The sequence below is a fragment of the Bradyrhizobium sp. WSM4872 genome (assembly GCF_055811715.1).
In genome coordinates this window covers 44,130-99,732 of sequence record NZ_JBVVPT010000017.1, presented here as the reverse complement: position 1 = coordinate 99,732, position 55,603 = coordinate 44,130, and the positions used below count along the sequence as shown (strand labels likewise).

Annotated in this window: 56 protein-coding genes (1 of these 56 running past the window's edge); 26 read left to right on the top strand and 30 right to left on the bottom strand. The window is 64.1% G+C overall.

All coding sequences use genetic code 11. The features are described 5' to 3' along the window. A protein-coding gene (locus tag AC0L3C_RS22300; protein ID WP_473281848.1) for a response regulator crosses the window boundary here: on the bottom strand, positions 1 to 278 show its start. The gene continues 343 nt to the left of window position 1, outside the view; the window shows 278 of its 621 coding nt (coding positions 1–278); the start codon lies at positions 276 to 278; its stop codon lies beyond the left edge, outside the window. 145 nt (positions 279 to 423) lie between these two features. Here AC0L3C_RS22300 and AC0L3C_RS22295 point away from each other — a divergent pair, with 145 nt between their 5' ends. From AC0L3C_RS22295 to AC0L3C_RS22255, 9 genes are all read left to right on the top strand, one after another. Next, the gene (locus AC0L3C_RS22295) at positions 424 to 1,782 is read left to right on the top strand and encodes a histidine kinase (protein ID WP_473264927.1); all 1,359 of its coding nucleotides are present in this window, start codon (positions 424 to 426) and stop codon (positions 1,780 to 1,782) included. Between the two features lie 153 nt (positions 1,783 to 1,935). Beyond that, positions 1,936 to 4,440 carry a TonB-dependent receptor gene (locus AC0L3C_RS22290; RefSeq protein ID WP_473408990.1) on the top strand — a complete coding sequence of 835 codons (2,505 nt, stop codon included), beginning with the start codon at positions 1,936 to 1,938 and terminating at the stop codon, positions 4,438 to 4,440. A 143-nt stretch (positions 4,441 to 4,583) separates the two neighbouring features. Further along, on the top strand, positions 4,584 to 4,883 hold the full coding sequence (locus AC0L3C_RS22285; protein ID WP_473281842.1) for a hypothetical protein: 300 nt from the start codon (positions 4,584 to 4,586) through the stop codon (positions 4,881 to 4,883). Beyond that, positions 4,880 to 5,113 carry a hypothetical protein gene (locus tag AC0L3C_RS22280; RefSeq protein WP_007601418.1) on the top strand — a complete coding sequence of 78 codons (234 nt, stop codon included), beginning with the start codon at positions 4,880 to 4,882 and terminating at the stop codon, positions 5,111 to 5,113. The genes AC0L3C_RS22285 and AC0L3C_RS22280 overlap by 4 nt, the downstream gene beginning before the upstream one ends. A 169-nt stretch (positions 5,114 to 5,282) precedes the next feature. Then, complete coding sequence (locus tag AC0L3C_RS22275) at positions 5,283 to 5,450, top strand: hypothetical protein (RefSeq protein WP_007612915.1); 168 nt, start codon at positions 5,283 to 5,285, stop codon at positions 5,448 to 5,450. Positions 5,451 to 5,509: 59 nt separating this feature from the next. After that, entirely contained in the window at positions 5,510 to 5,917 is a 408-nt protein-coding gene (locus AC0L3C_RS22270; protein ID WP_473264925.1) for a hypothetical protein, read from the top strand. 710 nt (positions 5,918 to 6,627) lie between these two features. After that, the gene (locus AC0L3C_RS22265) at positions 6,628 to 8,091 is read left to right on the top strand and encodes a GH1 family beta-glucosidase (protein ID WP_473408989.1); all 1,464 of its coding nucleotides are present in this window, start codon (positions 6,628 to 6,630) and stop codon (positions 8,089 to 8,091) included. A gap of 149 nt (positions 8,092 to 8,240) precedes the next feature. Then, on the top strand, positions 8,241 to 9,473 hold the full coding sequence (locus AC0L3C_RS22260) for an acetyl-CoA C-acetyltransferase (RefSeq protein WP_473281836.1): 1,233 nt from the start codon (positions 8,241 to 8,243) through the stop codon (positions 9,471 to 9,473). Between the two features lie 281 nt (positions 9,474 to 9,754). Continuing rightward, a complete protein-coding gene (locus AC0L3C_RS22255) occupies positions 9,755 to 10,057 on the top strand; it encodes an HU family DNA-binding protein (protein WP_007601427.1) in 303 nt (100 codons plus the stop codon). 70 nt (positions 10,058 to 10,127) lie between these two features. Here the strand turns inward: AC0L3C_RS22255 and AC0L3C_RS22250 are convergent, their stop codons facing one another. The 7 genes from AC0L3C_RS22250 to AC0L3C_RS22220 all read right to left on the bottom strand — a co-directional run bounded on the left by AC0L3C_RS22250 (position 10,128) and on the right by AC0L3C_RS22220 (position 16,549). Continuing rightward, positions 10,128 to 10,292, bottom strand: coding sequence for a hypothetical protein (locus AC0L3C_RS22250; RefSeq protein WP_473281834.1), 165 nt, complete (start codon positions 10,290 to 10,292; stop codon positions 10,128 to 10,130). Further along, positions 10,289 to 12,706, bottom strand: coding sequence for an endopeptidase La (lon, locus tag AC0L3C_RS22245; RefSeq protein WP_473408988.1), 2,418 nt, complete (start codon positions 12,704 to 12,706; stop codon positions 10,289 to 10,291). Before lon ends, AC0L3C_RS22250 begins: the two co-directional genes overlap by 4 nt. A gap of 8 nt (positions 12,707 to 12,714) precedes the next feature. Beyond that, complete coding sequence (locus tag AC0L3C_RS22240) at positions 12,715 to 13,098, bottom strand: Hsp20/alpha crystallin family protein (RefSeq protein ID WP_007601432.1); 384 nt, start codon at positions 13,096 to 13,098, stop codon at positions 12,715 to 12,717. A 154-nt stretch (positions 13,099 to 13,252) separates the two neighbouring features. Beyond that, on the bottom strand, positions 13,253 to 13,819 hold the full coding sequence (locus tag AC0L3C_RS22235; protein ID WP_007612902.1) for a YciE/YciF ferroxidase family protein: 567 nt from the start codon (positions 13,817 to 13,819) through the stop codon (positions 13,253 to 13,255). Between the two features lie 103 nt (positions 13,820 to 13,922). Then, positions 13,923 to 14,129 (bottom strand): hypothetical protein, encoded by a 207-nt coding sequence (locus AC0L3C_RS22230; RefSeq protein ID WP_027519345.1) that lies wholly within the window; start codon positions 14,127 to 14,129, stop codon positions 13,923 to 13,925. Between the two features lie 92 nt (positions 14,130 to 14,221). Next, positions 14,222 to 15,409, bottom strand: a complete 1,188-nt coding sequence (locus tag AC0L3C_RS22225) for a carboxylate-amine ligase (RefSeq protein ID WP_473264921.1) — start codon at positions 15,407 to 15,409, stop codon at positions 14,222 to 14,224. 3 nt (positions 15,410 to 15,412) lie between these two features. Beyond that, positions 15,413 to 16,549: a gamma-glutamyl-gamma-aminobutyrate hydrolase family protein gene (locus AC0L3C_RS22220; RefSeq protein ID WP_473408987.1), complete on the bottom strand. Its 1,137-nt coding sequence runs from the start codon at positions 16,547 to 16,549 to the stop codon at positions 15,413 to 15,415. Between AC0L3C_RS22220 and AC0L3C_RS22215 the strand changes: the two genes are divergently transcribed. The 3 genes from AC0L3C_RS22215 to AC0L3C_RS22205 all read left to right on the top strand — a co-directional run bounded on the left by AC0L3C_RS22215 (position 16,518) and on the right by AC0L3C_RS22205 (position 19,756). Continuing rightward, complete coding sequence (locus AC0L3C_RS22215) at positions 16,518 to 17,144, top strand: MarC family protein (RefSeq protein WP_473264919.1); 627 nt, start codon at positions 16,518 to 16,520, stop codon at positions 17,142 to 17,144. The genes AC0L3C_RS22220 and AC0L3C_RS22215 overlap by 32 nt on opposite strands. A 158-nt stretch (positions 17,145 to 17,302) precedes the next feature. Then, positions 17,303 to 17,956, top strand: coding sequence for an L-fuculose-phosphate aldolase (locus tag AC0L3C_RS22210; protein ID WP_473264918.1), 654 nt, complete (start codon positions 17,303 to 17,305; stop codon positions 17,954 to 17,956). Positions 17,957 to 17,968: 12 nt separating this feature from the next. Further along, positions 17,969 to 19,756, top strand: coding sequence for a chloride channel protein (locus tag AC0L3C_RS22205; RefSeq protein WP_473408986.1), 1,788 nt, complete (start codon positions 17,969 to 17,971; stop codon positions 19,754 to 19,756). Between the two features lie 51 nt (positions 19,757 to 19,807). Here AC0L3C_RS22205 and AC0L3C_RS22200 read toward each other — a convergent pair whose 3' ends face one another. Further along, entirely contained in the window at positions 19,808 to 20,065 is a 258-nt protein-coding gene (locus AC0L3C_RS22200) for a DUF2798 domain-containing protein (RefSeq protein WP_473408985.1), read from the bottom strand. Between the two features lie 47 nt (positions 20,066 to 20,112). Here AC0L3C_RS22200 and AC0L3C_RS22195 point away from each other — a divergent pair, with 47 nt between their 5' ends. Next, positions 20,113 to 20,361: a hypothetical protein gene (locus AC0L3C_RS22195; protein ID WP_473281824.1), complete on the top strand. Its 249-nt coding sequence runs from the start codon at positions 20,113 to 20,115 to the stop codon at positions 20,359 to 20,361. Beyond that, positions 20,354 to 20,743, top strand: a complete 390-nt coding sequence (locus tag AC0L3C_RS22190; RefSeq protein ID WP_473408984.1) for a hypothetical protein — start codon at positions 20,354 to 20,356, stop codon at positions 20,741 to 20,743. The genes AC0L3C_RS22195 and AC0L3C_RS22190 overlap by 8 nt, the downstream gene beginning before the upstream one ends. A 992-nt stretch (positions 20,744 to 21,735) precedes the next feature. Here the strand turns inward: AC0L3C_RS22190 and AC0L3C_RS22185 are convergent. Next, the gene (locus AC0L3C_RS22185; RefSeq protein ID WP_473408983.1) at positions 21,736 to 21,954 is read right to left on the bottom strand and encodes a hypothetical protein; all 219 of its coding nucleotides are present in this window, start codon (positions 21,952 to 21,954) and stop codon (positions 21,736 to 21,738) included. A 226-nt stretch (positions 21,955 to 22,180) separates the two neighbouring features. Between AC0L3C_RS22185 and AC0L3C_RS22180 the strand changes: the two genes are divergently transcribed. From AC0L3C_RS22180 to uraD, 4 genes are all read left to right on the top strand, one after another. Next, positions 22,181 to 22,459 (top strand): hypothetical protein, encoded by a 279-nt coding sequence (locus tag AC0L3C_RS22180; protein ID WP_473408982.1) that lies wholly within the window; start codon positions 22,181 to 22,183, stop codon positions 22,457 to 22,459. Between the two features lie 89 nt (positions 22,460 to 22,548). Next, positions 22,549 to 22,962, top strand: coding sequence for a DUF3830 family protein (locus tag AC0L3C_RS22175; RefSeq protein WP_007601448.1), 414 nt, complete (start codon positions 22,549 to 22,551; stop codon positions 22,960 to 22,962). Further along, on the top strand, positions 22,963 to 23,898 hold the full coding sequence (gene puuE, locus AC0L3C_RS22170; protein WP_473408981.1) for an allantoinase PuuE: 936 nt from the start codon (positions 22,963 to 22,965) through the stop codon (positions 23,896 to 23,898). A 7-nt stretch (positions 23,899 to 23,905) separates the two neighbouring features. Beyond that, on the top strand, positions 23,906 to 24,793 hold the full coding sequence (gene uraD, locus AC0L3C_RS22165; protein ID WP_473408980.1) for a 2-oxo-4-hydroxy-4-carboxy-5-ureidoimidazoline decarboxylase: 888 nt from the start codon (positions 23,906 to 23,908) through the stop codon (positions 24,791 to 24,793). Here uraD and AC0L3C_RS22160 read toward each other — a convergent pair. The 3 genes from AC0L3C_RS22160 to AC0L3C_RS22150 are packed head-to-tail and all read right to left on the bottom strand — an operon-like array spanning position 24,790 to position 29,757. Then, positions 24,790 to 26,187, bottom strand: coding sequence for a nucleobase:cation symporter-2 family protein (locus AC0L3C_RS22160; RefSeq protein ID WP_473408979.1), 1,398 nt, complete (start codon positions 26,185 to 26,187; stop codon positions 24,790 to 24,792). The two genes, uraD and AC0L3C_RS22160, sit on opposite strands and share 4 nt — an antisense overlap. Positions 26,188 to 26,209: 22 nt before the next feature. Next, entirely contained in the window at positions 26,210 to 28,933 is a 2,724-nt protein-coding gene (locus AC0L3C_RS22155) for a molybdopterin-dependent oxidoreductase (protein ID WP_473408978.1), read from the bottom strand. Further along, the gene (locus AC0L3C_RS22150; protein WP_473408977.1) at positions 28,930 to 29,757 is read right to left on the bottom strand and encodes an FAD binding domain-containing protein; all 828 of its coding nucleotides are present in this window, start codon (positions 29,755 to 29,757) and stop codon (positions 28,930 to 28,932) included. Before AC0L3C_RS22150 ends, AC0L3C_RS22155 begins: the two co-directional genes overlap by 4 nt. A gap of 151 nt (positions 29,758 to 29,908) precedes the next feature. Here AC0L3C_RS22150 and AC0L3C_RS22145 point away from each other — a divergent pair, with 151 nt between their 5' ends. Next, on the top strand, positions 29,909 to 31,258 hold the full coding sequence (locus AC0L3C_RS22145; RefSeq protein WP_473408976.1) for an 8-oxoguanine deaminase: 1,350 nt from the start codon (positions 29,909 to 29,911) through the stop codon (positions 31,256 to 31,258). Between the two features lie 112 nt (positions 31,259 to 31,370). On the opposite strand, the gene AC0L3C_RS22140 is transcribed toward AC0L3C_RS22145, so the two are convergent. From AC0L3C_RS22140 to AC0L3C_RS22125, 4 genes are all read right to left on the bottom strand, one after another. Then, complete coding sequence (locus AC0L3C_RS22140) at positions 31,371 to 32,447, bottom strand: BMP family ABC transporter substrate-binding protein (protein ID WP_027566587.1); 1,077 nt, start codon at positions 32,445 to 32,447, stop codon at positions 31,371 to 31,373. 78 nt (positions 32,448 to 32,525) lie between these two features. Beyond that, positions 32,526 to 33,443, bottom strand: a complete 918-nt coding sequence (locus AC0L3C_RS22135) for an ABC transporter permease (protein ID WP_473264906.1) — start codon at positions 33,441 to 33,443, stop codon at positions 32,526 to 32,528. Continuing rightward, the gene (locus tag AC0L3C_RS22130; RefSeq protein ID WP_473408975.1) at positions 33,430 to 34,521 is read right to left on the bottom strand and encodes an ABC transporter permease; all 1,092 of its coding nucleotides are present in this window, start codon (positions 34,519 to 34,521) and stop codon (positions 33,430 to 33,432) included. Before AC0L3C_RS22130 ends, AC0L3C_RS22135 begins: the two co-directional genes overlap by 14 nt. Continuing rightward, the gene (locus tag AC0L3C_RS22125) at positions 34,505 to 36,076 is read right to left on the bottom strand and encodes an ABC transporter ATP-binding protein (protein ID WP_473408974.1); all 1,572 of its coding nucleotides are present in this window, start codon (positions 36,074 to 36,076) and stop codon (positions 34,505 to 34,507) included. Before AC0L3C_RS22125 ends, AC0L3C_RS22130 begins: the two co-directional genes overlap by 17 nt. 571 nt (positions 36,077 to 36,647) lie before the next feature. On the opposite strand from AC0L3C_RS22125, the gene AC0L3C_RS22120 reads away from it, so the two are divergent. Then, positions 36,648 to 37,757 carry a hypothetical protein gene (locus tag AC0L3C_RS22120; protein ID WP_473264904.1) on the top strand — a complete coding sequence of 370 codons (1,110 nt, stop codon included), beginning with the start codon at positions 36,648 to 36,650 and terminating at the stop codon, positions 37,755 to 37,757. 112 nt (positions 37,758 to 37,869) lie between these two features. On the opposite strand, the gene AC0L3C_RS22115 is transcribed toward AC0L3C_RS22120, so the two are convergent. From AC0L3C_RS22115 to AC0L3C_RS22090, 6 genes are read right to left on the bottom strand one after another with little or no spacing between them, the layout of a single operon-like run. Further along, on the bottom strand, positions 37,870 to 38,355 hold the full coding sequence (locus AC0L3C_RS22115; protein ID WP_473408973.1) for a nucleoside deaminase: 486 nt from the start codon (positions 38,353 to 38,355) through the stop codon (positions 37,870 to 37,872). Positions 38,356 to 38,368: 13 nt separating this feature from the next. Further along, the gene (locus AC0L3C_RS22110) at positions 38,369 to 39,901 is read right to left on the bottom strand and encodes an ABC transporter ATP-binding protein (RefSeq protein ID WP_473408972.1); all 1,533 of its coding nucleotides are present in this window, start codon (positions 39,899 to 39,901) and stop codon (positions 38,369 to 38,371) included. Beyond that, positions 39,898 to 40,581 carry a biuret amidohydrolase gene (gene biuH / locus AC0L3C_RS22105; protein WP_473264901.1) on the bottom strand — a complete coding sequence of 228 codons (684 nt, stop codon included), beginning with the start codon at positions 40,579 to 40,581 and terminating at the stop codon, positions 39,898 to 39,900. The genes AC0L3C_RS22110 and biuH overlap by 4 nt, the downstream gene beginning before the upstream one ends. A gap of 11 nt (positions 40,582 to 40,592) precedes the next feature. Beyond that, positions 40,593 to 41,519 carry an ABC transporter permease gene (locus tag AC0L3C_RS22100; RefSeq protein WP_473281794.1) on the bottom strand — a complete coding sequence of 309 codons (927 nt, stop codon included), beginning with the start codon at positions 41,517 to 41,519 and terminating at the stop codon, positions 40,593 to 40,595. A 1-nt stretch (position 41,520) separates the two neighbouring features. Beyond that, a complete protein-coding gene (locus AC0L3C_RS22095; RefSeq protein ID WP_473264899.1) occupies positions 41,521 to 42,633 on the bottom strand; it encodes an ABC transporter permease in 1,113 nt (370 codons plus the stop codon). Continuing rightward, positions 42,630 to 43,742: a BMP family ABC transporter substrate-binding protein gene (locus AC0L3C_RS22090; RefSeq protein ID WP_007612830.1), complete on the bottom strand. Its 1,113-nt coding sequence runs from the start codon at positions 43,740 to 43,742 to the stop codon at positions 42,630 to 42,632. The genes AC0L3C_RS22095 and AC0L3C_RS22090 overlap by 4 nt, the downstream gene beginning before the upstream one ends. A gap of 402 nt (positions 43,743 to 44,144) precedes the next feature. Between AC0L3C_RS22090 and AC0L3C_RS22085 the strand changes: the two genes are divergently transcribed. Both AC0L3C_RS22085 and AC0L3C_RS22080 read left to right on the top strand, forming a co-directional pair. After that, the gene (locus tag AC0L3C_RS22085) at positions 44,145 to 45,404 is read left to right on the top strand and encodes an allantoate amidohydrolase (RefSeq protein ID WP_473281788.1); all 1,260 of its coding nucleotides are present in this window, start codon (positions 44,145 to 44,147) and stop codon (positions 45,402 to 45,404) included. Between the two features lie 97 nt (positions 45,405 to 45,501). Further along, a complete protein-coding gene (locus AC0L3C_RS22080) occupies positions 45,502 to 46,875 on the top strand; it encodes a hypothetical protein (RefSeq protein WP_473408971.1) in 1,374 nt (457 codons plus the stop codon). A gap of 10 nt (positions 46,876 to 46,885) precedes the next feature. Here the strand turns inward: AC0L3C_RS22080 and AC0L3C_RS22075 are convergent, their stop codons facing one another. Beyond that, entirely contained in the window at positions 46,886 to 48,205 is a 1,320-nt protein-coding gene (locus tag AC0L3C_RS22075; protein WP_018456682.1) for a dicarboxylate/amino acid:cation symporter, read from the bottom strand. A 217-nt stretch (positions 48,206 to 48,422) separates the two neighbouring features. After that, on the bottom strand, positions 48,423 to 48,644 hold the full coding sequence (locus AC0L3C_RS22070; protein ID WP_473264896.1) for a hypothetical protein: 222 nt from the start codon (positions 48,642 to 48,644) through the stop codon (positions 48,423 to 48,425). A 351-nt stretch (positions 48,645 to 48,995) separates the two neighbouring features. On the opposite strand from AC0L3C_RS22070, the gene AC0L3C_RS22065 reads away from it, so the two are divergent. Further along, the gene (locus AC0L3C_RS22065) at positions 48,996 to 49,178 is read left to right on the top strand and encodes a hypothetical protein (RefSeq protein ID WP_473408970.1); all 183 of its coding nucleotides are present in this window, start codon (positions 48,996 to 48,998) and stop codon (positions 49,176 to 49,178) included. A 19-nt stretch (positions 49,179 to 49,197) separates the two neighbouring features. Here the strand turns inward: AC0L3C_RS22065 and AC0L3C_RS22060 are convergent, their stop codons facing one another. The 3 genes from AC0L3C_RS22060 to AC0L3C_RS22050 form a co-directional block, all read right to left on the bottom strand. Next, the gene (locus AC0L3C_RS22060) at positions 49,198 to 50,574 is read right to left on the bottom strand and encodes a vWA domain-containing protein (protein ID WP_473408969.1); all 1,377 of its coding nucleotides are present in this window, start codon (positions 50,572 to 50,574) and stop codon (positions 49,198 to 49,200) included. A 5-nt stretch (positions 50,575 to 50,579) separates the two neighbouring features. Continuing rightward, positions 50,580 to 51,527, bottom strand: a complete 948-nt coding sequence (locus tag AC0L3C_RS22055; protein WP_473264894.1) for an AAA family ATPase — start codon at positions 51,525 to 51,527, stop codon at positions 50,580 to 50,582. 147 nt (positions 51,528 to 51,674) lie between these two features. Next, positions 51,675 to 51,875 carry a hypothetical protein gene (locus AC0L3C_RS22050; protein ID WP_007612817.1) on the bottom strand — a complete coding sequence of 67 codons (201 nt, stop codon included), beginning with the start codon at positions 51,873 to 51,875 and terminating at the stop codon, positions 51,675 to 51,677. A 224-nt stretch (positions 51,876 to 52,099) separates the two neighbouring features. On the opposite strand from AC0L3C_RS22050, the gene AC0L3C_RS22045 reads away from it, so the two are divergent. Further along, positions 52,100 to 53,074: a quinone oxidoreductase family protein gene (locus tag AC0L3C_RS22045; protein WP_473281780.1), complete on the top strand. Its 975-nt coding sequence runs from the start codon at positions 52,100 to 52,102 to the stop codon at positions 53,072 to 53,074. A 141-nt stretch (positions 53,075 to 53,215) separates the two neighbouring features. On the opposite strand, the gene AC0L3C_RS22040 is transcribed toward AC0L3C_RS22045, so the two are convergent. Next, positions 53,216 to 53,491, bottom strand: a complete 276-nt coding sequence (locus AC0L3C_RS22040; protein ID WP_085395314.1) for a hypothetical protein — start codon at positions 53,489 to 53,491, stop codon at positions 53,216 to 53,218. Between the two features lie 96 nt (positions 53,492 to 53,587). Further along, positions 53,588 to 54,196 (bottom strand): S24 family peptidase, encoded by a 609-nt coding sequence (locus tag AC0L3C_RS22035; RefSeq protein WP_007601486.1) that lies wholly within the window; start codon positions 54,194 to 54,196, stop codon positions 53,588 to 53,590. A gap of 165 nt (positions 54,197 to 54,361) precedes the next feature. Here AC0L3C_RS22035 and AC0L3C_RS22030 point away from each other — a divergent pair, with 165 nt between their 5' ends. Together AC0L3C_RS22030 and AC0L3C_RS22025 are read left to right on the top strand one after the other, a co-directional pair. After that, the gene (locus AC0L3C_RS22030) at positions 54,362 to 54,889 is read left to right on the top strand and encodes a GcrA family cell cycle regulator (protein WP_473281778.1); all 528 of its coding nucleotides are present in this window, start codon (positions 54,362 to 54,364) and stop codon (positions 54,887 to 54,889) included. A gap of 42 nt (positions 54,890 to 54,931) precedes the next feature. Further along, the gene (locus AC0L3C_RS22025) at positions 54,932 to 55,507 is read left to right on the top strand and encodes a hypothetical protein (RefSeq protein WP_473264891.1); all 576 of its coding nucleotides are present in this window, start codon (positions 54,932 to 54,934) and stop codon (positions 55,505 to 55,507) included. Positions 55,508 to 55,603 lie beyond the last annotated feature (96 nt).

Sequence of the window (55,603 nt, the reverse complement as noted above, 5' to 3'; positions counted from 1 at the left end):
TCGATCGCACGCGCGGCAAAAGCAGGGTCGTCGTTCATGCTGAACATGATGATTCGGGCATCGGGGGCGCGCTCGAGAATGCGGCGCGCGAGCTCGAAGCCGGACACGGTCGGCAGGTTGATGTCGATGATCGAGAGGTCGGGGCGCTCGACAATGAAGACGCACTCGCCGTCTTCGGCGTCGGCGGCCTCCAAAATCTCGATCTCGCCCTCGTCGGCCAGCACGGCACGGCAGCCGGAGGCGACGATGGGATGATCGTCGACGATCAAAATGCGCATAGGCGTTCCTCGCGACAGCGTCTTGGCCTGTTTCGCGCCCGGCCGGGATTGCTGTACGCTTTCGATTAGATATCGGGCGCTTCGCCTCTGTCAACGTTATCGGACAGGCGCAAGCCGATCCTTCGCGGGGGCACGGGCGAGACCAATGTGGCAAAATCTATCCTTGCGCGGGCGCATCAACCTGCTGCTGGCGCTGCTGCTGGCGCTGGGGCTCGCCGTCAATATCGGCCGCCAGGTTGCGGAAGCCGGGCCGCGCGTGCAGGCCGAGGACCAGAGCGTGATCCGGCTCGCGCGCGAATTCATCGAAATGATCGTTGCGGATCTCAACGAGGCGCCCGATCCGGATGCGAGGCTGAATCAGATCGCACGCGACCTCAGCCGCCTGCGCCATGTCAGCATCGCGCTCCGGGACGAAGCCGGTCGTCCGCTGACGCAGCCGCGGACCGACGCCGATGACGACACCCGCGCGCCGCCGGCCTGGTTCGTCAGCCTGGTGCATCCCGAGCAGACCGCGGTGAGCGTACCCGTCTCCATCCATGGCAAGCCGGGTTCGCTGCTTATCACCTCCCATCCCGATGACGAGATCGCCGAGATCTGGGACGCCATCGTGACCCAGCTCGAGGTCGGCTCGGTGATCGCGCTGGCGCTGTTCCTGGTGATGATGAATGTGGTCGGCCGGGCACTGGCGCCGCTCCAGTCCCTGGCGGATGTGATGGCCGAGCTTGAAGACGGTCGCTATCAGGCGCGCGTCGCGCCGGGCGGCGCGCCGGAACTGGCCGCGATCTGCACCAAGCTCAACCATCTTGCGGCGACGCTCAGTGACGCCATTGAGGACAAGCGGCGCCTCGCCGAGCGCACGGTGTCGCTCCAGGATGTCGAGCGCAAGGAGATCGCGCGCGAGCTGCATGACGAGTTCGGGCCCTACCTGTTCTCGCTACGCGCGCATGCCAGCGCGTTGGCGAAGCAGGCGGACGGACGCGCCCCGAGTGCGGAGGCCGTGCGAAAACACGGCAGTGCCATGCTGGAGCAGATCAACGCGCTGCAGCAGTTCAATCGCCGCGTGCTGGAGCGCCTCCGTCCCGTCGGCCTGGCCGAGCTCGGCCTGCGCCAGGCGCTGGAATCGCTGTCGCGACTGTGGCGGGAGTCGCATCCCGATGTCACCATCGAGACCGCGATCTCGCCGGCGCTTGGCGTCACGGGCGAGACCGCCGACCTCACCATCTACCGCATCGTGCAGGAGGCGCTCACCAACGTGTTCCGCCACGCCGGGGCGACCTCGGTCAATGTCGTCATCGAGCCGGTGGCGCAGACGGCAAGTGACGGCCGCGGCTGCGCCCGGGTGCGGGTCAGCGACAATGGCCGTGGCATGGAGCCGGGCCAGAAGCTCGGCTTCGGGCTCGTCGGCATGCGCGAGCGAATCCTGGCGCTGGGCGGCACGCTCAACGTCGTGTCCGGTGATGGCGGTCTGACCGTCGAAGCACTGGTTCCGACGGCGGCGGCCTGATCGCGTCGGGAAAAATTCCCGATTTGGTCGGGAAAATGGGTGCGGATATGCCCCGACCTTTTGTGGCTGGCGCACGCATCGCCGCCGATTACACTCGTTTCGACCAACCGGCGAAAATCAAAACAGCCGGCGGTGACGGATGGGAAGGCTGGGATGGGCGATCGTGTTCGGTTCAAGCGTTTTGGGTTCGAGCCTCTTGGGTTCAAGCGTTGTTTGTTGATGGCCTCGGTTTCTGCCGGGGTGGTCTCCGTCTTCGCGGTCCCCGCGGGAGCCGCGCAGGATGAAGAGACCAACGTCCAGAACCTGCCGCCGGTCGAGGTGACGGCGCCGCCGCCGTCAACGGCGCGGCGCACCGCGTCATCGCGTCCGGTTGCGCACATCGGCGCGCCGTCATCCGCCAGCCCCAAGACGCGCCTTTACGTCTATCCGACCGCGCCGGGTACCGGCAGAGGTCTTGACGTCGACAAGGTCCCGTCGGCGATCAACGCCGTCGACGCCGGCCAGATCAGGCGCACCGGCTCGCTGAACATCACCGACGCGCTTCGCGACAACATCGCTGGCGTCAACATCAGCGAGGTCACCGGCAATCCGTTTCAGCCGGATGTCGAATTCCGCGGCTTCGTTGCCTCGCCCGTGACGGGCACGCCGCAAGGCCTCGCCGTGTATCAGAACGGCGTTCGCATCAACGAAGCCTTCTCAGACGCCGTCAACTGGGACCTGATCCCGACCGCGGCGATCCGGTCGGTGACGCTCGTGACCAACAATCCCGCCTTCGGCCTCAACGCGCTGGGCGGCGCGATCAATTTGCAAATGAAGGACGGTTTCACCTATCAGGGCGCGGAGCTTGATCTCATGGGCGGCTCGTTCGGCCGCATCCAGGGCTCGGCGCAATGGGGCAAGACGGTCGACAAGAACTACGGCGTCTATGCCGCGCTCGAAGGCCTGCACGACAACGGCTTCCGCAATTTCTCCCAATCGGATGTGCGGCGCTTCTACAGCGACGTCGGCTACAAGGCCGGCGACAGCGAATTCCACGCCAACATGGGCGTCGCCAAGAACGATTTCGGCGCCAGCGCCACCGTTCCGGCCGAGCTGCTCGACAAATATTGGGGCGCGACCTACACGTCACCGCAGACCACCTCCAATCGCGTCGGCTATCTCAATCTGACGGGCAAAGTCGATGCGACGCCGACCTGGACGCTCGAAGGCACCGCTCATGTGCGCCGCTACGAGCAGAAGCTCGTGGACGGCAATCCGACCGACGCGCAGGAATGCACTGATCCGGGGCTCACCGGCCTTCTTTGCTTCGGCGACGGCGCCACACCGGCAAACGGTGTGAACGGTCTGCCGCTCGCCAATCCTTTCGCGTCCGGGACCATCCTCGGCGAGATCGACCGCAGCTCGATACGCTCGACCACCTTCGGCGTGTCGGGGCAGGCCACCAACACCGATCAATTGTTCGGCCACGACAACCGCTTCGTGATGGGCGCGACCTATGACGCCAGTGTCACGCGCTATAACGCCACCGCCGAAATCGGCACGATCGGAGAAAATTACGTCGTCAGCGGCGCCGGCCTGTTCCTGGGGCCGACCGGCGTACCTGATACCGTTGCCGGCCCTGTCTCGCTGCGGACCGTCAATCAATATAACGGCCTCTACGCGATGGACACGTTCAATATCACGGACGCCTTCGCCGTCACCGGCGGCGGCCGTTTCAACGTGGCGCGCATCACGCTGGAGGATCAGCTCGGGACCGATCTCAACGGCGATCACACCTTCACCCGGTTCAATCCGGTGATAGGCGGCACCTACAAGATCACGCCGGAGCTGACGGCCTATGCCGGCTATTCAGAGGCCAACCGCGTTCCGACTCCGCTGGAGCTAGGCTGCTCCGATCCAGCTCGTCCCTGTCTCATTGCCGCGTTTCTCGTCTCCGATCCGCCATTGAAGCAGGTGGTGTCCAAGACCGTGGAAGCGGGCCTGCGCGGCAGCAGGGACCTGAACATCGGCACGCTCGGCTGGAAGATCGGCGGCTTCCGCGCCACCAATTACGACGACATCGTCGCCGTTCCCGCAGTCGGCCGCACCGGCTTCGGTTATTTCTCCAATGTCGGCCGTACCAGGCGTCAGGGGCTCGAAGCCGAGATCAACATCAAGTCGCCCACGATTCAGTTTCAGGCGAGCTACGCGTTCGTCGACGCACGCTATCTCGACGCTTTCGCGCTCGGTTCCGAGAGCCCGTTCAGGGATACTGTCACCGAGACCATTCAGGTGCTGCCCGGCAACCAGCTCCCGGCGATCCCGCGCCATCGCGTCAAGGTCGGCATCGACTATGCCGTCACCGACGTCTGGAAAGTCGGCGGCAACGCGCTGTTCGTCTCCAGCCAATATCTGGTCGGCGACGAGTCCAACCAATATGCGAAGCTGCCGTCCTACACCGTGTTCAACCTGCACACGTCCTACCAAGTGACCAAGAACGTCCAGCTCTACGGCAAGATCGACAACATCTTCGACAGGCGCTACGCGACCTATGGACAGTTCTTCGACCGCACAGCCGTCCCCAACTTCACCAATGGCGCCGCCGAGTTCACCGACCCGCGCTCGCTTAGCCCGGCAAGACCGCGCGCCTTCTATGCGGGGATGCGGGTGACGTTCTGATCTTGGCTCGGTAAGCCCGGGGGCCGACGCGGGGTGGCACCGCGCGAAACGGCGTGTCACGCCGGCTCTGTTCTACCTCAAGCCGATTGACTCATTGTTCATGTTTTGTTCTTATGCTGCTCGTCCAGCCAAGGGAGCGAGCCATGGACAACCGCATTAACGAAATCCGCAGGATCATCAGGGCGTTGCGCGTCAGCATGCGCGAAGCCGAGGCCATCATGCATGAGCAGATCAACAGGGACGAGGACTGCAGCTTCGTCGCAGGCGAAGTCATGAAGATGCGCACGGTGATGAGCGGGCTCGTTCAGGAGCGGGCCGCGCTCGGAGATTCCGACCCGATCGTCGTCGCCAGCCTCTTCGTTCCCCGCCGTCGGCCGATGCCGTCGCGCGTCGGTGTCGAGAAGCGCCGTCTTGTTCCGCCGCGAGAGATGGCACGAGCATGAAGGGGGAGAGGCCGACCTACTTCTCCGACATGCAGGAGCCGCCGGAATTTCTGAAGGCGCTCCATCATGCGCGGCGCCTGTCCTGCCTCGAGGGCTGGTGCCGCATGCACATCGAGGCCATCCAGGTCGCGATCGACCAGTACGCGGAGGCGGCTCTCGGCAACCGGGAGTTCTTCCTCAACAAGCCGCACAGCATCGGTGAGAACCGGAGAAGCGGTGACGTGCCGTAACAGCGGCGCATGTCGGCGTATCGACCTTTCGAAACCTCCGATGATCCCGCGCGCCGGCGAAGCTTGGCGTCGCGCTGTTTTTACCGATCGGAAACCATAGCGAATGATCCTAAAATTGTAACGAAACGACTTGGCTGTCTCGGCGTCGATCTGTCGGAGGGCCCGTCCGATGACAGAGCACCAGTTGAGAGAGCAGGAATTCCAGATCGCGCGTTACCGGCGGTTGGAGCGCGAAGTGACCGATCCACTTGCCGCGTGTCTGCTTCACAGCATCATTGAAGACCTGGAAGCCGAGCTGCGCAGGGATAGCCCCGATTGGCATGGGCCGCGCGATTAACGCTTTGTTAGCGCTGATCGTGTCGATGATGCGCGAGGGAATACCGGGAGACTGCTCCCATGTTGAAGGACGGCACCTATGCCGCCTGGTACAAGACGCCCCTCGATCAGGGGACCGGGATCGTCCATATCGCAGACGGACAGATCTGGGGCTGCGACAGCCTGATGACCTATCACGGCTCTTGCAAGGTCGACGGCGATCGCTTCACCGCCACCGTGTCGACGAAGCGCCATACCGACGGACGCGCAACGGTGTTCGGTGTCGACGATGAGCTCACGCTGGACATCGAGGGAAACTGCCCGGGCAAGGTCGCGACCTACACGGCGACGGCAGCGCAAGCGCCGGGAATGATCCTTCAGGGTACGCTGATCCTAACGGAACAGCAGGCGCCCGCGCCAGAACGAACCCGGCAGATACCGCCGTTCAATCCCGACAAGCTGCCAAAATTGCCGAAGCGCTCGCGCTGAGCGAGGGAGCCGCCGTCATCGAGCAGTTCACTGCGAATACGAAAGCTGATCTTCCGTCACGACTCGCTCGATTTTCTCCGACTTGCACTTGATGCGGTATCGGAGACGTCCATCGGCCTCGATGGGCATATGCTGGACGATCGTGTAAATCATCGGTGGCTCAGTTGCGGCGCGTCCTTGTGGGCCTTGGGGCTGGTGGCGAACGTCTTCATTCAGCTTGTAGGCATACGACATAGATCTACCTCGAATTCACAGTGGCTCTGGCGTGGGGCCGGTCGTTGTATCCCTGACAGGGCAGGCGCTTGCTCAGCGGAAGAGGTTACCACAGTCTCATGCGGTCAAACCGCGTCCTAAGTCAGTGGTTCTCTTGCTTGACCGGTGCAGACAGACAATCGCCCAGAGCGGAGCGGCGATGGTGCACCATACGCCATATTTGCGAACTTTGGTCCTAATTTCCGAGCGGTTTACGGCATTCTGTAAGCATGGGGGGAACCGACAGCTTCCTCGCCGGATTGGGCTGGTAATTCGAACGACCGTGGGGCTGGTATTTCGGCTTTGGGGTAGCTCTGCCGACGATCGCCGTGGCCCCTTTCGGACAACTTTGTCGCATTCTGCAATCCTGCATCCTCGGCCCTCGGCTCGCCCGCTTCTCAAACGACCCGCGATTCGCCATGGTGCCGCCGCAAGAGCATCACCCCGGAGCAGGATCAATGTCGGACAAGGTCTCGCGTCGCCAGTTCGCCACGCTGGCGGGATTGTCCGCAGCCGGAATCGCCAATCCTCTCGAGGTCGCGGACGCCAAGCCCGCATCGCCGCCGCGGAACGTGGACGGCTTTCCGGCGGGCTTCGTCTGGGGCACGGCGACTTCGTCCTATCAGGTCGAGGGCGCGGTCAACGAGGACGGGCGAGGGGCCTCGATCTGGGACAAGTTCGTTCGCATCCCCGGCAAGATCGAGGACGGCACCACCGGCGACCGCGCCAACGAGCACTATTACCGCTACAAGGAGGACATCGCGCTCATCAGGGAGCTCGGTTGCAAGGCCTATCGCTTCTCGGTGGCCTGGCCGCGGCTGTTTCCGGACGGCGACGGCAAACCCAACCCGAAGGGGCTCGACTTCTACAACCGCCTGGTCGACGAACTCCTCAAGAACGGCATCGAGCCGTGGCTGACGCTTTATCATTGGGACCTGCCGCAATCGCTCCAGGACCGGTTTGGCGGCTGGCGCTCGACGGAGACCTGCAAGATCTTCGGTGATTACGCGGCCTATGTCGCCGGGCACCTGACCGATCGCGTCAAGAACGTGTTCACACTGAACGAGAGCGGTCGCTTCGTCCATTTCGGCTATGGCATCGGCATCGACGCGCCGGGCGTGACGCTGCCACAAGCCGAGGTCAATCAGATCAGGCACAACAGCGCGCTCGCGCACGGGCTCGCGGTACAGGCGGTGCGCGCCCATGGCCGCCGCGGCACCAGGGTGGGGCCGGCCGAGAACATCGACGCCTGCGCGCCCGCGATCGACACGCCCGAGAACGTCCGTGCTGCCGAGATCGCGCTGCGCGAGATGAACGCCGGCTATCTCAACGTCATCATGACGGGCCAGTATACCGACGCCTTCCTGAAGTTCGCGGGGCGCGACGCGCCGAAATTCACCGATGCGGAGCTGAAGATCATCTCCTCACCGGTCGATTTCCTCGGCCTCAACATCTACGCGCCGCAGAACTACGTGGTGGCCTCCGACAAGGGCGCGGGCTTCATGCCGCTGCCGATCCCGAAATCGTTCCCGCACATGAATTCGGACTGGCTGCGCGTCGGCCCCGAGACGATCTACTGGGTGCCGAAGCTGGCGGCGAAGATCTGGAAGACGGACGCGATCTATATCAGCGAGAACGGCACCTCCGGCGAAGACGTTGTGACGCCCGACGGCAAGATCTACGATACCGATCGCATCATGTATTTGCGCAACTACCTCGCCCAGCTCCAGCGCGCTACCGCCGAAGGCGTGCCGGTGCGCGGCTATTTCCTCTGGAGCCTGATGGACAATTTTGAATGGGTGTTCGGGCTCAACAAGCGCTTTGGGCTCTACCACGTCAATTTCGACACCCAGGTGCGCACGCCGAAACTCAGCGCCAGCTTCTACCGCAACGTGATCGCGAAGAACGCGGCGGGGGTGTGATTGCTCTCCCTCTCCCTGTTCTTGCGGAGGCGCGACGAGCTTGGCTTGCGCTGAGAGGGTGGGGTGAGGCGGTTCCGCCAGCGCGCATTGACTCCCTTCGCACCTTGATTCAAAACGCCTCCAACAATTCAAAATAGAGGATAACGCCAATGACCGATGCACTCATCATTGATGCCTGCCGGACCCCACGGGGCGTCGGCAAGGTCGGCAAGGGCGCGCTCTCGGGCATTCATCCGCAGCAGCTGGGAGCAACCGTGCTGCGCGCGCTCGCGACGCGCACCGGCATCGACACCGCTGACGTTGACGACATCATCTGGGGCTGCAGCGCGCAGGTCGCAACGCAAGGCGGCGATCTCGGCCGCATGTCGGCGCTCGATGCCGGCTACGACGTGCGCGCGAGTGCCGTGACGCTCGACCGTTTCTGTGGCTCCGGCATCACCAGCGTCAACATGGCCGCAAGCTCGATCATGGCGGGCGCGGAAGATCTCGTCGTCGCCGGCGGCTGCGAGATGATGTCGATGGAAGGACGCCGCGGCGGCGGCCCGATGATGATGGACAACGGCAATCTGCGCCTGCGTGCGCGGCATCCGCAGTCGCATCAGGGCGTCTGCGCCGACGCGATCGCAACGCTGGAAGGCATCACGCGAAGGGACGTCGACGCGCTCGGCCTCGAAAGCCAGAAGCGTGCCGCGCATGCGATTGAGAACGGCCACTTCAAGAAGAGCCTTGTGCCGGTGCATCGCGAGGACGGCAGCCTCGCGCTCGACCATGAAGAATATCCGCGGCCGCAGACCACGATGGAAGGGCTGAGCGCGTTGAAGCCTGCATTCCCGGCGGTTGCCGACCATGCGCTCGACGACAAGGGCACGACCTATCGCGGCCTGATCCTGCAGAAGTACCCCGACCTCGAGATCGACTTCATGCACCACGCCGGCAACTCGTCCGGCGTGGTCGACGGCGCGGCTGCGATCCTTCTGGCGTCGCCGGCTTATGCCAAGGCGCATGGCCTGAAGCCGCGCGCCCGCGTGGTCGCGATGGCCAACATGGGGGACTCGCCGACCTTGATGCTGAACGCGCCGGTGCCGGCGACGCGCAAGGTGCTGGCGAAGGCGGGGCTGACCATCGACGACATCGACCTGTTCGAGATCAACGAGGCCTTTGCCGTGGTTGCGGAAAAATACATCCGCGACCTCAAGCTCGACCGCGCCAGGGTCAACGTCAATGGCGGCTCGATCGCACTCGGCCATCCCATCGGCGCCACCGGCTCGATCCTGATCGGCACCGTGCTCGACGAGCTCGAACGGCGCGACTTGAAGCGCGGTCTCGTCACCATGTGCGCGGCCGGCGGCATGGCCCCGGCCGTCATCATCGAGCGCGTCTAGTCTTATTTTCCAGGGTGAATCGCGACCGGCCTTTCACAAAGAGGCCGGTCGTCGCTTGTCGAAAGCATCGAATCAGCTTTAGCAAGGCTGCGTGCGGGCCTTTGAAACAAGGTAAAATCCGCTGCCTGAGGCTTCTCCCGCTCCGGAAGTGGCTAAAAAGCAGGGTTTTTTGCCACAGAGGGCCAAAAAAGCCCGTAAAACCCCGACAAAACTGTGCAGAAGGCTATAGGCCTTCACCGGTTGGTCTAATATGCAGCCGTCAACGAATCAGAGGAGACACGATGGCCACCCAAATGTCGAAATCGCAGCTGATCGAAAAGATCGCGACCACCACCGAGCTTTCCAAGCGTGACGTCAAGAGCGTCATGGAGACGCTGACCGACGTCGGTCACAAGGAGCTCAAGAAGAACGGCCTGTTCCTGGTGCCGGGCTTCGCCAAGTTCGTGGTCATCAAGAAGCCCGCGACCAAGGCGCGCAAGGGCACCAACCCGTTCACGGGTGAAGAGATGATGTTCAAGGCCAAGCCGGCCCGGAAGATCGTCCGCGCCCGCCCGGTCAAGGCTGCCAAGGACGCAGTGGGCTAACAACGCGAAGGCCCCCTCGACCGAGGGGGCCTTTTGTTTGGGGCTGCCGCGAGGACTTGAGACGGAGGGCTCAACCCTTGCGGCGCTTCGCGCGGACCGGGATCGGCTGAAGCCGCGGTCCTGATGCCGCCAGCGCATCGCGAAACCCGTCGATGGCGCGATCGAGCAACTGGCGCAGCCGTTGCGCCTTCCGCGATCGCTTCGCTCTTTCCAGCAGTTTTTTCGTCGCATTCACTCCGCCGCTTCGACCTTGGCCTCGATCTTGTCCTCGACCTTGGCCTCGGCCGGCTCGAGCGCCGCGGCGATGGCCTCGTCGACGCGCTCCAGCCAGATGAATTCGAGGTTGTCCCGCGCGCTCTTCGGGATGTCGTCGTAGTCCCGCTTGTTGCGCGCCGGCAGCATCACCCGCTTCAGGCCCGCGGCCGCAGCCGCCACCACCTTCTCCTTGATGCCGCCGACCGGCAGCACCAGACCGCGGAGCGAGATCTCGCCGGTCATGGCGGTGTCGCTGCGCACCGTGCGATTGGTGAGCAGGGACGTCAGCGCCGTGAACATTGCGACGCCCGCGCTCGGCCCGTCCTTCGGGGTTGCGCCCGCCGGGACGTGAACGTGGATGTCGCTCTTTTCGAACAGCTGCGGATCGATGCCGAGCTGCGTGGCCTTGCTCTTCACCAGGGTCATCGCAGCCTGCACGCTCTCGCGCATGACCTCGCCGAGCTGGCCGGTCAGGATCATGCCGCCCCGGCCTGATACGCGCGAGGCCTCGATGAACAGGATGTCGCCGCCGACCGGCGTCCAGGCCAGGCCGGTGGCCACGCCCGGGATGCTGGTGCGTTGCGCGATCTCGCCCTCGAACCGCGGCTGGCCGAGCACGGTGCCGATATCCTTCGGCGTCACCACGACCCTTACGGCGGTGCCTTCGGCCACCTGCACGGCAGCATGGCGGAACAGCTTTCCGATCTCGCGCTCGAGGTTACGCACGCCGGCTTCGCGGGTGTAGCCCTTGACCACCAGCTTCAGCGCCTCCGGCTCGATCTCGGCTTGCTCCGGCGTCAAGCCATTGGCCTCGAGCTGCCGCCGCACCAGATAGCGCTTCGCGATCTCAAGCTTCTCTTCCTCGGTGTAGCCGGCGAGGCTGATCAGCTCCATGCGATCCAGCAGCGGACCCGGGATCTGGTCCAGCATGTTGGCGGTCGCGATGAACACCACGCGCGACAGGTCGAAGGGCACGCCCAGGTAATTATCCCGGAACGTTCCGTTCTGCTCGGGGTCAAGCACTTCCAGCATCGCGGCGGAAGGATCGCCCTGCACGCCGCGACCCATCTTGTCGATCTCGTCCAGCATCATGACGCAGTTCCGCGTGCCGGCCTTCTTGATGCCCTGGATGATGTTGCCGGGCAGCGCGCCGATATAGGTGCGCCGGTGGCCGCGGATCTCGGCCTCGTCATGCACGCCGCCGAGGCTGACGCGCACGAAGGGACGATCCATCGCGCGTGCGATGGATTGGCCGAGCGAGGTCTTGCCGACGCCGGGCGGTCCGACGAAGCACAGGATCGGCGCCTTGCCCTGCGGCGCCAGCTTGCGCACCGCCAGATATTCGATGATCCGGCTCTTGATCTTCTCCAGGCCGAAGTGATCGGCGTCGAGGATGCGGCGCGCTTCCTTGATGTCGATCGGCTTCTCCGCGGGCAGCGCCCACGGCAGCTCGATCAGCCAGTCCAGGTAAGTGCGGACCATGCCGGCTTCGCCAGCGGCCTCCGGCATGCGCTCGTAACGGCGCAGCTCCTTCTTCGCATGCGCGTCCGCCTCGGGCGGCATGTTGGCCTTGGCAATGGCAGCGGTCAGCTCGGCGACCTCGGCCGCTTTGCCGTCACCTTCGCCGAGCTGGCGCTGGATGGTCGCCATCTGCTCGCGCAGGATCGCTTCGCGCTGCCGCTCGTCGAAGCTGGCGCGGGTCTGCTGGCCGATCTCGTTGCTGATGCGCAGCACCTCCAGCCGTTCGGCCAGATGCTTCGACACCTTCTCGACACGCAGAGCAAGGTCGATGGTCTCCAGCACCTCCTGCTTGTCCTGCGGCTTGATGTCCATGAACGAGGTCGCCAGGTCCGCCAGCGCGCCGGGGGCGGTGGTGCCCTGGAACATCGCGATCAGCTCCGGCGGCGCCTGCGGCAGCAGCTCGATCGCCTCGATGGCCTGGCGCTGCAGGTTCAGCCCGCGGGCCTCAATCTCGGGCGTGCTCGTGGTCGGCTCCGGAATCTGCTGGATCCGCGCGGCCGGGAACGGCGTCCCCGGCAGGAAGTCGAGGATGCGCGCGCGCTGCACGCCCTGGCAGACAATGTGATGGGTCCCGTCGGGCGCGGTGATGTAGCGCACGATGTTGGCGATGGTCGCGACCCGATAGAGGTCGTCCGGGCCGGGCTCCTCGGTCTCGGGGCTGCGTTGCAGGACGATGCCGACCGGCCGCTGCTCGCGCAGCGCCTGTTGCGCGGCGGCGACCGATTTCGGCCGCGCGATTGCGATCGGCGCGATGGCGCCGGGGAATAGCACCATCTCGCGCACGGGAATGATGATCAGCGCGTCTTCGGGAATCTTCACGTCGGAATTGCTCTGGGGATTGGTCGGTGCGGTATTCATTGGTTCGGTGGCCATGATCGACCTCAGGATTTGGCGAGGCGCAGCGCGACGCAGCCGTCCATCACGAAGCGGCTGATAGCGTAGCGGCCAACGGGCAATGCAATGCGGCGCTCAAAACGCCCCTGCGGCAGTTCGAGCCGGTGAATGCGGGCGTTGCGAAGCTCCGGCGGAAGGGTGCGCTGGCCGGAGATGACGAGCACGCCGTCATGGATGACAGTCTCGACATTGTCGGGATTGACGCCGGGAAGCGCGACCAGGATCAGGAGCTCATGCTCGGTTTCGAGCACGTCGATGGGAGGCTCCCAGCAGGCTTCCTGGCGGCCAAACTGCTGGCGCAGCCGTTCGGCGCGGGTCAGCGAGTCCAGGGCTTCGGACAGCATCCAGTCGAGGGGATTTTTGGGTTGCATGATGCGGGCTCGGCGGTGGGGAACGCTGAATATGGGGCCGGTTCCCGAGAATTCCAGCCCGGCGGCGCGGAGGTGCCATGCGGATCGTGCGATCCGAAAACACATGCGCCGCGGCCTTCCGGCCGCGGCGTTTTATCGTCACGCCACGTGTGGCTCAGGCCGCTTGGCGGTATTCCTCTTCCGCCTCGAGGTTGATGACGGAGGTGGCGAGCTCGGTCAGGGTGTGATCGGTCGCCTCTTCCTCGTCCAGCGTCGCCTGCAGCAGCCTTGCGGCGTCCTGCATGCCGAGCTCCTCGGCCCAGGTGCGCAGCGTCCCGTAGCGGGAGATTTCGTAATGCTCGACCGCCTGCGCGGCTGCGAGCAGGCCGGCGTCGAGCGCAGGAGCGTTCTTGAACTCCTTCATGATCTCGGCGCCTTCGTCGGTGATGCCGTTGATCGCCTCGCAAGGCTTGCCGCGAGCCGGCTTGCCGAGCATCTTGAAGATCTGGTCCAGACGTTTGACCTGGCCCTGGGTCTCGCGCAGATGTTTGTTGAAAGCCGCCGCGAGCTCCTTCGAGTTGGCAGCCTTGGCCATCTTGGGCAAGGTCTTGATGATCTTGTTCTCGGCGAAATAGATGTCCTTGAGCGTTTCCAGGAATAGGTCGCTCAACATCTTTGGCGCCTGACGGGCGCGGCCCGTCGACGATTTCTTGGTTGTGCGCTTCTTCGCTTTCTTGGCCATAAATCCTCCTGTCGAGGTGAACGGGAAGGCCCCGCCTTCCTCTATCCTCGGGCGATCAAGACTCTGCGCGGCCAAAGGTTCCCAATCTGCAACGCAGTGTGGATTAACCCGGACGCTTGTACGGATCGTCCTGGCGCTGTCGCGCTTCCGTCGCGCGGTCGAGGCGCGCGCGCTCGCTGCGACGGAGGTGACCGGCCTTCATGACGCCGTAGACGAGAGCGCCGCCGAGCACGAACGCGCCGATGAACCAGAGCCAAAGCATCTGGGTCGAGGCGTGGCCCAGCAACATGCTAACTCCGCTGTCGCTCATAGATGATCTCCACCATGTCCCTTGCGGTCATGGTCTGCTAAGTCGGACGGCGGAAGGTCGTTCCTCAACCAGCCCTCGTCGCATCCGACGCCTCACACTGGATTGGCGACAGGCTGCCGCACCGCTGTCCCTTTCGGCTCGCCCGCCTGCGCGGTGAAGTCGCCGGCCTCGGTCGAGGTCCGCAGCCATTTCGTCACGTCGCCGATCGCGTCCCGGGGCGATCGGCCGAATTTCCTCAAGCCCCGGAAATATTCCAGTTGAAGATGGGCCGACGTGCCGCGCTTGGGGATGGTCTTGAGATGCTGGATATCGTCCTCGATGCGAAGATGCGCGATGTCGGGCGCCAGCATGGCGATCACCGTCTCGAGCCAGGTCCTGAACGAGATCGGCTCGAACGAAACCAGATCGATATACGTCCCGTCGGTTCCGTAGCGCTGGGCACGCCAGCGGTTCTCCTCGATCAATGCGCGGTGCACGGCCGAATAGGTGGCGTTCAGATCCGGATGGTGCACGGCGTGCCTGACCAGCGCGCGAAACAGCGCCGCGATCGCCACCGAGTCGGCAATTGCCGTGCAGCAATCGGTGATGCGCAGCTCCAGGGTGGGATGTTGGAGCGAAGGCCGGAGCGCCCACCACACATAGGTGGCATTGGGGACGATGCCTGCATCGACCAGGGTTCTCACATAGGTCTCATATTCTGCGAGGTTGCGAAACATCTCGGGAAAGCCGGTCCGGGGCAGGGCGTCGTTTGCGGCATTGCGGTAGCCGAGCAATCCGGTGGGGTAGCCGCACCAGAACGGCGACGAGGTCGACAGCGCCAGCAGCAGCGGCAGGAACGGGACGAGGCGGTGCATGATCTCGACCCGGTGGTCCGGCTCGGGCACCTCGACGTGGACGTGCAGCCCGCTGATCGGATTGCCCAGGCCGACCATCCCGAGGTCGTTGATGACCTTGCTGTAGCGGCGCTTGCGCGTCATGCGCTGTTGCTGGGGTTGAGCCAACGGATGCGTCCCCGCCGCGACGATGCCGACCTCGTGGTCCTTGCCGACCTCGGCCAGAACCGCGCGGTAGTGTGCAAGCTCGGCGATGGCATCGGCTGAAGTCGCCAATGGCGGCGTCGCCACTTCGATCTGCGATTGCAGGATCTCGGTGGTCAGCCGCTCCCCGAGGCGTTTCTGGGCCGCTGCCATATAGGGTTTGGGCAGCTCGGACTTCGGTGCCGCCGATTGGCGGTTGACCAGAAAGTATTCCTCCTCGATGCCGAAGCGGTAACGGTGCATGACCTACGCTGCCCCTTGCGCCTTCGCATGCTGGCGAACCGCGTCTCCGAAGGCAGAGAGAATGCGGGCCGACGCATGGTCGGAGCTCGCCCAATAATCCGGATGAAAGATCGTGCCGAGCGCAAAAGCGCTCGCGTCTTCAACGCTGACGGCCTCGACCGAGCCGTCTTCGGCCACGGCCTCCGCCACCAGACCCGGTGCCAGATCGGCGATCAGGAAGCTGTGCAGCGAATTGACCGTGATGGCATCTGCGCCGCAGATCTGTTGCAAGACGCCACTCTTGCGCAGCGTCACTTTTTGCCGCAGCCGATAGCGGGCATCCTCATTGTCCGCCTCGGGCGTGCCGTGGCGTTTGTCCTCCGGCAAACCGTCCGGCTCCTTCACCAGCGTGCCGCCAAAGGCGACGTTGAGCTCCTGGATTCCGCGGCAGACGAACAGGGCGGGAATGCCGCGCGCTAGCGCGCGCGGAATCAGGCGAAGCGCGACCTCGTCGCGGAATTCATCAAACGGACCGTCGTGCGGTTCGTCGGCTGTTTGTCCGTAGCGGAAAGGATGGACGTTGGTCTGTCCACCGCCGATGAAGAGGCCGTGGAGGCCGTCGAGATACTCATCGACATCTGCTTCGGGAGCCGCGGGCAGGACCCGCGGCACCGCGCCAGCGACGAGGCCGACGGCGTTGACGCAGACCAAGGCGACGGAGGCAAGCTGCTCGCCGCGTGCAACGATGGAATCCGAGAGGATGCCGACCTGCGGCGCGTCGCTGCGGGCTTGCCACTGGCCTCGGGATGCGGTGAGCCGCCACTGCTGAAGGCCGTAGGCGACTGCGTCCGCGGCGCTGCCGAATTGGTGAATGGCGGCCTTGAGTTCTCTGACGTTTGTCCCTAATCGAAGCGCCCAGCGGCTGCAGGAAATGGGATCGTGCGGATCAATTCTGGAACGGGGCTCGTGCAATTGTCTCGGCTGCTTCTGTTCGTGTGTTGATGCCGAGTGCAACGGCAATCCTGCGGAATGGTTGCTTCGCGATTGAGCTGGTTGATCTTTTTGACCCGACCCTGAACTAACTTTTGTTATTGCGACGTGCTTGGTCCGTCGGACCGGAAGAGGCGCCATGATTGATTTCTCCCTGTCCGCCTTCGTCACGTTGCTGCTGGTGGTCGATCCCGTTGGTCTCGTGCCCGCCTTCCTCGCCGCGACCGGAGGCATGCCCGACGGGACCAAACGCACCATCGCGCTACGCGCGCCGCTGATTGCGGCGTCGGTCCTGGTGGTGATCGCCCTGATCGGAAACTGGCTGCTGCGCCAGCTCGGGATCGGCATCCCCGCCTTCCAGATCGCCGGCGGGCTGCTGCTGTTCGGCGTGTCCTATCAGATGATCTTCGGCGACCGTCCGCATCGCGAGGCCCGCGAGGCCGACAAGGCAAGCTCCGAGCATGCCTCCGACGTCGCGGTATTCCCGCTGGCGATCCCGATGATGGCCGGTCCCGGCGCGATCGCGACCACGCTGCTCCTGACGGGCGATGCCGGCTACGGGCCGAGGCTCGCGATCATCATCGCGGTCGTGCTCTGCGTCTGCCTGCTCTGCATGCTCTGCTTTGTCTCCGCGAACATGATCGCGCGGAGCCTTGGGCGCACCGGCAACGCCGTCCTGTCGCGCGTGCTCGGCATGCTGCTCGCGGCCTATTCGGTGCAGTTCGTGATCAACGGGATCGCGGCGGTCCGGGCGAGCTTGCCGTAGAGCTGCGACAATCTGTTAATCCGTTGATTTTCATGTTTATTTCATGATGCCATGAGGGGGCTGGCGGGATCGCGCGCGATCCGGTCCGCTTTCTCTTGCGCTGCCATATTGCTTGACGTACTCCCCGTCTGACAGGCGCCCATCGTCAGGAAATCGAGATGTCGATGACAGCGGACGAGCTCGACAAGAGACAGGCCATCATCGGCGCCTGCCGCCGCATGAATGCGCTCGGCATCAACCAGGGCACCTCGGGCAATATCAGCGTCCGGCATGTGGACGGGCTTCTGGTCACCCCGACGAGCGTGCCCTACGACGCCATGACGCCGGACCAGATCGTGTTCATGACGATGAACGGCTCGCACGCGCCCGATCAGAAGCCGTCCAGCGAGTGGCGCTTCCACCTCGACATCCTGAAGGCCCGGCCAGACGTCAACGCTGTCGTCCACGCCCATCCGACCTATTGCACCATCCTGGCGATCATGGGCCTGGAGATCCCGCCCGTGCACTACATGATCGCAGCCGCCGGCGGCGACAGCATCCGCTGCGCGCCCTATGCCACCTTCGGAACCGCCGAGCTGTCCGAGCATGCCGTTCGGGCGCTGGAGGGCCGGCTTGCCTGCCTGCTCGACCATCACGGCATGATCGCGATCGGCAAGTCGTTGGACAAGGCGATGTGGCTCGCCGTCGAGGTCGAGACGCTCGCGCGGCAATATCACGGCTGTCTCCAGATCGGAGAGCCGCCGCTGCTGTCGAGTGCCGAGATCGAGCGGGTCCGCCAGCGCATGTCCGGTTACGGCATGTCGGAAGGGTAGGGCGGACACAAAGTGTTCCTGCGGATCAGACATCTCGCCGACCGCAAGGGGACGAACCGCGTCATGGTTCGGCTGCGGGCGCTGCTGCGCAGCAACGAATTTTATCTGATCCCGCTGGCGCTGATGATCGGCACGCTCGCCGGCGCCATCGTGACGCTGATGGCCGAGATTGCGCAGATTGCGCATATGGTGATCTACGGCATTCCCATCGACGTGCGTCTGTCCGCCAATACCAGCGTCAGTCCCTGGGCCGCGCTGATCGCGCCCGCGCTGGGCGGATTGGCCCTCGGTATCATGGAGTGGTGGCGGCGACGGCTCAAGCTCTCCAGCGCGGTCGATCCGATCGAGGCGAACGCGCTGCGTGGCGGCAATCTGTCGATGCGCGACAGCGTGGTGGTGTCGAGCCAGACGCTGATCTCGAACGGCTGCGGCGCCTCCGTCGGCCTCGAGGCCGGCTATACCCAGATCGGCTCGGGCATCGCCTCGCTGCTCGGCAAGTTCTTCAATCTGCGCCGCAACGATCTGCGCCTGATCGTCGGCTGCGGCGCCGCCGCGGCGATCGCAGCCGCCTTCGGTGCACCGATCACCGGGGCCTTCTACGCCTGCGAGCTGATCGTCGGCGTCTATTCGGTCGGCAGCGCCGCGCCGATCCTCGCCGCCTCGCTCGCGGGTGCACTGACCGCGCAATGGCTCGGCGGCGCGCCATACTCGCTCGAAATACCCAAGGTCAGCGCCGTCGGCGTCGAGCAATATCTGGCGCTGATCGGGCTCGCGCTCGTCACCAGCGGCGTCGGCATCGCCGTGATGCGCTCGTCCTCGATGTTCGAGCGCCTGTTCAAATGGCTGCCGGTCTGGCTGCGCCCGGCGATCGGCGGCCTCATCGTCGGCTGCTTTGCGATTGTCACGCCGCAGGTGTTGGCGGCCGGCCACGGCGCGATGGTGCTCGATCTCTTTCACGACATGACGATCGGCCTGATCGCGCTGATCATCGCCTTGAAGGTGACGGCCTGCCTGATCTCGCTCGCCTCCGGCTTCCGCGGCGGGCTGTTCTTTGCCTCGCTGTTCGTCGGCAGCCTGATCGGAAAGTTCTTTTCCGCGGTGCTGCTCTTGATCAGCCCGAACTTCGTGATCGATCCGCTGGTCGCGATGCTGACGGGCATGGCGACGCTCGGCGTCGCCATCGTCGGCGGTCCCTTGACCATGTCGTTCCTCGTGCTCGAGATGACCCGCAACGTCGACGTCACCGCCGTGGTGCTCGCCGGCTGCATCGTCACCTCGATCTGCGTCCGCTTCATGTTCGGACACTCCTTCTCCACCTGGCGCTTGCATCTGCGCGGCGAGACCATTCGCAGCGCCAACGACGTCGGCTGGCTGCGCAACCTCACCGTCGAGCGGCTGATGCGCTCCGATGTCGGCAAGGTGCCGTCGACCACGACGATCGCCGCGGTCCGCCGTGAATTCGCGCTGGGCTCGCGGCCCGGGATCGTCATCGTCAACAATGCGGACGAATATGTCGGCCTCGTCCTGCTGCCGGACCTGTTCTCCGGCGATCTCGACACCATCGCCGACGAGATCCAGGTGATCGAGCTCGCGCGCCTGACCGAGATCGTGCTGATTCCGGAAATGAACGTGAAGTCGGCAATGGCGGTGTTCGACGAGGCGGAGGCCGAGATGCTGGCGGTGGTCGATTCCACCGACAGCCGCAAGGTGGTCGGCTTCCTCACCGAGACCTTCGCCCGCCGCCGCTATGTCGAGGAGATCGACAAGGCGACGCGCGGCGTACTCGGCGCGCTGTCGTAAAGGTCGCGCGGAAGCGGGACAGCGTGCGTCATGCGCCGCCGTCCGCACCTGCTATCGGCCCGCTTGGGAGGGAGCCGCAACGACGCTCGCCACGATCCGGCGGACCAGCGGCAGCACCATCAGCAGCGTCGGAAACGCGACGATCCATGACAGCGCCCAGGCGCCCGGCCAGGTCGCGAGAAACGCCGGCGTTGCGCCGAGGCTTCGAAGCGTGGAAATGACCGACACCACGGCCGTCATGAGGACGGATAGCACGAATGGCATCACGATCGGCGCATAGCGCGCCGGCAGTTTGCGAACCGCAATCATCTGGTTTCTCTTTGGAATAGGACGCGTCAGTCACGGTGAACCCAAGAATGGCATCGATCCCGACGGCGTCGGTTGATGCGTTGGTTCACGTAAAACGCTTACGGCGACCGAAAAATGGTGCGTCTGTTCATTATCCGCTCATGTTGGATGGTTCAAGCTGGATCTGGTCGTTCGGCTTACAATCGTTCAAAGCGTGGCAGATTGCCGCGATCCCGAAACCATTTCAGTGGTTTGCGCATTTAGTCTTGTTTGATTGTGTCGCTTTGAGCGAGAACAGGGAAGGTCAAGATGAATAAGGGACCGATGATTTCTGCAGCCGGCCGTAACGTTGCGTTGGCAGCTTTCGCAAGTCTTGTTCTGATTGCGGCCTCTATCACGCCTTCGGCTGCCAACTCGCCCGCGCCCACCAAGGCCGCTGCCGCGAGCCCGGCCGCTCCGGCTGCCACCGATTTCAGCGCGGCTCGCCGCCATCGCTATTATCGTCGAGGCCCGAACGCTGCAGGCCTCGCCTTCATGGGCGTGGCGGCAGGTCTGATCGGCGGCGCGATCGCAGAGAGCAGGCGCCAGGAGTACTACGAGGACCGCTATAATTACGGCCCCGGTCCTTACTACGGCGGCCAGGGATATTACGGCGGCGGTCCCTACTATGGTCCGCGTGGCTATTATCAGCCGTATTAGGCGCCTGTCCTCGCCGCAGTCTCGTTTCGCGCCAAGATAGCGCCAAGGGGCGGTGTTTTGCACCGCCCCTTGTTGCGTCTGCGCGAGGTCTCATTGCCCGGCCTGTGTCGCGGGCGCGTCAATCCCCTCCGGGAGAAATATTCCACTTTACCGAAATTCGGAAACGGCGTATGTGTCGGTCATCCCGGCTCATCCTTGAGGGGCGATCTTGTGGTCGTCACGTTCGCGAGCCGGGCTTGCGGTGGACGCGGCAGCGTTCGGGTGCGAGAGGCGTGGGCAGGGCGGATTGCTCTCCGTGAGCCCAAGGCTTCGTTCCGACGAGCGGCGCTGTCAGGCTTCGTCTCGTCTGTAAGTTTCCGGCTCCGTCGACAGGGCTGGAAAAACTGCGGCGAAATGGCGGGCCGTGCGTACGGCAAAACCGTGTGGTCCTGGCCGTCGTTGCTACGGTCAAGCCCCGGCGAATGCGGCATCTGCGTCAACCGGCGCGGTGTCGGTGAATTTCGTTGGGACGAGGGAGGCCAGCAGGAACTCGGCTCCCGGGAGATCACGGCATAAGCCGTCCAACCATCGCGCAGGGAAGGCCGAGTGATTGGCTACACCTGTATGCTGCTGTGCGGTTTTCCTGCGTGTGCTTTTCGCGCAGCGGACCGCGGGTGCCAGCCGGCACCCGGCCTTCCCTGCGCCCTCTTGGACAAGGGGGTGAAGCGACCAAGCAAAGCTCGGGCGAATGCGTCGCGAGAACGCGATGGCGTGTCTGCAAGTCGAAAATGAACGCCGAAGAAGATCCGCTCTCGTGCCCCGGACGCAGCGCAGCGCCTCTTCAGCGGTGCACTGCAGAGCCGGGGCCCATCTCGCCGCATTGCGCCGTGTCGCCCCTGGGTCCCGGCTCTGCGCAGCAACGCTCACGCGTTGCAGCGCGTCCGGGACACGAGAGCGAATTGGGTTGGCTCGCGATGACGAGGTTCGAGTAACCGAACGCTATGCTTTCAATATCACCGTCCCGCTGGTGCAGACATCGCGCCGTTGGTATAGCGCGACCAGTCGGGCCCGGTCGGCTGCGACGGCCAGAGCGCGGCATTGGAGTCGCGCACCGACTGGGTGATGGGATGGGGTTGCGCTTTGCGGACATGACGGCGGTCGTTCGCCGCGGCAGTCTGGATCGTCGCGGCGGCAATCAGCGTCGCGCCCAGAATAATGAAAGTCTTTTGCATTGTTTGTTTCTCCCGTGACGACGCCCGGCTGTGAGATGTCTGTTTTGTATGTCGCCGTCGCGGCTGACATGGCGATGCGTCCAGCCGATATCAGCGCTCGCGACATCACATTGGGGCGAGCCAATTTTCTAGCCTCGGCTAAATATTCGGCAATCGCGCTCGTGGCACCGGTGGACTTGCCTCCTCCAATCCGGTTCAATGGGCCAAATTCGGTTTTCAGGCGACAATGATGTCGAAATATGTGCTGGTCCTTCTGCTGATCGCCTCGCCGGCCGTGGCGCAGGTCAAGCTGACCCCAAAAACATCGGCGGCGCATCCGGACCCCTGCGCGCCGATCGGGCGGACCGCGGACGGCAAGCTGGTCTACTCCATGAAATGCGAGAATTTGCCGGTGCCGCCTCCGCCGCCGCAGGCGCAACTGAGGGAGGCGCCGCAGCCCGCCGCCGAGCCGGAGCCCGAGACGCGGCGGAGCGGCGTTTTCGGCTGGTCCTACGACCGCAGGTAACGGGCCGCGCCCCTTGCGCGAAGCCCGACGGAGTGCTCTTTGCCTGAAAATTCCCCGTGGGGCCACCGCCCCCGATCCAGAGAGATGAGATGACCAAACTCGTGATCCGCGCCGGCGACTTCACCTTCGATGCCCGTTTCGAGGAGCAAGCGGCGCCCAAGACTGTCGCCGCGTTCCGCAAGGCGCTGCCGTTCGAAAGCCACATCATCCACGTGCGCTGGAGCGGCGAGGGCGTGTGGATGCCACTCGGCGACCTCGATTTCGGTGTCGGCTACGAGAACCACACCAGCTATCCCGCGCCCGGGCAGATCATCCTCTATCCCGGCGGCATCAGCGAGACCGAGATCCTGATGGCCTATGGCGGCGTGCACTTCGCGAGCAAGATGGGCCAGCTCGCCGGCAACCATTTCATCACGCTGACCTCTGGTCTGGAGAATCTGGCGACGCTCGGCAAGAGCGTGCTGTGGAAGGGCGCGCTGCCGATCCGCTTCGAGGAAGTCTGAGTGACTGAGCCCCGCTACCCGCGCGATCTCCGCGGTTACGGCCGCAACCCGCCGCACCCGCAATGGCCCGGCAACGCGCGGGTCGCGGTGCAGTTCGTCGTTAATTTCGAGGAGGGCAGCGAAAACAACATCCTTCATGGCGATGCCGCCTCGGAAGCGTTTCTGTCCGACGTGCTCGGCGCGCAGCCTTGGCCTGGCCAGCGCCATGCCAATATCGAATCGATGTTCGAATATGGCTCGCGGGCCGGCTTTTGGCGGCTGTGGCGGATATTCAGCGAGCGGCAGTGGCCGACCACCGTGTTCGGTGTCGCCACAGCGCTGAAGCGCAATCCGGAAATCGTTGCCGCCATGAAGGAGGCGGGCTGGGACATCGCCAGCCACAGCCTGAAGTGGATCGAGCACAAGGACATGACCGAGGCGCAGGAGCGCGCGGAGATCGCGGAAGCGATCCGCGTCCACACCGCGGCGACCGGCTCGCGGCCGCTCGGCTGGTATACCGGACGCTCCTCGATCAACACCAACCGTCTGTTGATGGAGGAGGGCGGCTTCCTCTATCTCAGCGATTCCTATGCCGATGATCTGCCCTATTGGGTCAAGGGCGCGAGCGGCAAGCAGCTCGTCATTCCCTATACGCTCGACGCCAACGACATGCGCTTCATCAACCCGCAAGGCTTTGCCGAAGGCGAGCAGTTCTTCACCTATCTAAAGGATGCCTTCGACGTGCTCTATGCTGAAGGCGAGAGCGCGCCGAAGATGATGTCGGTCGGCCTGCACTGTCGTCTCGCCGGCCGCCCCGGCCGCGCGGCGGGGCTGATCCGCTTCCTCGACTACATCGGCAAGTACGAGCGCGTCTGGGTGCCGACGCGGTTGCAGATCGCACAGCATTGGCACGACAAGCATGCGGGCCTTGCGGACGATGCTTTCGAGATCGGATAGGGAAGCAATGTCACAGATCGCCTTGTCTGATCTCAATGCTGCGAGCTTCGATGAATTCGTGGCCGCACTTGAAAACGTGGTCGAGTACTCGCCTTGGATTGCCCAAGAAGCCGCGGCGCGCCGTCCGTTTGCCGGGATCAATTCACTGCTCGACGCGATCAAGGCGGCGATCGCTAGCGCTGAGCCCGAGGTGCAGCTGGCGTTGATACGCGCGCATCCCGACCTCGCGAACAAGACCCAGCGCGCAGCGGGACTCACGCCTGACTCGACTGCCGAGCAGAGCAGCGCTGGTCTAGACCGTCTGTCGGACACCGAATATGCGGCCTTCGAGCGGGCGAACAATGCGTATCGCGAAAAATTTGGTATCCCCTATATCGTCTGCGCGCGCCGGCACACCAAGGATTCCATTCTGCGTGACTTCGAGTCGCGACTGCAGAACATTGCCAAGACCGAGACACGCCGTGCGCTCGAGGAAATCTCCCGGATCGCTGCGCTGCGGCTGGACCAGCTCGTCAGTGCTGACGACAAGCTGAAAGTGCACGGCCGACTCTCGACCCATGTGCTGGACAACCACGCCGGCAAGCCTGCGCCAGGCATTGCGGTCGAGCTGGTCGAGCTCGCGCACCTCGGCGAGAGCCGGGTGATTGCGCGCACCATCACCAATGCGGACGGCCGCACCGACCAGCCGCTGATCGGCGGCCGGCCGCTGCCGATCGGCCGCTATGAGCTCCGGTTTGGCGTCGCCAAATATTACGCCGAACGCAACGTGCCGCTCTCCGACCCGCCGTTCCTCGACGAGATCCCGCTGCGCTTTGCGATCAGCGAGCCGGAAAGCCACTATCACGTGCCGCTGCTGGTGACGCCGTGGAGCTATTCGACCTATCGCGGCAGTTAAACATGTTGCACGGATGAGGCGACCGCTGCTGCATCCGCTTCTGCCGCTGCACCGCCGCTCAATCCGTTGAAGAAGGCGTTGAGCAGCACCGAGACGATCGCACACAGCAGGATGCCCGACTCCAGCAGCGGCTGCAGATCATGCGGCAAATTCCTGAAGAAGCCGGGTGCGGCGAGCGGGATCAGGCCGAAGCCGATCGAGATCGCGACGATGAAGAGATTGTAGCGATTGGTGCGGAAGTCGACCGAGGTGAGGATGCGTGCGCCGGTCGCGGCGACCATGCCGAACATCACGAGGCCGGCGCCGCCGAGCACGACCAGCGGCACGGCCTCGACCAGCGCGGCGAGCTTCGGCAACAGGCCGAGCACGAGCATGATGCAGCCGCCTGTGATCGTGACCCAGCGCGAGCGCACGCCTGTCACCGAGACCAGGCCGACATTCTGCGAGAACGACGTGTACGGGAAGGTGTTGAAGATGCCGCCGAGCAGCGTGCCGACGCCGTCGGCGCGCAAACCTCGGCTCAGGGCTTCGCGGTCGACCGTCTTGCCGGTGATGTCGCCGAGCGCGAGGAACATGCCCAGCGATTCGATCATCACGACGACCATGACGACGCACATGGTGATAACAGGCACCAGATGGAATTGCGGCATGCCGAAGCGGAACGGAATCACGACGGCGCCCCAGGACGCCGCAGCGACCTTGTCGAAATGCATCACGCCCAGGATGGTCGCGAGCACGGCACCGGCGATGATGCCAAGCAGCACGGAGACGTTGGCGAGGAAGCCGGTGCCCCATTTGATCAGGCCGAGAATGAACAGCAGGACGAACAGCGAGATGCCGAGCCCCTGCAACTGTCCGTAGGCCGGATTGGGAAAGCTGCCGGCGACGCCGTCGACCAGCTTGGTTAGCGTCGGCAGGCCGCCGCCCGCCCAGTTGATGCCGACCCGCATCAAGGAGATGCCAATGACGAGAATGATGCTGCCGGTGACGACGGGCGGGAACAGCGGCAGCAGCCGGCTGACGAACGGCGCCGCGACAATGCCGAACAGGCCGGCCGCGATCACCGAACCGTAGATGCCGAGCAGGCCGATGTCGGGTGAAGCCGCCATCGACAGCATCGGACCGACGGATGCGAAGGTCACGCCCATCATCACCGGCAGTCGGATGCCGACGCCGGCAAAACCGAGACATTGCACCAGCGTCGCGAGCCCGCAGGCGAACAGGTCGGCGCTGATCAGGAAAGCGACATCCTCCGGCGGCAGCTTCAGCGCGCGCCCGATGATCAGCGGCACCGCGACCGCGCCGGCATACATCACCAGCACATGCTGGAGACCGAGCGCCAGCAGGCACGGGACCGGCAAGACCTCGTCGACGGGATGCACTTCGCTGGTCATGGATGAATCCCCCGAAATATGCCTATCCGAATTTATCGTGCAGCGCCGGAAACAGCCGGTCCGGCTTGAAGGGCGGCGCCGTGAAGCGGATGCCGGTGGCGTCCGCGATCGCGTTGCCGAGCGCGGCGGCGACCGGATTGTACGGACTCTCGCTCATCGACTTCGCCCCCAGCGGGCCAATCGTGTCGGAGGTCTCGGCGAAGAAGACCTCGGTGCGGGGCACGTCGGCGAAGGAGGGCAGGTGGTAGTCGCGGAATTTCGGGTTGGTGACGCGGCCGTCCGCGTCGATCACCATCTCCTCGTAGAGCGCGGCACCGAGCGCCTGCGCGACCCCGCCTTCGACCTGACCGCGGCACTGCATGGGATTGGCGACGACGCCGGCGTCCGCCGCATGCACGCTCCTGAGAATCCGGAGCTCGCCGGTGCCCTTGTTCACGGCGACGCGAAAGCCGTGCACGTTGAAGCCGACCGAACGCGGCGTGCCGCCGGAATTGCCGGCGCCTGCGAACGGCTGTCCGCGTTCGCGCGCGAGCTTTGCCAGTTCCGCAAAGGACATGCGCCGCACGCCACTGACGACGGCTTCGCTCTCGAGGGTGCAGCTCCCGACGTCGCAGAGCCATGCGCCGGCGGCGGCCGCCTTCAGCTCGGTCGCAAGCTGCATGGTCGCGGCATGCGTCGCTTTGCCGGCGACGAACATGCCGGCGCTGCCATAGGCGCCGGTGTCGTGGCCGCCATGGGCGGTGTCGGACTGGCGCAGGCGGATGCGGTCGACGGTGGTCGCAAGCGTGGTCGCCGCGATCTGCCGGTGCACGGTGCTGGTGCCGTTGCCGAATTCGGCGGTGCCGACGGTGAGATCGAAGCTGGCGTCGTCGTTGAGCGTGACCATCGCATCCGCGAGATGGCCCGCCGGGGGCACCGTGTCGATCATGGTCAGCGCGACGCCGTCGCCGATCAGCCACTCCGGCGACAGGTCCGGCTGTGGGCCATCAGCCTGCATCGCGCGCTCGACGAGGTCGAGGCACTGGTCGAGCCCGTAGGAGCCGTAGTGCACATCGTGAAATTCCGACGGCGGCGGCGACAGCATGGGGTCGCCGGGCTTGACGACGTTGCGCCGGCGCATCTCGTAAGGGCTGATGCCGAGCTGCTTGGCCAGTTCGTCGATCGCGGCCTCGACCGCGATCAGTGTTTGCGGCAAGCCATAACCGCGAAACGCGCCTGCCGGCACCGTATTGGTGTAGACCGCGTAGCCGTCGACCCGCTTGTTCGGGCAATTGTAGACGCTGATGGATTCGGCCAGCGAGTGGAACATCACGGGGCCGGCGTGATTGCCGTAGGCGCCGGTGTTGGAGAGCACGTCGAGCTGGAGCGCCGTGAGCTTGCCGTCCGCGTCTGCCCCGGCCTTGACGTGGACCCGCATCGGATGCCGCGTCGACGTTGCGACGAACTGCTCCTCGCGGGTGAGCTCCAGCTTCACCGGCCGTCCGGTCTTGAGCGCGGCGAGCGCCAGAATGTCCTCGACGAACATCTCCTGCTTGCCGCCGAAGCCGCCACCGACGCGCTCGCAGAACACGCGGACCTTGTCCATGGGAAGCTCGAAGATATCAGACAGTGCGCGCCGGGTCAGGAACGGCACTTGCGTCGAGGTGCGAACGTTGAGCACGCCGGAAGCATCGAGCCAGGCGAGGCCGCCATGGGTCTCCAGTGCGGCATGCTGCACACGGTGACTATGGAAGGTGCCCTCGAAGGTGGCGGCGGATGTCGCGAGCGCAGCCGCCACGTCGCCGAATTCGCCATGCGTCTCCGCGGCGAGGTTGCGCTGGGCGTCGGCAACACGGTTCGCGGTGGTGCGGTCGGGATGAATGACGGGTGCACCGGGCGCCATCGCCTGCTCCGGATCGACCAGCGCGGGCAAAATCTCGTAACTGACCTTCAGCCGGCGGCATGCGTCCTCGGCGGCGGCTTCGCTGTCTGCGACGACGGCGGCGACCTTCTGGCCGATGAAGCGGACGATGTCGTCGAGGACACGGGTGTCCTCGGGATCCATCCAGTCCTTCTCATGCCGCGCGGTCGACATCAGAGTAGTTGGCGCATCCTCATGCGTCAGCACCGCGTGCACGCCGGGAACGCTCAGCGCTTCCGACTTGTCGATCGCGACGATCCTGGCGTGGGCGTGGGGCGAACGGAGCAGCTTGATATGCAGCAGGCCGCCGATCTGCGTGTCGAACGTGTAGCGCGCCTTGCCGCGCACGACGTCGGGGCCAGCTGGCGCCGGCAGGCTGCGGCCGAATGCGGCGCCAGCCTCGACGCTCTCCTCGACATTGGTCTTGCCGAGCAACGCATCCTCGATCGAACGATACCCGGTGCAGCGGCAGATATTGCCCTTCAGTGCCACGCCGAGATCGGTGCGCTGCGCCTGGTTCAGCGAGGCGCAGGTCAGGATCATGCCGGCGGTGCAGAAGCCGCACTGAAAGCCTTGGGCGTCGAGGAAAGCCTGCTGCATCGGGTGCGCGCCGCCGTCTCCGCCCAGACCTTCGATCGTGGTGACGGCACGGCCTTCGGCGCGGAACGCCGGGATCAGGCAGCTATGCACCGGCTCGCCGTCGAGCAGCACGGTGCAGGCGCCGCAATCGCCGGCGTCGCAGCCCTTCTTCACGCCGAAATGGCCGAGCTCGCGCAGGAACGTGCGCAGGCACTGGCCGGCGCGTGGCTCCTGCGGAAACGTCGTGCCATTGACCTCGAAGCTCATGACGGCGGTGCTCCGAGGAGTTCGTCGCGGATCTCTTCGGCAAGCCGCAGTGTCATGTGCTTGCGCCAGAGCGGCTTGCCGTGGATGTCGGTGTGGTACAGGTCGTGCGTGATCTGCTGCGCGATGGCCTCGCGAAGTGCTTTCGCGTCGGGTGGCTTGGGGAAGGACAGCCGGATCGGCCGCACCGTCGACGCGGTGACTGTGAGCGCCAGCGTGCCATCGGCATCCAGACTGCCGATCAGGAGCGCCGCCGAGCGGCCGACCGGCGCGAGCGAGATCTGGCGAAACACCGTACGACGCTTCAGCGCGGCGATCGGAATATCGATCTGCCGGAGCAGATCCCCTGGCGCCAGACGGTTGCGTTGGTTGCCGGTGACGAAGTCGACGACGGGCATCATCTGTTCGCCGCCGCCGGCCTTCCAGATGGTGCAGATGCCCTCCAGCGCAGCGGTGAGCGAGATCATCGGTCCCGCCGGCAGCGACATGCAGAGATTGCCGCCGACGGTTGCCGTCTTCCATATCTTGAACGAAGCCAGGAAGGCGCGGCAGCACTGGTTGATCAGCGGTGCCGCGAACCAATCCGGTGGGTAGGCGAATCCATCGAGCTGCGCGACGGTGCAGGTGGCTGCGATGCTGAGATGGCTCTCGGTGACCGTCAGCGCCGACCATTTGAGATCGGTGAGATCGATGAGCCTGGTCAAGTGAACCTGCGGCTCCGAGAACAGCCAGGTGCCGCCCGCGAGCCAAGCATCGCCTGGCGTCCAAACGGGCAGCTGCGCGCGCGTTTGCGGATGGGCGACCGCTGTGATGGTATTCAAGTCCATGGCGAGGCCAACGCTTCCAACGAGTGAATCGAGCCAGGAGAAAGTCTTGCAAGACGAGCGCCAAGTCGCAACAACAAGTCGCAGCAAAACGCGACCAGACCGGCCCCTGCCTTGCAGGCCTGTCGTCAGCGGATGTGAGGAGAGCAGTTTCATGAGCGACGCAAAGCCGATCTGGATCAGGGATCCCCTGGCTGTCCTCGCCGATGGCGCCGAGCGCGGGATCGTGGTGAAAGGCGGCCGGGTCATCGAGCTGGTGCCGGCCGGCGCTGCGCCCGCAACCGCTGACGTCGCGGTGTTCGATGCCGGCGACCACGTCGTGCTGCCGGGCCTCATCAACACCCATCACCATTTCTACCAGACGCTGACGCGCGCGCTGCCGGCGGCGATGGACCGCGAGCTGTTTCCCTGGCTCCAGGCGCTCTATCCGGTGTGGGCGAAGCTGACGCCTGATGCGCTCGAACTCGCTGTCACGGTGGCGATGTCCGAGCTGCTGCTGTCGGGCTGCACCACCACGACGGATCATCACTACGTCTTCCCCGCGGGCCTCGAGGAGTCCGTCGACATCGAGGTCGAAGTCGCAAAGCGGCTTGGTGTTCGCGTGCTGCTCACGCGCGGCTCGATGAACCTGTCGCAGCGCGACGGCGGTCTGCCGCCTGATAGCGTCGTGCAGGACGAGGACACCATCCTCGCCGACAGCGCGCGCGTGGTGGCGAAATATCACCAGCGCGGTCCGGATGCGATGGTACAGATTGCGCTTGCGCCTTGCTCGCCGTTCTCGGTAACGACGTCCCTGATGCGCGCCACCGCAGAGCTTGCCGGCAAGCTCGACGTGCGCCTGCACACCCATCTCGCCGAGACCGAGGACGAGAACAAATTCTGCCAGCAGATGTACGGCTGCCGCCCACTCGACTATCTCGAGCAATGCGGCTGGCTCAACGCGCGGACCTGGCTCGCCCACGGCATCTTTTTCAATGCCGACGAGATGAAGCGGCTCGGCAGGGCGAAGACGACGATCAGTCATTGCGCCTGCAGCAACCAGCTCCTGGCCTCCGGCTGCTGCCCCGTCTGCGAGATGGAGGAGGCCGGTGTCGGCATCGGTATCGGCGTCGATGGCTCGGCCTCGAACGACGGATCGAACCTGATGCAGGAGGTGCGGGCCGCGTTCCTGCTGCAGCGGGCGCGCTACGGGGTGACGAAGGTCAGTCACAAGGATGCGCTGCGCTGGGCCACCAAGGGCTCGGCAGCCTGCGTCGGCCGGCCGGAACTTGGCGAGATCGCCGTCGGCAAGGCGGCCGATCTCGCGCTGTTCAGGCTCGACGAGCTGCGCTTCTCCGGCCATGGCGATCCCCTGGCCGCGGTCGTCCTGTGCGGGGCGCATCGGGCCGACAGGGTGATGGTGGCAGGGAAATGGGCCGTGATCGACGGCGCGATCCCCGGCCTGGATGTGGCAGACCTCATCCACCGCCACAGTTCGGCGGCACGGGCCATGCAGGCTGGATGATATCCAGGCGAAAATAGAAAGAGGGGGCGACCACAAGTGCCGGGTGCTTCTGGCCACCCCCTCCGAACCTCCTCCGGGAGGAGCAGGTGATTTAGACGATGCAAGAAGCGTGCTACTTGCCCGGCAGCTTGTCGTCGATGCCCTTGACGTAGAAATTCATACCGAGGATCTGGCCGTCGTCGAGATTGGCGCCGCCCTTGCACTCGACCGGCTTGCCGTCTTGCCCAAGGACCGGGCACTTGAACGGATGCAGCTTGCCCGCGGTGATCGCGGCCTGGGCATCCTCGGCGATCTTCTTCACGTCGTCAGGCATGTTGGTGTAGGGCGCCATCGCGAACATGTGGCTGTCGAGGCCGCCCCAGCTGTCCTCGGATTTCCAGGTTCCGTCGAGCTCGGCCTTGACCCGGGCGATGTAGTAGGGGCCCCAAGTATCGAGAATCGAGGTCAGCTGGGTCTTCGGCCCGAACTTGATCATCTCGGAATCCTGGCCGAAGGCGAGCTTGCCGCGTTCGCTGGCGATCTGCATTGCCGCCGGCGAGTCCGTGTGCTGCATGATCACATCCGCGCCCTGGTCGATCAGCGCCTTGGCGGCGTCGGCCTCCTTGCCCGGGTCGAACCAGGTATTGGCCCAGATGATCTTGACCTTGATGTTCGGGTTGATTGTCTGTGCGGCGAGGATCGTCGCGTTGATGCCGGAGACGACCTCGGGAATCGGGAACGAGCCGATATAGCCGAGCACGCCGGACTTCGACATCTTGGCCGCGATCAGGCCCTGGATGTAGCGGCCCTGGTACCATTTGGCCGAATAGGTCGACATGTTCGGATTGCGCTTGTATCCGGTCGCGTGCTCGAAATGCACGTTCGGATATTTCTTCGCGACCTTCAGCGTCGGATCCATGTAGCCGAACGAGGTGGTGAAGATCAGCTTGTTGCCGGCGCGGACGAGCTGCTCGATGGAGCGTTCGGCGTCGGGGCCCTCAGGCACGTTTTCGAGAAAGGTGGTCTCGATCTTGTCGCCGAGCTCCTTCACCAGCGCCTGGCGTGCCAGCTCATGCTGATAGGTCCAGCCGAGGTCACCGACCGGGCCGAGGTAGATAAATCCGACTTTCAGCTTGTCGGCGGCGGAGGCTGCACTGACGCTCCCGGCAAGCAAAAGCCCGGCAGCCAGCGCAAGAAGTGATTTCCTCATCATCAATCTCCAAACATCAGGGGAAAGCCACGATCCCCAACGTGCGCGCCCCATCGCGCACGCCGCGGAAATGAAACGCTAGCGGTCAGGCACGAACACGGTGCCAAGCGCAGCCGGTGCGGTGGATCCGCCCGTGCGCGCGCGGGAGAGCAGGACCAGGACGATGACCGTCGCAAGGTAAGGCAGCGCCGACATCAATTGCGAGGGAATGCCGACGCCCCAGCCCTGCGCGTGCAGCTGCAGGATCGTCACCGCGCCGAACAGATACGCGCCGACCACGAGGCGGCCTGGCCGCCAGGACGAGAACACCACCAGCGCCAATGCGATCCAGCCGCGGCCTGCGGTCATGCCCGGAATAAAGAACGGGGTATAGGCGAGCGGCAGATAGGCGCCGGCAAGTCCGGCGCAGGCGCCGCCGAACATCACCGCGAAGGTGCGGATGCGCAGCACGGGATAACCGAGCGCATGCGCGGAGATATGATTGTCGCCGCAGGCGCGCAGGATCAATCCTGGCCGCGTGCGGTACAGGAACCACCACACGCCGATGACCAGCGCCAGCGAGAAATAGACAAAGGCGTCCTCGCCGAACAACACGCGGCCGACCAGCGGGATGTCGGTAAGGCCGGGAATGTTGAGATGCAGCGCCGGCGTGATGCGCTCGCCGACGAAACCGGCGCCGATCAGGCCGGAGAGTCCGACGCCCAGGATGGTCAGCGCCAGCCCTGTCGCAACCTGGTTGACCGCAAGCCCGAGCGCCATCAGTGCGAAGACCAGTGACATCAAGGTGCCAGCGACCATGCCGAACAGTGCGCCAATAAAGATCGAGCCGGTCAGCCACGCACCTGCAAAGCCACATGCGGCGCCGACGATCATCATGCCCTCGACGCCGAGATTGAGCACACCGGAGCGCTCGGTCACGAGCTCGCCGGTCGCAGCGATCAGGAGCGGCGTCGAGGCGGCGAGCACCGCGAGGATGATGGCTTCAATGAGTTCCACGAGCCACCTGTCGGTTCGGGAAGACCAGCTTGAACCGGTAGAGAATGAGGGAATCGCAGGCGAGCACGTAGAACAGCAGGATGCCCTGAAAAACCTTGGTGACGTCCAACGGGATCTTCATCGCGATCTGCGCCTGCTCGCCGCCGATAAAGGTCAATGCGAGAAAAAGGCCTGCAATTAATATTCCAAGGGGGTTCAAACGGCCGAGAAAGGCCACGATGATCGCCGTAAAACCGTAACCCGGCGAGATGCCGGGCTGCAGATGCCCGACCGGACCCGCGACCTCGATGATGCCGGCGAGGCCGGCAAGCGCGCCCGAGACGGCGAAGGTCAGGAGGATCAACTGGTTGGAATTGAAGCCGCCGAACCGTGCGGCGCGGGGCGCTGCACCGACCACGCGAATCTCGAATCCCTTGATGGTGCGTCCGAGCAGGATCGCCGCCGCGGCGACGACAAGGAGGGCGATGATGGAGCCGAGATGCAGCCGGCCGCCTTCGATCAGCAGCGGCACCGTTGCGACGGGATCGAACTCGGCCGTGGTCGGGAAGTTGAAACCGTGCGGATCGCGCCAGGGGCCGCGCACGAGATAGTCGAGGAAGAGATCGGCGACATAGACCAGCATCAGGCTGGTCAGGATCTCGCTGGCGCCGAACTTCACCTTGCAGATTGCCGGGATCAGTGCATAGAGCGCGCCTGCGGCGGCAGCGAGCACGAGCATGACCGGCAGCACCCAGATGCCGGCGTCGGTGCCCTGCGTCTTCACCGCAATCCAGCTTCCGGCGACGGCGCCGATCAGGAACTGCCCTTCGGCGCCGATGTTCCAGGCATTGGCGAGATAGCAGAGCGATAGTCCGATCGCGATCATCACCAGCGGTGTCGCCTTCACCGCGATTTCCTGGAGCGAATAGCTGTCGGTCAAAGGTGCGATGAAATAGGCGTGCAGCGCGAGCAGCGGATTCTTGCCGAGGATCGCGAACAGGATGACCATGGTCACGATCGTGAGGCCGATCGCGATCAGCGGAGAGATCAGCGCGATCGTGTTGGAGCGCTCGGCGCGCTTCTCAAGCACCAACTGCATGCGCGGCCTCCCTCGGCTCCAGCATGCTGCCGCCCATCAACAGGCCGATTTTTTCGCGCGTCGCCTCGCTGGTGGCGAGCGGCGCAGAAAGACGGCCATGGAACATCACGGCGATGCGGTCGGCGATTTCCGCGAGCTCGTCGAGGTCCTGGCTGGTCACGAGCACGGCGGCGCCTGCGGTTGCGAGATCAAGCAGCGCCTGCCGGATCACGGCGGCAGCACCGGCGTCGACGCCCCAGGTCGGCTGGCTTACCACCAGCACCGCGGGATTGCGCAGGATCTCGCGTCCCACGATGAATTTCTGCAAATTGCCGCCGGAGAGGGATGCTGCTTCCGGATCGCGCTTGGCTTTGCGGACGTCGAACGTCTCGGTTGCGCGGTCGACCGTCTTCAGAGTGGCCGCAGTATCGATAAAGCCGTGATGAACCATGCCGCTGGCGGCGTGGCCGGTGAGCAGCGCATTCTCCGAAAGCTTCATGCGCGGCGCGGTGCCATGGCCGAGCCGCTCCTCGGGAACGAAAGCCGCGCCAAGCTTGCGGCGCTGCGTGATCGAGAGATGGCCGGCAGCAAGGCCTTCGATCACAATCGTGCCGGGATCCTTCGAGAGGCGTTCGCCGGACAGCGCGGCGAATAGTTCGTCCTGGCCGTTGCCGGCGACCCCGGCGATGCCGAGGATCTCGCCGCCCTTCAGCTCGAACGAGATGTGCTCGAGCCGCACGCCATGGGCCTCGCCAGGGGCGAGCGAGAGATCGTTGACGACGAGGCGCGGCACGGTGGTCTGCCGGCCGGCGGACGCCTTCACCTCCTTGATCTCGCCGCCGACCATCATGCGCGCGAGCGACGCGGCGGTCTCAAGCCTGGGATTGCAGGTCTGCACCTTCTTGCCGCCGCGCAGGATCGTTGCAGTGTCGCACAGGCGCTTCACCTCTTCGAGCTTGTGGCTGATATAGAGGATGGCGCGACCTTCGGCCTTGAGCCGCTCCAGCACGACGAAGAGCTGGTCGGCTTCCTGCGGCGTCAGCACCGCGGTGGGCTCGTCGAGGATCAGGAATTGCGGATCCTGCATCAGCGCGCGAACGATCTCGATGCGCTGGCGCTCGCCGACCGACAATTGCCAGACCTCGCGTTTGGGATCGAGCGGCAATCCATAAGTCTTCGACACCTGCTCAAGCCGCGCCGACATGTCCTTGAAGGATTCTTTCCCGTCGAGGCCGAGCGCGACGTTCTCGGCGACCGTGAGATTGTCAAACAACGAGAAATGCTGGAACACCATGCCGATGCCGCGGCTGCGCGCTTCCGACGGACCGGACAGCACGATCGGCTGGCCCTGCCAGAAAATCTGGCCGGCGCTGGGCTGGATCAGCCCGTAGATCGCCTTGACCAGCGTCGACTTGCCGGCGCCGTTCTCGCCGAGCAGCGCATGGATTTCCGTTGGCCAGATATCGATGTCGATGGCGTCGTTGGCGAGGAAATCGCCATAGTGCTTGGTGAGCCCGACCGTCTTGAGGAGCGGGGACTCGCCGGAATGCAGGCTGTTAGCCGTGGGATCCAACATTCGCTGATGCGCTTGCATGGGGTGAAGTGCCTCAATACTGGGCTAGTTTGAACTGCTGCGTAAGGTGTGAAAAAGCGTCATCCCTTGCTCAACGCTTCGGCAGGCAGGTGGGTCGGCGAGTCGCGGCTCTCGCCGGCGGCGATCGTCCTCAGATACCTTCCGAGCAGCCTTTGCAGTCACGGCTTGCGTGTGACGCCTGTTGCAAATTTGTGACGGCTCAAGCCAAATCGGAACCCGCTATGCAGGCTTGGCGTGAAGTTGAGCAGAGACGCGCCATCGAGTGTATGCATTTGCGAACACCTCAACAGTGGCTCCCGCCCGTCTTGTCTGCATTGTCCGGTCGATATGAAAAGGCGAGCGAAATCAAATGGGGATATCCGGCAATGGCCACTCTCGCCCGACGGCGTGGCGGTGAGGTTGGCCTTCCAAATTCGCCGGTGAAACGCAGCGCGCTGTGCAAACAAGCGGCATGCCTTGAAACAAGTTGAGGCTTCTCACTCCGGGAGATCGGCGCAAGTGTCGCACCCAAGGGACGTTCATTTTTACGTGTCCAAACTTGGGGGTATTCAGGATGTCGTTTCGTTTCAAGGCAATTGCAGCAGGCGCGCTGTCACTTGCTACGGTTGCTACCAGTGGCCTGGCTCAGGCGGCGGATCTGCCGGTCAAGGCTGCCAAGAAGGCGGCCGACCTTCCGTTCTTCCTGGTGATCGACGACCGCGTCACCTTCTCCTACATCTTCAACGCCTCGCAGCCCGGTGCGTTCACCAACACCAACGGCGTGATCAACGCCAAGACGACGAAGCAGGTCTACTCCTTCACCCACTTCGATGCCTGGACCTACGGCACCAACTTCTTCACCATCTCGATGTTCAAGTCGGACCACAACGATCCGGCAGGCCCGTGTACCGCCACAGGCGTGGTCGTTTCGCCGGCTGCGGGCTTCGCAGCGACGCCGACGAGCTGTGCCGGCGCGACAGAAATCTACGGCCTTTTCCGCTCGACCTTCGGCTGGAACGAGATCTTCAACACCAAGGCGTTCACGCAGGGCCCGCTGCATAACATCTCGTTCGAGGTTGGCATGGATGCCAATACGGAGAACCGGTATTTCGGCGCTGCCAAGCGCGACGTTGTCGCCGGTCTACAGTTCGCCTTCGATCTTCCCTATAAGGGCTACTTCAACGTCGCGCCGTTGGTGTATTGGGAGTTCGCCAACCACAACTCGTTCTCGCAGTGCGGCGCCGGTTGGTCCGCTCCGTGTATTGCGGACGGCAACACGTCGTTCAAGCCGACCTGGGCGATCGAAACCAACTACTATATGGACCTCGGCTTCCTGCCGCAGAACATGCAGTATTTCTCGATCAGCGGCCGCGCGGCGTGGTACGGCAAGAAGGGCACCGACACTGAGCCGCTTCCCGCCAGCGTCGCCAACGGCGTCTATCCCACCAAGGTCGAGTTCAACTCCGAGCCGATCCGCCTGACCCTCGATGCCTCGAAGGCGGTTTGGGGTGAGAAGTACTCGCACTTCGTGGACGTCTGGGTCGCCTACCGCTATTGGCAGAACAAGTTCGGCCTCGATCACAACAACGCCGTGGCCTGCACCACCCTGGTCGGCGGCGCGAGGGTGAGCACCGGATCCTGCACCGAGTCCTCGCTCTACTCCGGTGTCACTGTGAAGTTCTAACCAGCTGACACGCTTCAGATGACGCCGCGTAAACCTCCGCGGCGTCATCTTCGTTTGTGGATAGGCCGGTGCCGTCAGGCGGCGAACGCTGGGCGAGGCCCCTCGGCGCCGCCTATTTCGTCCACACGCCGTCATGCAACGCTTCGGCCTCGTCTTCGAGCAGCGGCCCTGCAACCTCTGTCGGCCGCTGGCCGCTGGCAAAAACCTCGCGACACGGCAGGTCGAGGGTCGGGTTCTCCGGATGATCGCCGGTGAAGCCGCGCAGGCGGTGCTCGCTGAGGCCATAGATGACACGGCCGATGCCGGCCCAGTAGATCGCGCCGGCGCACATCGCACAGGGCTCGGCGGAGGAATAGAGCGTGGTCCTCGCTAACACCTCGCGTCCGAGCGTGCGGCAGGCCTGCGTGGCGGCGAGGCGCTCGGCATGCGCGGTGCCGTCGTGATCCGGCATATAGCCGTTCTCTGCCTCGATCAGGACCTTGCCTTCGGCATCGACCACGATGCAGCCGAAGGGATGGTTGCCGTGGGTGAGGGAACGGCGGGCGACCGCAAAGGAAAGGCGGAGGAAGTGCTCGTCGCGCTCGGACCCGCCGCTCATCGCTCTTCCCTGGTCAATGCCCCGCCATATGCCGGCCGACCACGGTGAGATCGGCTTCGCTGGTCCGTGCTTCATACACGAATTCACCGTGGAACATCACCACCAGGCGATCGGAGAGCTCAAGCAGTTCGTCGAGATCCTCGCTGACCAGCAGCACCGCGGCGCCGCGGTTGCGTGCGGCCATGATCTCGGCATGGATTTGCGCCACCGCCGCGAAATCGAGCCCGAAGCAGGGATTGGCTGCGATCAGCACCTCGACGTCGCCGCCGAGCTCGCGCGCCAGCACGGCGCGCTGGACGTTGCCGCCCGAGAGCGCCGAGATCGGCGTGTCGGGCGTGCGGGTCTTGATCTTGTACTGTGCGATCTTCTTCCTGGCGTCGACGCGGAAGGCGCCGCGGTTGAGCCACCAGCCGAGGCTCGCGAAAGGCGCCCGGTCGAACTCGCGGAAGGCGATGTTGTCGGCGACGCTCATGCCGCCGACACAGGCGTTCTTCAGCGGCTCCTCCGGCAGGAGTGACATGTTGTGCCGCCGCATCTCCTCGCGGCTGGCGTGATAGGGATCGCCGGCGACGCGGATCTCGCCACTCTCAGCCTCGCGCTGCCCGGCCAGCACCTCGACGAGCTGGCGCTGGCCATTGCCGGAGACGCCGGCGATGCCGACGATCTCGCCGGCACGGACCGTGAGGGAGACGTCATGCACGGCGATGGCGCCGGCGTCGTCGAGCGCGCGGATCTTCGCCAGCTCCAGCCTCGCCTTGCCTGCCTCACCAGTGCGCGGCGGCTGTACCGTCAGCTCCTCGGCGCCGATCATGGTGCGCGCCATCGCGTCCGGCGTCAGTTCGGAAACCTTGCCGGCGCCGGCGAGCTTGCCGCGGCGCAGGATCGTGACGTCGTCGGCGAAGGCCATGACCTCGCGGAACTTGTGCGTGATCATCAGGATGGTCAGCTCGCCCTTGACGACCATGTCGCGGAGCATGCCGAGCACTTCGTCGGCTTCCGCCGGGGTCAGCACCGAAGTCGGCTCGTCCAGAATCAGGAAGCGGCGCTTCAGGTAGAGCTGCTTGAGGATCTCGCACTTCTGCCGTTCACCCGCGGAGATGTCGGAGACTTTTGAGCTGAGCGGCACCTTGAACGGCATGCGCGCGAGAAAGGCCTCGAGCTCCTTCATCTCTTTCGGCCAGTTCACGACAGCCGGCACGTCATCGCGGGCCAGCACCAGATTTTCGGCGACCGTCATCGCCGGCACCAGCGTGAAATGCTGGTAGACCATGCCGAGGCCGAGTGCGTGGGCGTCCTTCGGATTGCCGATCGCCTGCTCGCGCCCGCCGACCAGAATGTCGCCCTCGGTGGCGTGATAGTAACCCATGATGCATTTGACGAGGGTCGACTTGCCGGCGCCGTTCTCACCGAGCAACGCGTGGAACGAACCCGGTCGCACTTTCAGCGCGACATTGTCCAGCGCCAGGAAATCACCGAAGCGCATGGTCATGGCGATCGCATCGACGCCGAAGGCGCCCGATGGTGGCGGCGTTTCGCCGACGATCACGAAATCGCTCCGATGAAGGCGTCGGAGGTCGAGACCGCACCGAACACGCCACCCTGCATCTTGATCATCTTCAGCGCGTGCTCGTGATTGCTCTTGTCGGTCGCACCGCAGCAGTCATGTAACAGCACGCATTCGAAGCCGCGGTCGTTGGCCTCACGCATGGTGGTGTGAACGCAGACGTCGGTGGTGATCCCGGTGAGCACGATGTTCTCGATGCCGCGCACGCGCAGGATCAGCTCCAGATCGGTGGCGCAGAACGAGCCCTTGCCGGGCTTGTCGATGATCGGTTCGCCGGGCAGCGGCGCGAGCTCCGGGATGATGTCCCACCCGGGCTCGCCGCGCACCAGGATGCGGCCGCACGGGCCGGGATCGCCGATGCCGGCGCCGATCTGCCGGGACCGCCAGCGCTTGTTGGCGGGCAAATCCGAGAGATCGGGACGGTGGCCTTCGCGGGTATGGATGATGTGAAAGCCTTGGCTCCGCATTGCCGTGAGCAGTCTCTTGATCGGCTCGATGGGCGCCCGCGTCAGTGAGAGGTCATAGCCCATCTTGTCGACATAGCCGCCGACGCCGCAGAAATCGGTCTGCATGTCGATGATGATGAGCGCGGTATTCTTGGGACGGAGGTCGCCGTTATAGGGCCATGCATAGGGCTCGGACTTGATGGTGCGCTCGGGCATAATTTCGCTCTCTAGCGGGTGATCGACAATTCGGCCGGGGCTCCGGTCAGCGTGCGTTTCGGCGAGCAGGTGATGATCATGATCCCCAGCGTCAGGATGTAAGGGGCGGCGTTGAAGAGGTGGTAGCCGGAGGTGACGCCGACCGATTGCAGCGCCGGGCCCAGCGCCGCGGCGCCGCCGAAGGCGAGCGAGGCCCAGAGACAAAGCAGCGGGTCCCAGCGCGCGAAGATCACCAGCGCCACGGCCGTGATACCCTGGCCCGAGGACAGGCCCTCGTTCCAGCTCCCGGGATAAAACAGCGACAGGAACGAACCGCCGATGCCAGCGAGGAAGCCGCCGACCATGGTCGCGCGCAGGCGGATCAGCAGCACGGAGTGGCCCATCGCACGCGCTGCGTCCGAACTCTCGCCAGCGGTGCGGATCAGGAGGCCCCAGCGCGTAGTCCGGAAGGCCCAGTAAAGAATTGGCGCGAGCGCGACGCCGATCAGGAAGAGCACGTTGACCCGAAGGGCCGCGCGCACCTGAGGGATATCGCTCCACCAGCCGAAATCGATTGCGGGCAGTCGAGGTGCCGTCGGCTCGATCAACGGTTTGCCGAGGTAGAAAGCTAGGCCGGTGCCGAACAGCATCAGCGCGATGCCGACCGCGACGTCGTTGACGCGCGGCAGCGAGCAGATGCCGGCATGCAGCGCGCCCAGCAGCGCGCCGGTGATGCCAGCGGCGAGCACGCCCAGCCAGGGCGATCCCGTGAGGTAGGAAATGCCGTAGGCACTCATCGCGCCCATCACCAGCGTGCCTTCGAGCCCCAGATTGATGCGGCCTGAGCGCTCGGTGATGCATTCGCCCAGGCTCACGAAAAGGAACGGGGTCGAGACGCGAATTGCGCCGCCGAGCACGGCGAGCGGGACCGTCCAGAGTCCGATCGAGCCGTCTGCCATCTCAGGACTTTCCCTTCAGAAACCCGATACGGCCGTAGAGCGCATCGCTGGCCAGTACGAAGACGAAGATAATGCCTTGCAGCACCAGCACGGATGCATCCGGCAATCCAAGGCGGCGCTGCAACAGCCCCCCGCTGGCGCTGATACCACCGAGCAGGATCGCGACGGGGATAATGGCAAGCGGATTTTGCCGCGCCAGGAAGGCGACGAGAATCCCTGTGAAGCCGTAGCCTGCGGCGAGGTTGGCGTTGGTGCGCCCCTGCACGGCGGCGACCTCGACCATGCCGGCAAGGCCCGCGGCGCCGCCGGCGAGGAAGCAGACGGTGAGGATCAGCTTGCTGACATTGAGGCCGACGATCTTCGCAGCGCGGATGTTGCCGCCGGCAACGCGCGCAGCGAAGCCGAACACGGTGTGATAGATCAGGATATAGGCGGCAATCGCGGCGATCAGGCCGAACACGAGACCCCAATGCACGTCGGTGCCGGGGATCGATCCGATCATGTTGGCCGCACCGATCTCGCGGGTCGACGGCTTGTTGAGGCTGGCGGGGTCGCGCATCACGCCTTCGACGAGATGGTTGAGGACCGCGAGTGCGATGTAGACGAGCAGCAGGCTCGAGATCGTCTCGTTGACGCCGCGATATTGCCGCAGCGCGCCGGAAAGCATGACCCACAGGCCACCGCCGATCACGCCGGCGACCACCATGGCGATCTGCACGATGAGCGGCGGCATGCCCTGAAGCACCAGTGCCGCGCTGGTTGCCGACAGCGCGCCGATCAGGAGTGCGCCTTCGCCGCCGATGATGACCATGCCGAGCTGCGCGGGCAGCGCCGTGCAGAGTGCGGTAAGGATCAGCGGCGCCGCGCGCGTCAGCGTGTTCTGCCATGAGAACCAGGTGCCGAACGCGCCGTAGTACATGAAGAAATAGAGGTCGAGCGGGCTCTTGCCGGACATCGCGACGAAGATGCCGAAGACCCCGAGCGCGCCGGCCAGCGCCGCGCCCGGGATCAGGATATATTCGATCGCTCCGCCGTGGCGCTGGAGGAATCCCGGATCGGCGGCCGGGGCAACTGTCCCGACCGCTTCAACGGGATCCGCAGCTTCCGCCGTCACGAAGTCGCCCCGACCACGCCCTCCACGAGATAGTCCATCTTCTCGAGTTCGGGGTCCTTCTGGCCGCGATCGGTGCCGGCCGCGATCACCGTCTTGCCCTTGTTGTCGACCAGCCCTCCCTTGAAGATGGCATAGCCGTCACCGGACAAGAACTTGGCCTTGACGTCGTCGGCGTGCTTGCGCGCCTCGGCGGAGACCGCTTCGCCATACGGCGAGGTCTTGACGATCTCTTCCTTGAGGCCGCCGCGATAGAAGTTCGGGATGCTCTCGCCGGCGGCGATCATCTTGACGAACTTGGGGTACAGCGCTTCCCAGTTCCACTCGGCGCCCGTGAGATACGCCTTCGGCGCGAGTGGCGACTGGTTGACGTGATAGCCGCACACCATGGCGCCCCGTCGCGCGGCGTTCTCGACCATGGTCTTCGGACCGTCGACATGGCAGGTCAGGACGTCGACGCCCTGATCGATCAGGCTGTTGGTGGCCTCGGCTTCCTTGACCGGCATCGACCAGTCACCGGTGAAGATGACCTGCGTGGTGGCCTTGGGATTGGCAAGCCTCGCGCCGAGCGCGAATGCGTTGATGTTGCGCAGCACTTGCGGGATCGGCTTGGCGGCAACGAATCCGAGCTTGCCGCTCTTGGAGCTATAGCCGGCGACGATGCCCGAGATGTACTGGGCTTCATCGATATAGCCGAAATAGCTGCCGGCGTTTTTCGGGTCCTTGTCGCTCCACAGGCCGCCGCAGTGCTCGAAGTGCAGCTTCGGGAACTTGTTGGCCATCTTGACCATGTGCGGATTGTAGTAACCGAACGAGGTCGGGAAGAGCAGGGTGGCGCCGTCGAGATTGATCATGGACTCGATCGTCTTCTCGACTGCGTCGGTCTCCGGCACCTTCTCTTCTTCCACGACCTTGAGGCCGGGAATCTTCTTCAGCGCCGCCGCGCCCTGGGCATGCGCCTGGTTGTAGCCATAGTCGTCGCGCGAGCCGACGTAGATGAATCCGATGGTGGTCTCGGCCGCGAAAGCCGGACGAATGCCCGTCGCCGCACCGAGGGTGAGGGCCGCACCGCCCTGCAACAAATGACGTCGTGAGATCCTGCCAAATTCCATTGCTTGCTCCCCTTGGCGGATGCACCGCCTCATCTCGCGCTGCGCCGGTCTGGCGGAGCCCGGGATAGATTGTCGCAAGCTTCGTGCCAGAGGCTACCGAAAGAGAATTTCCAATTAAGTTATTGAAAGTAATTTGCTATTTCCTGTGATCCGAGCTTGATCAGGAAAGCAGCAGATGAAAATATAGGCAGTATTTTATGATTGTATGCAATGGAGTTAAGCAGTCTTAACCGGCTTGGACATGTGCATGACGAGGGCCGGGCGGTCTGCCGACGACCGCATTCATGCTAACCACGCGCTGATCGGAACGATGTCGGCAGCGTGATTTCGCTGGCACCGAACTTGAATCGATTGTCGCCAGGACCGCCGGCGCCGCGGTCCCAAGATGGAAAGCTCGCCGAGATGGCTGCTGGTAACGCCGTTCAGAATGGTTCGCTCGGCGAAGAGATCGTGCGAGGGATCAACGAGCTCGCGGCGATCTCAGAAGAAGGCGACAAGCTCACCCGCATCTATCTGACTGGCGAGCTGCGCAAGGCGGCGGACCTCATCCTGAGCTGGATGCGCGACGCCGGCATGAGTGCGCGTCTCGACGCGATCGGCAATGTCTGCGGGCGCTACGAAGGGGAGCGGCCGGGCGCGCCGTGTCTGATGCTCGGCTCGCACTACGACACCGTGCGCGATGCCGGCAAATGGGATGGGCCGTTGGGCGTGATCACGGCGATCGCCTGCGTCGCGGATCTCAACCGTCGCGGCAAGCGCCTGCCGTTCGCGATCGAAATCGTCGGTTTTGCGGATGAGGAAGGGGTACGTTTTGCCTCGACCCTGCTCGGCAGCCGCGCGGTGGCCGGCACGTTTGACGAAAGCGTCCTCAACACACGCGACAGCGATGGCGTCGCCATGCGCGATGCGCTGGTGCAGTTCGGGCTCGATCCTGATCATATCGGCGCGGCCGCTCGGGCGCGGCGCGAGCTGCTTGCCTATCTCGAGCTGCACATCGAGCAAGGGCCGGTGCTGGAAGCACAAAACCTGCCCGTCGGGGTGGTCACCGCGATCGCGGGCGCGACACGGCTTGCCGCGCGGCTGACCGGCATGGCGGGGCACGCGGGCACGGTGCCGATGGCGCTCCGGCGCGATGCGTTGGCGGGCGCGGCCGAATGCATCGGCGCGATCGAGCAGTTTTGTCGCACCGACGAAGGTGGGCTGGTCGGCACCGTCGGCTACATCCAGGCGAGGCCCGGCGCAACCAACGTCATTCCGGGCGAGGTGTCGTTCACCATCGATATGCGGGCGCCGACCGACATGCACCGCAAGCGCGCGGTCGCCGATGTCGTCAGGCAGATCGAAGCCATCGCAAAGCGTCGCCAATTGACTCTTCAGCTCGACGTCACCCACGAGAACCGCACCGCGCCCTGCGCGCCTTGGCTCAAGGAGCAGATCGCGCAGGCCATCCAAGCGGAAGGTTTTTCCGTGTTCGAGCTGCCGAGCGGAGCGGGGCATGACGGTATGGCCATGATCGACATTGCCGACGTCGGCATGATCTTCGTCCGCTGTCGCGGCGGCATCAGCCATCACCCGGACGAGCATGTCGAGCTCGCCGATGCCGACGCCGGCGCGCGGGTGTTGCTGTGCGTCATCGAGAACTTCCGGCCGCGGGAGGGCTAAACTGAACCCGCAAGTCACGGGATAGAGACACGAATCAGACAGGTCTAGAGCCGCGACGGCTTCCCGCCGAACCACGAGAGACCATTCGACGGCGCCTATGAACAGCGGCATCTCTTCTCCATCCCATCGCGGAAACCGGTTTTACCAGGGCGTGATGGCGACCTTCGTTGCCAACGCGCTTCAGGCCGTGAACTTTCTCGGCGATCGATTCCTGAGGAAGTCGCATCATCCGTTCACGTCCATCGAGGACCTCTATCGGCATTCGATGGACAGCGCCTTTTCGTTGACCGAGTCCTTTCTCGTCACCGGCGCACCGCACGCTTCTGCGTACTATCCGCGCGACTTCGCCTGGTTCTATCCCGACGTCCTCGACCCCGACACCATCATGGATTCGCAGGATGCGGTGCGGCGGGCTCGTCTGCTCGAAGAGAGCGTCCGCCTGCTGCTGGAAGCGGTTCGCGCCAACGTCGTCACGACGACCATCGTTCCGGCCGGGCGCGCCCGGTATCTCGGCGTGAACTATTTCTCGTGCCCTTCGGATACGCTGCTCGGCATTCTGGCCGGCCTCCGGCAGATGATCTCTGCCGAGGAGAGAGCGTCATCCTATCTGGCGATGTCGCAATGCGCGCATGCCGGCCGCCTGCTCCTGGCCGAATATTGCGGTGATCTGAAGCGCGCGATCCTCCAGCTCGCAAGCGAGCTCGAGCCGTTCAACGATGATGGCTCCACGTATTTGCTGTGCGACGCTAGTGCTCCGCGCTCCGCGGCAACCGACACGCGCGCCGAGCGCAGGCGTTTCGTCACCAATGCCTGCGTCTACACGACATTCGTGTGGGGCGTGCGGCTCGGAATCGTCGACGAGAACGAGCTGAAGCGGCGGCTCGGACGCGACCTGGCGCAGTACAAGAGGGACCTGCTCCACCTGTTCGGCAAAGGCGGCTATATCAGGCATTCCCTGGATGGCCCCACGGAATCACCGGTGTTCTCAGTCGCGCTGGATTTCGTCAGCGTGCATCGCGGCTTCTGGGATATGAACAAGGAAAGCGAGCGCGCCCTGTTCGCGGCCACGGCGGATCTGATCGTCGCGGAGCCGCGCTTTCGCATCCCCGGCACATTCCACTTCCTGGTGTCCGCAGATAATCCGCGGAACAAGATGATCCACAAGATCGCGGCTCCCGCTTACCAGGGGCGTTCCTCCTGGCCGACGTTCAACGTCGAGTTCGCGGATCGCATGCTGGATTACGACGAATGCTCGGGGAGCGATACCTACCGATCCTGCGCCCAGGGAATTCTGAAGGACATTCGCACCGCGACCGAAGTCCACGGCGGCTATCAGGAACTGATCTCGGAACAGGGCCTGAAGTATCGCACCTGGGCCTACAAGGGCGCCGTGGCCCACTCCTGGTTTCCGCGTTTCCTCTCCGTCTGGAGGAGGGCGCATGGAACGCCGCTCCTCCAGTGGAATGACTGAACGGCGGTCGTTACCCCGCCGTCACGTCCACAAGCTCGCCACCGTCGAGGACCTTGGCCGCCTTGGCGCGGTCGAGATCGCCTTCCCAAGCGGCGACCACCACGGTCGCAACGCAATTGCCGGTGAGGTTGCCGACCGCGCGAGCCATGCCGATGAACCAGTCGACCGACAAAACCAGCACGAGACCGATCGCAGGGATGCTCGGCACGGCGTTCAGCGTCGCCGCCAGAATCACGATCGCAGAGCCCGGCACGCCATGCGCGCCCTTGGAGGTGATCAGGGAGACGCCGAGCACCAGCAGGAGGTCGCCGAACGACAACGGCGTGTTGGTCGCCTGCGCGATGAAGACGACCGCGAGCGTGAGATAGATCGAGAAGGCGTCGAGGTTGAAGGAATATCCGGTCGGGATCACCAGGCCGACCACGGAATCCTTTACGCCCATCCGCTCGAGCTTCTTCATGATCTGCGGCAGCACGGCGTCCGACGAGGCGGTCGCGAGCACGATGGTCAACTCCTCGCGCAGGTAGGCGAGGAATTTGAGGATGTTGATGCCGGCGAGCGCCATGACGCCGCCGAGCACGCCCAGCACGAAGATGCCGACCGAGACGTAGAACAGCGCCACCAGTGAGACGAGCTGTTTGAGCGAGCCGACGCCGTATTTGCCGACGGTGTAGGCGACTGCGCCGAGAACGCCAAGTGGAGCGACGCGGACGATAAGCCCCATGACGCGGAACAGCACGGTCGAGGCGGCATCGATCATCGACGTGACGAGCTTGCCTTTCTCGCCGCCGACCAGTGCGAGGCCTACGCCGAACAGCACGGCGAAAAACAGCACCTGGAGCACGTCGTTGCGCGACAAGGCGTCGAACGAGGTGCTCGGGATCACGTTGAGCAGGAAGGAGCCGATGCCGCCGCCCTGAAGCTTGTGGGCGTTGTCGGCATAGGTGTTGAGCGCCTTGGCATCCAGCGTCGAAGGGTCGATGTTCATGCCATGACCGGGGCCGAAAGTGTAGGCCAGGATAAGACCGACCACGAGCGCGACTGTGGTCATCACCTCGAAATAGACCAGCGCCTTGACGCCGACCCGTCCGACCTTCTTGAGGTCGCCCGCGCCGGCAATGCCATGCACGACGACGCAGAACACGATCGGCGCCACTATCATCGAAATTAGCTTCAGGAAGGCGTCGCTGAGAATCTTGAGGGAGATCGCAAAATCTGGCGCGGCCACCCCTAGAATGATGCCGAGGATCAGCGCGGCCAGGACCTGAACGAATAGCGATGTGTAGAGCGGCTTTGGCTCGGCGGCCGGGGCCGCGGCAATGGTCGACATGGTGACTCCCCCGTTTTTACGACGTCTCGATCGTCGAAAGGAGCAACTAGCGTGCCAGATTGTCGCGGTTTTCGCTGAGGAGGAGGTCTAATTGGTCGCTTTTTGCGGTGCGACTGGGCATGCGCATCGGCACCGGGAGACCGTTCGAGGTGTCATAGGTCACGTGGACAGGCGATTTTGCGGTCCTACGGTCACGTTCCGCACGCGGGTAGCCACGTCACGCCGCGAGATCCAGCAACCGACACGATCCACGTACCAGCACCTTGCGTCCATTCGGCGTCATGACCGGCACGCCGTCGCAGACGACGACAAGACCAAGCTTGACGAGGCTCTCGATGATATAGGCCTTGGAAAGACGACCGTTCGAAACCGGGTTGCGAAGCGCCTTCAGAACCTCCCATTGGTCCGGCGAAAGATCGAAGTCGATGTCGTTGCTCATGTTGCCTCAAGCCGCAGTGCCGTTCGTGCGCCTCTGTTAGAGGCGCTGCATGAACACCGTGCGACGACAATGAGTCGGGAATTCGGTGAGGCGTTTAGAACCTCTCTTCACAAATTGCCGCACGCCATTGCGCTACACGAGTTAAAGACCGCTCGATCACGAGGATCGTCCGGAGCCCGATCACATATTGATGATGTGGGCTTGATGTTGGTCCGCGAACCACCGCACTGCACGGGAAGCGCTGCTGTCCCATTCTGCGTCGCAATATGCACAGAAATCATGAGACGAAGGGTTCGGAATTCTGTTACGCTTGTTTGCGAGGAATGGCTTCACACGCCAGGAGTGGAGTGCATGAACAGACTGGTCGAAATTCGCAGTCAGGAATCTCTGTGCCGGGAGCGCGCCGCGCTTGATTTCCAGCGCCGGGTTTTCTGGCTTGCGCAAGCTCAAGAATGGGAGCAGCGCGCGCTTGACGAGATCGCCTATCATTTTCGGGAGTGCAATGTCCCTCAGACGGAGCTGGTGCGAAACTGACGCCGGCTGTGAGTAAGGCCTACTGATAAGTCGCCACAATATCGGACACCGCGCGCTCGAGCTGCTGCGCGGTGGCGCACTGGCGCACCACGCTGCAGAAGCTCGCATAGCGCGGCATCTCGGAATCGCCAAAGCCCCAGGCGAGACGTCCTTCGGGATTGAGCCACACCAGTCGCTTCGAGCGCTCAGAGATGCGGCGCAGGATGTCGGCGCGCGGATCGAGATTGTTGCTGCGGGCATCGCCCAGCACGATCACCGTCGTCTGCGGCGTCAGCGTGCTCATGAACTCCTTGTCGAAATCGGCCAGCGAAGAGCCGTAGTCGGAGGAGCCGAAGCCGACCTTGGACATGATCTCGGCCATCGCCTCTTCCGGCGGTTTCGATTCCAGGATGTCGCTGACTTCGATCAGATGCGAGGAGAAGGCGAAGGAATGGACGTCGTCGACCACCTCGTGCAGCGAGTGGATCAGGAGCAGGAAGAAATCCGAGACCTGCGCGACCGAGCCCGAGACGTCGCAGAGCGCCACGATCTTCGGCCGGTCGCGATGCTTGCGCTTCCAGGCCGTGAGAAAGGGGATGCCGCCCCAGGCGGCGTTGCGGCGCAGCGTGCGGCGGACGTCGAGATGACCGCGCCGTTGGCGCTTGCGTGGTTTCGAATAGCGCTCGCGCAGGCGCCGCGCGATCTGGCGGATGAGAGCGCGCATTTCCGCGACATGGCGCCGCTCGATGCGGGCAAGCGGCGCGTTGCGCAGAATCTCGTTGCGGAGGTTTTCAGCCTCCTCGCGGGCATAGAGCGCAAGCCCCTGCGCGACGGTGTCGCGAACGGCTTCGCGCAAGCCATCGAGCGCGGCGCGAAGCCGCTCGGCCAGTGCCGGATTGGTCGCGGTCAGCTCGTCGAGATCGTCGCGTAGCCGCTGGAGCCCCATGGCGTCGAGCATGCGGCTGGAGAAGATGCCGCGCTGAGTGGAGTAGCGGATGTCGGATAGGGAGGCCGCACCTGAGGCGCTGGCGATCGCGGCGGTGATCGCATTGCGATCCTGCGACAGCAGCATCTGCGCGAGGGGCCCCAATTCTGCGGGAAGCGAACCGGCGCTCGCATCGCTGGCCTCGCCGGACGACGGAGATCGATCCGCGTCCTCCGAAACATCGTTGCTGTTGGCTTCAGATTGTTCCTGCCGCGGCTCCGGCTGGCTGAAGAACAGATCGAAACAGTCACCGAGCGCGAGCTTTTCGTCCTGCGACTTGGCGAGCGTCAGAAGGAGCGCATCGCGCAGGATGGTCCGGTCGGAAACGCCGACCTGCGCGACCGCGCGCATCGCATCGATGCTTTCGGCAGGCGAGACATGGACGCCGGCGCCCCGTGCGGCACGGAAGAAACGGTGGATATTCTCGCGCATCGGCGTCAACCGAAGACGTTGGATCGTGCTGCCTTGGCGATGAAGGTCGTAATCTGAGGCTGAGCCGCCTCGATGTCGGCCTCGTATTTCAGGAGCACGTTGAGCGTGTCCTTGACGATCTCGGTGTCGAGCTCCGAGGCCTGCAAGAGCACCAGCACGCGCGCCCAGTCGATGGTCTCGCTGACCGAAGGCAGCTTCTTCAGGTCGAGCGAGCGGATTTCGTGGATAAAGCCGACCATCTGCCGCCGCAGCGTCTCCGAAATGTTGGGGACGCGGCTCTCGACGATGCGCTCCTCGAGCCGTTGCTCGGGGAAGCCGATGTGCAGATGCAGGCAGCGCCGCTTCAAGGCATCGCCGAGATCGCGCTCGCTGTTGGAGGTGAGGATCACAGTTGGCGGCGTGATCGCGGAGACGGTGCCGAGCTCGGGAATCGTGACCTGGAAGTCGGAGAGAATTTCCAGCAGCAACGATTCGAACTCCGCATCCGACTTGTCGATCTCGTCGATCAGGAGCACGCAGCCGCCCGGCTGCTCCAGCGCTTGCAGCAGCGGCCGCGGCTCGACGAACTCCTTGGAGAAGAACACGTCACCGAAATCGTGAAGCTGATTAAGTGCAGCGTGCAAAGTCTGCGCGCCGCCCAGGACTTCCCCGAGCTTGTCCTTGAGGATCTGCGTGTAGAGAAGCTGCTTGGCGTATTTCCATTCATAGAGCGCCTTGGCCTCGTCGAGGCCTTCATAGCATTGCAGGCGGATCATCTTCAGGCCGCGCCAGGCCGCGATCGCCTTGGCAAGTTCGGTCTTGCCGACGCCCGCGGGTCCTTCGACCAGGATCGGCTTCTCGATCTGTTGCGACAAATAGACGGCGGTCGCGATCTGCCGGCTCGCGATATAGCCTTGCGCGGCGAGGCCGCTCTCCACTGCCTCGATCGCTGTCGAGGGCTTCTGTTCAGCCACGAAAAGGCGCTCCGAAAGGTCTTGATTGAGGCTTGTTCTGCCTGCGTTCACGGCAAAGAACAAGCCTCGTTTGGGAGAGGCCAGACCCGCGCCAATGGGAGTTTTTTTCCGCTCAACGCAAATAGTCGGGCGGCTACCGGCCCGGGATCAGTGCCGCAGCAACTCCGGCTTGCGGATCGTCTGTCTGACCTCGGCACCGCAATCGGCGCATTCATAGACGAAGTCGATCTTGGCAAGACTCCAATGCGGTTCGACCTCGCGCACATACATTGGAAGGAACCCCATGCAAGCAGGGCAAATCACAGGCGCGATCTCGATATCCTGATGATGCTGTACATAAGCTGGCATCTCGGCTCTCCTTCGCAGACGACCTCCAAACCCACGCGAAGGCTACTGCCGGCCGGCGAAAGGCCGACATCAACTCTTTCGAACAGAGGCGGAACGGCGGAGGTTTGTCGTTCGCTGTGACATTCTTGTTACGTCTCTGTACTGTGACGGGCGGACCGAATACCTATTTCAAAAGCCCGATCCGGTGTTCAGACTTTGACCTCAACGATAAGGGAGCAACGCCCATGACGCATGCCATTCGCTTTCACAAGACTGGTGGTCCGGAAGTGCTGGTCTGGGAGGAGGTCAGTGTCGGCAAGCCCGGACCGGGCGAGGCGCGAATCCGCCATACCGCCGTCGGTCTCAACTTCGTCGACATCTACAACCGTTCCGGCGTTTACCCGGCTCAACTGCCGAGCGGGCTTGGTAGCGAGGCTGCCGGTGTCGTCGAGGAGGTCGGGGCCGGTGTCACCGATTTGAAGCCGGGCGATCGCGTCGCCTACGGCGCCTCGCCGCTCGGCGCCTATTCCGAAGCGCGGCTGATCCCGGCCGACCGACTGCTGAAGCTGCCGGACGGTGTCGACGACAAGACCGCGGCGGCGATGATGCTGAAGGGGCTCACCACGCAATATCTGATCCGGCAGACCTATCGCGTGAAGGCCGGGGACACCATCCTGCTCCATGCGGCCGCCGGTGGCGTCGGCCTGATTCTCTCCCAGTGGGCCAAGCATCTCGGCGCGACCGTGATCGGCACGGTCAGCAACGACGAGAAGGCCAAGCTCGCCAAAGCGCATGGCTGCGACCACGTCATCATCTATAGCCGCGAGGATTTCGTGAAGCGCGTGGACGAGATCACGGGCGGCAAGAAGGTGCCGGTGGTCTACGACTCCGTCGGCAAGGATACGTTCCTGAAGTCGCTCGACTGCCTCGCGCCGCTCGGCGTCGCAGCGCTGTTCGGTGCGTCCTCCGGCGCCGTCGAGCCGCTCAATCTCGGTTTGCTCGCGCAGAAGGGCTCTCTCTACGTCACCCGCCCGACGCTGTTCACCTACGCCGCCAAGCGTGAGAGCCTGGTCGCGATGGCAGGCGAGTTGTTCGACGTCGTCAAGTCCGGCGCGGTCAAGATCGAGGTGCACCAGACCTATCCACTGAAGGACGCCGCCAAGGCCCATGCCGATCTCGCCGCGCGCAAGACCACGGGATCAACCGTTCTCACGGTGTGATCTCCGAACGGGGCGTGGTGCGCTGGCAGAGCGTTTTCGAGCGAAGTGGATTCCGGTTCGCGTCAAGAAAGCGTGTCAAAATAACAATCTAGGATCCGATCCGATTCGATCGGACCGGAAAAGGCCGACCCTGGGTCTACGTCACGTCCGCTCGTGCTTGCGCAGATCGCGGGCGTGATCGAGGCGGAGAGCCTGGAGGTCGACTTCTTCGGGCGGGATCCGGGGCAGGGCAGCCTCAGCGAGGATCGCCTCGGTCACGTCTTCGACCGAATTCTCCACGATTTCCTGGATGAACGAGATATTTCGATATTCACCTGAGGCGACGCGCGAAATGACCTCGCGCCTGGTGATTTCAGGGTCGACGACCGCCTCGCGGCCGCGGCGTCCATAGTCGATCATCACGACGAAATACTGCATGGAACGATCCTGCCGTGCCCCATGGCGGAGCACGGCAGAGTATTTCCGAAAAACGGAAGCAAGTCAAGCTTCATTTCGTAAAAACGGAATTTTGGCCTACTTGCTCCTCTTGCGAGGGCGAGCCGATTTGGCGCGCAGCCGCTCCAGCTGCCCCTTGGGCATGGACAGGCAGATCTCGCCGACCCACTCCAGTTTCACGCCGACGATCTGCTTGGCATTGAAGCTGGTGAGATTGACGACGGAGGGGGATTTGCCCCGCTCGATCGTCTTCAGATAGCGCTCACCGGTCTTGAGCCGGACCACGGCCTCCTCGCCGTAGAAGCTCGACAGGGGATGGCGCTGGTCCTTGTAGACCACGATGACGTCGCCGCTCTCGTATTTGGGCAGCATCGAATCGCCCACGATCTCGAATGCGATGGTCTCCTCCATGATCGGGAAGGGCAGCGCGATGTCGCCAAGGCCTTCGGGGGGAACCTGCTCATAATCCGGCTCGATCACGGCACCCGCCCCGACCCGGCCCATGATCGGCGCGAGATTGAGCTCGAGATATTCCATGATCGGTATGATTTCCGAAGCCTTCACCAGGCGTTCGCCGCCGAGGATCTCCGAGACAGCGCCGGGGCGTACGCCCATGGCAGCCGCCAGGCCGCCCTTGCTCTTGCCCGTCTTTTCCAGGCCCCGTTCGATCATTGCAGCGTCCAACATGGTGATTCCCTCGATTGTCCATCGTCCGTCTCTTGTAATCCGAAATTCGGAATTGATGCAATTATGAATATCAGAATTACCGCTTGACTTCGACTTCGGAATACCGGAATGTGGGCTCCGCCTCGCGATCGTGCGATCGGAGGAGGCGCATCACAGGACAGCAGCATGGAACCGGGCCATTGGTCGTCGGAGCACTCCGACGCGCTTCGCGACTATTTTCTCAAGGGAATGTCTTATGCTGAGATCGGAAGACGGATTAACGCAAGGTTTGGAACGGCTTACACGCGCAACGCGGTGGTCGGCCGCGCCAAGCGGCTCGGGCTGGTCGTGCAGATACGGACGACGGGCCCGTCGATCGTCCCGGCGCTGCCGTCTGGAGCCTGTCTTATCCTCCCGCACCGTCCCGCGTTACTGAACCTGCCGCCGAAATCTGCGATGAAGCCTGCCGCGCAGGTCAAATTGCGCTGCGTCGGCGTCCAGCCGCGCCTGGTCCCATTGGTCGAACTCGCGGGCGAGGACTGTCGCTATCCTTATGGCGGCGACAAGGACGGGGAGGAGATCACCTTCTGCGGCCATCCGCGTGAGCCGGGCTCGAGCTATTGCACGCCGCATGCGCGCCTAACGCGCCGCGCCGGAACTGGATCCGCCCGCGTCGCCGGCCCCGTCGTGCTGCGGTTGGTCTCTGCCGCCTGACGCACCGCCCGTTCAATCGTCAATTTCGCAAGGAGTATCCGAGTGGCACGTGTCCGACGCAACAGGTCCTACAAATTGGCGAATGTCTACGACCGACGCTCACGTGAGATACCGTTCAATGCGGAGGTGGCGGAAGTCGAGGTTGACAATCCGCTGGCGCTCGACCCCGGCGAGAAGATTGTGGCCGTGCGGTCGATCCGCAGCGATCCGCTCGGCCGGCTGCATGCGCACCATCAGATCGACGAGGCGCAGTATCGCGGCGGGCGCGCCTTCCAGAACGATTGGGAGAGGGCCGAACGAGGCCTTCAGGCAATGGACCCGACTCGCGAATATGTCGATGGGGCGCGCACGCGCGAGCCGGTCACCGAGAGCCAACGCGAGGCGGTGCTGCGGCTGAACCGGATCGAGCGCGAACTCGGCACAGACGGTGCCGCGCTAGTGCACGACGTGTTGGTGCTGGGCCTGACCATGGACGAGATCGGCCAACGTCGCGCCGTGCGCACGCAGCGCTGGATCGACTATTTTGCGCGGCGTTTTCGTGAATGCCTGGACCGGCTGGCGCTGATCTATGGCTTTGCCACGGAAACGGGGACACGGCGTTCAGGGCAACACGAATGACACCGGCGCGGGCCCCCCCCCCCGGGCGGGGGGCGCCGGCGGGGGGGGTGGGTGGGTGGCTGGGTGTGGTGTGTTGGGGGGGGTGGGGGGGGCCCG

Coding starts and splice junctions, on each gene's coding strand:
- AC0L3C_RS22255 (WP_007601427.1), top strand. CDS start 9,755: ATGGCCACCCAAATGTCGAAATCGCAGCTGATCGAAAAGATCGCGACC.
- AC0L3C_RS22120 (WP_473264904.1), top strand. CDS start 36,648: ATGTCGTTTCGTTTCAAGGCAATTGCAGCAGGCGCGCTGTCACTTGCT.
- AC0L3C_RS22125 (WP_473408974.1), bottom strand. CDS start 36,076: ATGTTGGATCCCACGGCTAACAGCCTGCATTCCGGCGAGTCCCCGCTC.
- AC0L3C_RS22160 (WP_473408979.1), bottom strand. CDS start 26,187: ATGACCAGCGAAGTGCATCCCGTCGACGAGGTCTTGCCGGTCCCGTGC.
- AC0L3C_RS22285 (WP_473281842.1), top strand. CDS start 4,584: ATGGACAACCGCATTAACGAAATCCGCAGGATCATCAGGGCGTTGCGC.
- AC0L3C_RS22225 (WP_473264921.1), bottom strand. CDS start 15,409: ATGCACCGTTACCGCTTCGGCATCGAGGAGGAATACTTTCTGGTCAAC.
- biuH (WP_473264901.1), bottom strand. CDS start 40,581: ATGCCCGAGCGCACCATCAAGTCCGAGCCCTATGCATGGCCCTATAAC.
- AC0L3C_RS22065 (WP_473408970.1), top strand. CDS start 48,996: ATGAACAGACTGGTCGAAATTCGCAGTCAGGAATCTCTGTGCCGGGAG.
- AC0L3C_RS22290 (WP_473408990.1), top strand. CDS start 1,936: ATGGGCGATCGTGTTCGGTTCAAGCGTTTTGGGTTCGAGCCTCTTGGG.
- AC0L3C_RS22265 (WP_473408989.1), top strand. CDS start 6,628: ATGTCGGACAAGGTCTCGCGTCGCCAGTTCGCCACGCTGGCGGGATTG.
- uraD (WP_473408980.1), top strand. CDS start 23,906: ATGTCACAGATCGCCTTGTCTGATCTCAATGCTGCGAGCTTCGATGAA.
- AC0L3C_RS22200 (WP_473408985.1), bottom strand. CDS start 20,065: ATGATTGCGGTTCGCAAACTGCCGGCGCGCTATGCGCCGATCGTGATG.
- AC0L3C_RS22155 (WP_473408978.1), bottom strand. CDS start 28,933: ATGAGCTTCGAGGTCAATGGCACGACGTTTCCGCAGGAGCCACGCGCC.
- AC0L3C_RS22295 (WP_473264927.1), top strand. CDS start 424: ATGTGGCAAAATCTATCCTTGCGCGGGCGCATCAACCTGCTGCTGGCG.
- AC0L3C_RS22195 (WP_473281824.1), top strand. CDS start 20,113: ATGGCATCGATCCCGACGGCGTCGGTTGATGCGTTGGTTCACGTAAAA.
- AC0L3C_RS22140 (WP_027566587.1), bottom strand. CDS start 32,447: ATGAGGAAATCACTTCTTGCGCTGGCTGCCGGGCTTTTGCTTGCCGGG.
- AC0L3C_RS22080 (WP_473408971.1), top strand. CDS start 45,502: ATGAACAGCGGCATCTCTTCTCCATCCCATCGCGGAAACCGGTTTTAC.
- AC0L3C_RS22235 (WP_007612902.1), bottom strand. CDS start 13,819: ATGGCCAAGAAAGCGAAGAAGCGCACAACCAAGAAATCGTCGACGGGC.
- AC0L3C_RS22060 (WP_473408969.1), bottom strand. CDS start 50,574: ATGCGCGAGAATATCCACCGTTTCTTCCGTGCCGCACGGGGCGCCGGC.
- AC0L3C_RS22100 (WP_473281794.1), bottom strand. CDS start 41,519: ATGGCAGACGGCTCGATCGGACTCTGGACGGTCCCGCTCGCCGTGCTC.
- AC0L3C_RS22145 (WP_473408976.1), top strand. CDS start 29,909: ATGAGCGACGCAAAGCCGATCTGGATCAGGGATCCCCTGGCTGTCCTC.
- AC0L3C_RS22260 (WP_473281836.1), top strand. CDS start 8,241: ATGACCGATGCACTCATCATTGATGCCTGCCGGACCCCACGGGGCGTC.
- AC0L3C_RS22230 (WP_027519345.1), bottom strand. CDS start 14,129: ATGAGCGACAGCGGAGTTAGCATGTTGCTGGGCCACGCCTCGACCCAG.
- AC0L3C_RS22275 (WP_007612915.1), top strand. CDS start 5,283: ATGACAGAGCACCAGTTGAGAGAGCAGGAATTCCAGATCGCGCGTTAC.
- AC0L3C_RS22240 (WP_007601432.1), bottom strand. CDS start 13,098: ATGCAACCCAAAAATCCCCTCGACTGGATGCTGTCCGAAGCCCTGGAC.
- AC0L3C_RS22070 (WP_473264896.1), bottom strand. CDS start 48,644: ATGAGCAACGACATCGACTTCGATCTTTCGCCGGACCAATGGGAGGTT.
- AC0L3C_RS22050 (WP_007612817.1), bottom strand. CDS start 51,875: ATGCCAGCTTATGTACAGCATCATCAGGATATCGAGATCGCGCCTGTG.
- AC0L3C_RS22190 (WP_473408984.1), top strand. CDS start 20,354: ATGAATAAGGGACCGATGATTTCTGCAGCCGGCCGTAACGTTGCGTTG.
- AC0L3C_RS22090 (WP_007612830.1), bottom strand. CDS start 43,742: ATGGAATTTGGCAGGATCTCACGACGTCATTTGTTGCAGGGCGGTGCG.
- AC0L3C_RS22030 (WP_473281778.1), top strand. CDS start 54,362: ATGGAACCGGGCCATTGGTCGTCGGAGCACTCCGACGCGCTTCGCGAC.
- AC0L3C_RS22270 (WP_473264925.1), top strand. CDS start 5,510: ATGTTGAAGGACGGCACCTATGCCGCCTGGTACAAGACGCCCCTCGAT.
- AC0L3C_RS22280 (WP_007601418.1), top strand. CDS start 4,880: ATGAAGGGGGAGAGGCCGACCTACTTCTCCGACATGCAGGAGCCGCCG.
- AC0L3C_RS22035 (WP_007601486.1), bottom strand. CDS start 54,196: ATGTTGGACGCTGCAATGATCGAACGGGGCCTGGAAAAGACGGGCAAG.
- AC0L3C_RS22215 (WP_473264919.1), top strand. CDS start 16,518: ATGATTGATTTCTCCCTGTCCGCCTTCGTCACGTTGCTGCTGGTGGTC.
- AC0L3C_RS22075 (WP_018456682.1), bottom strand. CDS start 48,205: ATGTCGACCATTGCCGCGGCCCCGGCCGCCGAGCCAAAGCCGCTCTAC.
- AC0L3C_RS22040 (WP_085395314.1), bottom strand. CDS start 53,491: ATGCAGTATTTCGTCGTGATGATCGACTATGGACGCCGCGGCCGCGAG.
- AC0L3C_RS22180 (WP_473408982.1), top strand. CDS start 22,181: ATGATGTCGAAATATGTGCTGGTCCTTCTGCTGATCGCCTCGCCGGCC.
- AC0L3C_RS22210 (WP_473264918.1), top strand. CDS start 17,303: ATGTCGATGACAGCGGACGAGCTCGACAAGAGACAGGCCATCATCGGC.
- AC0L3C_RS22175 (WP_007601448.1), top strand. CDS start 22,549: ATGACCAAACTCGTGATCCGCGCCGGCGACTTCACCTTCGATGCCCGT.
- AC0L3C_RS22085 (WP_473281788.1), top strand. CDS start 44,145: ATGGCTGCTGGTAACGCCGTTCAGAATGGTTCGCTCGGCGAAGAGATC.
- AC0L3C_RS22115 (WP_473408973.1), bottom strand. CDS start 38,355: ATGAGCGGCGGGTCCGAGCGCGACGAGCACTTCCTCCGCCTTTCCTTT.
- AC0L3C_RS22150 (WP_473408977.1), bottom strand. CDS start 29,757: ATGGACTTGAATACCATCACAGCGGTCGCCCATCCGCAAACGCGCGCG.
- AC0L3C_RS22130 (WP_473408975.1), bottom strand. CDS start 34,521: ATGCAGTTGGTGCTTGAGAAGCGCGCCGAGCGCTCCAACACGATCGCG.
- lon (WP_473408988.1), bottom strand. CDS start 12,706: ATGGCCACCGAACCAATGAATACCGCACCGACCAATCCCCAGAGCAAT.
- AC0L3C_RS22045 (WP_473281780.1), top strand. CDS start 52,100: ATGACGCATGCCATTCGCTTTCACAAGACTGGTGGTCCGGAAGTGCTG.
- AC0L3C_RS22185 (WP_473408983.1), bottom strand. CDS start 21,954: ATGCAAAAGACTTTCATTATTCTGGGCGCGACGCTGATTGCCGCCGCG.